Here is a 56,024-nt window from a genome sequence, read left to right on the forward strand (position 1 = left end):
GCGGGCACCTGCTGCTCGCGGCCACCGCGCTCGGTCGTTCCGGCGCGGCTGCCATGACACTGCTCAACCAGGAGATCGACGGACGGCGCGCGGCGCAGGCCGGACTGGCCTGGGAGTGCGTCGCCGACGACGAGGTGGACGCGCGGGCCCTGGCCCTGGCCGCGCAAGCCCCGGCCGACCCGGAGCTGAGCCGCCAGATCACCGCGTCCTTCCGCCGCTCGGCCGGCCCCGGCGCCGACGCGTGGGAGCAGGCGATGCAGGCGGAGCGGGCCGCGCAGATGTGGTCGCTGCGCCGGCGGGCCGTGCGGTGAGCGGCCCGCTGCACGGCGTACGGGTGCTGGATCTGACCAGTACCTTCTCCGGTCCGTACTGCACCCTCATGCTCGCCGACCTGGGCGCCGACGTGGTCAAGATCGAGCCACCCGGCGGCGACATCGCCCGGCACCTCGGCGCCAGCACCGTGCCGGGCATGGCAGCGGTGTTCCTGAACATGAACCGGGGCAAGCGCAGTGTCGTGCTCGACCTCGGGACGCCGGAGGGGCGGGCGGAACTGGCCCGGCTCGTGCCGACCGCCGACGTGCTCGTGCACAACATGCGGCCCGGCGCGGCCGAGCGCCTCGGCCTGTCCTACCCGGACTGCGCGGGTCTGCACCCCGGGCTGGTCTACTGCGCGATCCCCGGGTTCAGCGGCGACAGCCCGCACGCCGACCGCCCGGCCTACGACGACATCATCCAGGGCGCCTCCGGCCTGGCCGCGCTCCAGAGCATCAACCAGGACGAGCCCGGGTACGTCGTCACCCCGGTCGCGGACAAGCTCGCCGGTCTCACCGCCGTCGTCGGGGTGCTCGCCGCGCTGCGCCACCGGGACGAGACCGGTCAGGGACAGCGGGTCGAGGTCCCGATGTTCGACACCATGTTCGCCTTCGGCCTGCTCGAACAACTCGACGGCTGGACGTTCGAGCCACCCGTCGCGCCGCCGGTCTATCCGCGGACGGCCGCCGCCAACCGCCGCCCGTACCGCACCCGTGACGGGCACCTCTGCGTCATGATCTACACCGAGCGTCAGTGGCGGCGGTTCCTCGACCGGGCCGGTCGCGGCGCGGTGCTTGACGATCCGCGCTTCAACACCGTCGGCAGGCGGATCGCCAATGCCGATGCGCTGTACGGCATCGTCGCCGAGATCATGAGCACCAGATCCACCGACGAGTGGCTCGCGATCCTCGACCACCTCGACGTGCCGTGCGCGCCGCTGGCCCGCTACGAGGAGCTGTTACGGGACCCGGATCTCGCCGCCCGTGGTGTCGTCTCGCTCGTCGACCACCCGGCTGTCGGGACGCTGCGCAGCATCGCCGCACCCATCAACCTGTCCGCCACCCCGCTCGCGCCGTACCGTCCCGCGCCGATGCTGGGTGAGCACCAGGCGGACGTTCTGGGTACGCCGTGACGTCCGTCGAACGGGCCGAGATCCGGCACCAGTTGGAGCGGTGGCGGCGCGCGGGCCGCTTCGAGCCGCGCTGCGACTCGTGGCTGCTCGGGTACGACGAGGAGTTCAGCCGGTTGCTCGCCGCCCACGGCTGGATCGGGCTCACCTGGGAGCCACGGTACGGCGGGCACGGTCGTGGCTTCGTCGACCGGTTCGTGCTCACCGAGGAACTGCTGCGGGCCGGCGCCCCGGTCGCCGCGCACTGGATCGCCGACCGGCAGATCGGTCCGGCCGTGGCGCGGTGGGGCACCGAGGAGCTGAAGGCGGACGTCCTGCCCCGGATCGCCGCCGGCGAGGCGCGGTTCTGCCTCGGCATGAGCGAACCCGAGGCGGGCTCCGACCTCGCCGCCGTGCGTACCCGCGCCGAGCGGGTCCCCGGCGGTTGGGCGCTGACCGGGCAGAAGGTGTGGTCCAGTCACGCCCACCGGGCCACCCATGCCTACGTCCTGGCCCGCACCGGTGGCACACCGACCGGTCCGGCCCGGCACGAGGGGCTGACCGAGTTCGTCCTCGACCTCGACCAGCCGGGCGTCACCGTCCGGCCGATCCCGGATCTGCGCGGTCCGGGTCACTTCTGCGAGGTCTTCCTCGACGGTGCCGTCGTGCCCGACGCCTGGGTGCTCGGCGTCGTCGGCAACGGCTGGTCCCAGGTGACCGACCAGCTCTCGTTCGAGCGGGGCGGGCCCGAGCGCGTCCTGAGCACGTACCCCCTGCTGCGCCTGATGCTCGCCGCCGCCGGCAACGGGGGGTGCGGCGAACTCGTCGCCCGGCTCACCGCGCTGCGGGCCCTCGGCCGGCAGGTGGCGGCGCGGATGGACGCGGGGGAGGCGCCGGTCGCCGCCGCCGCGACGCTCAAGCTGCTCGGCAACCGGTTCGAGGCCGACGTCATCGAGGCGGCTCGCGGACTGACCCGTGCCGAGGTGGGCGCGGCGGCATGGCCCCGGTTCGTCGCGATGCTCGCGGACGCGCAGCTGTCCGCGCCCGGTTTCACGCTGCGCGGCGGCACGACGGAGGTGCTCGGAGTGCTCGTCGCCCGGGCCGCCCTGAAGGAGGCGCGATGACGTCGACGGCCGATCCGGTGGCGGACGCCGCGGTGGCGCGGCTGCGCACCGCCGTGGACATGGCCGCGGTGTGGCGCATCACCCGGGAGGAACAGTGGCACCTGCTGGCCGTGGCCGAGACCGACGGTGGGTACGGGGGATCGCTCGCCGACCTCGCCGCTGTCGTACGGGCCATCGCCGCCGCCGGGCTGTCGGCCCCGGTGCCGGAGCTGTACGCCGGGGCGCTGGGCGGCGCCGTCGGGGTGGCACTGCCGATCGGGCCGGGGGAGGCGCTGACGCCGTGGGGGCGCTGGTGCGCCGATGTGCTCGTGCTCGACGGAAGCGACGCCGTGGTGCCGGTTCGGGACCTGCGGGAGGGGCGGAACATCGCGGGGGAGCCGGTCGACGAGATGGCCGTACCTGCCTCGGGTCAGGCGGGCGGGTCGGTGCTGGCGCGTTGGCGGGTGTTGCACACCGCACGGCTGGCCGGGGCGATCGAGGCGGCGGTGGGGCGTACCGCCTCCTACGCGGAGACCCGGGTGCAGTTCGGCCGACCGATCGCCCGCTTCCAGGCCGTGGCGTCACTCGTGGCCGAGGCGCACGCCCAGTCGGTGCTCACGGCGGCCGTGCTCGACCGTGCGCTGACCGAGACGGATGACCCGGCCTCGGTGCTGAGCGCGCACGCGGTCGCGGCGCGGGCCGCCGGTGTCGTCGCGCGGATCGCGCACCAGGTGCACGGGGCGATCGGCGTGACGCAGGAACTGGGGCTGGAGCGGCTGACCCGGCGACTGTGGGCGTGGCGGGACCTGTGGCAGCCCGAGTTCGCGGTCGAGCGCGTCCTCACGGCCGGCGTGGCCGCGCGCGGGGAAGACTACTTCTGGAGTGCTGATGGATGACTCGTTGACCGGCCGGACGGCCGTCGTGACCGGAGCCGGTTCCGGTATCGGCCTCGAGATCGCGCAGAGGTTCGCCGGCGAGGGCTGTCACCTCGTGGTCGCCGACCTGGACCCGTCCGCGTGTGAGCGGTTACCCGGCGTCACGGTGGTTGCCGCCGACCTGGGTACGGCGGAGGGCGTGCGACGTGTCACCGACGCCGCCGCCACCGCCTTCACCGGAGTCGACATCCTGGTGAACAACGTGGCCGTGGCACCGTATCGCGACTCGTTCACCGCTATCGACGACGCGGCGTGGCAGCGCACGTGGGAGATCAACGTGATGTCGTGCGTACGCCTCTGCCGAGCGATCGTCCCGAGGATGGCCGAGCGCGGCGGCGGCAGCGTCGTGAACATCGGCTCCGAGGCCGCCCGGCACCCCAAGCCGTACCTGGTCGACTACGCGGTGAGCAAGGCCGCGCTGCTGGCCCTGGCCAAGGCGCTGTCGATGGAGTACGGCCCGGCGGGGGTCCGGGTCAACACGGTGGCGCCGGGTCCGACCCGCACGTCGACCATGGAGGTCTTCCTCGCCTCGCTCGCACAGCGGCTCGGCATCGACACCGAGGCGGCGGCGGACCACTTCGTGCACGAGATGCGCCGGCTGGCGCTGGGCCGGATGAACGAGCCGGCGGACGTCGCCGCCGTGGTGCGTTTCCTCGCCGGCCCGGCCTCCCGCCAGGTGACCGGCGCCGAGTACTCCGTCAACGCGGGCTCGACGGCGTCGATCTAGGGCCTGGCGCGACGGGGGCCGCCGGCCCCCGTCGCGCCTGCCGTCGGGTCAGCCCTTGCGCCACTTCTGGCCGGTGGTGCCGTTGCAGTCCCACAACTGGAGCCGGGCCCCGTCGGCGGTGTTGCGGTCCTTGATGTCGACGCACCTGTTGGCCTGGGGGTTGACCAGGTCACCGGCGGCGGTGAGGGTGAACTGCTGGGCGCCGGTGCCGTTGCAGGCGTAGAGCTGGACGGTCGCGCCGTTGGCGGTCGAGCCGCCGTCGACGTCCATGCACTTGCCGTTCTGGCTGCGCAGCGCCGAACCGCTGAACGTCCACTTCTGCGCGTTGGTGTTGTTGCAGTTCCACATCTGCAGCGGGGCGCGGTCGACGAAGTTCGAGCTGGGCACGTCGACGCACTTGTTGTTGAGGCTGCTGACAAGCGCGGTCGCGGTGCTCGTCGAGCCGCCGCCGAACGGGCTGAGGATCAGCCCGGCGGAGCGGGGGTCGCCGTCGTGCACGAGCGACTCGAACGCGCCGACGTCGTCGAAGGCGAACGCGTACGCCTTGCCGTCGGCCATGTTGGCGTGGATCAGCCGGGCGTACTGGTTGGTGGGGGAGTTGCGGTAGAAGGCGGCGGCGTCGGTGCTGGGCTGGGTGTCGACGGTGCCGAGCGTGCCGCGGTTCAGCGCCGCGCAGAGCGTACGCGAGATCGGGCCGACCACCTGGTCGTTCGGCGCGGGCAGGTCGCCGTCGCAGCCCCACACGCTCGCCGACGAGGGCCGCTTGAACGAGGCGACCACCTGACCGCTGCCGTTGGTGAAGGTCATGGTGGTGCCCGAGGTGCGGCCGTAGTAGCGGACGGACGGCTGGTCGGCGAAGGGCGCCACGGTGAGCGTCTTCGTGGTGTACGCGTTCCAGGCGGCGGCGATGTAGGAGTCGAGGTAGGTGGCGCTGAGCAGGCCGGCGCCGGCCGCCTTGCCCGGGGCGAGCACCCGCAACACGGTGCCGTCCGAGCGGGTCTGGACCGTGTTGGCCCAGCCGGACTGGGCCCGGATCCCGTCGATGACCGCGTTGCGCCCGTTCGCCACCACGTCGCCGGTCCGCCGGGTGACGCCGTTGGATCCGGTCACGGTCACCGCGTGCGGCACCGCGAACATGTCGACCTGCGAGCTGTTCAGCCACAGGCCCGAGTCGTTGTAGGTGAACTCGCTCCAGTCGAAGAGGATGTCGCGGTTGGCGTCGCCGGCCGCCCACGGCGCGGGCTGCACGAGGCCGTCGGGCGTGAGGAGGAACTTCAGCTTCTGCCCGAGCGCGAAGTAGACGCGGCCGGAGAAGCCGCGCGGGAACTGGAGGGTGGTGCTGCCGCCGTTGCCGGGGCCGGGGATGGAGGCGTCCGGCGCCGGCGACGGCGGGATCTGCCCGCCGGTCCAGGCCACGAACGCGCCGGACGCGGTCACGTAGCCGAGCCGGCCGGTGGACAGTTGGGTGCCGATGACGTACAGGTGCACGGCGTCGGCGCGGCCGGTGGTGTTGGTGACGGTGACGGGCAGCAGGCTCGGGCCGATCGCCTGCGCGGGCGCGGCGAGGGGCGGGCCGCTGCCAAGTGCGACGAGCAGGGTTGACGCGGCGGCGAGCAGCCGTTTCCGAAGACGCATGGGACACCTCGTTGGTGGCGGAGAGCGGCGGAGAGCGCTCTCTCAGCGTCTATCTGGAAACAAAGTTTGTCAATACGTTTCCGGCGAATTGTCCGGCCGGTGCCGGGCGAAGGCGTCCATCCGGCCCCAGCGGCCGGGCACGTTCAGCAGGGCGATGTGCTCGAACGTCGGCGGCAGCGCCGGGATCGTGGCGAGATGGTCCTCGTGCGGATCGAGGCCGAGCAGGGTGCGCAGCAGCAGCAGCGGAGCCCCGCTGGACCAGGCCTGCGGGCTGCCGGCGGTCGGGTAGCGGACCGGGTAGCGGGTGGTCCGGCGGTCGAAGCCGCCGAACGCCTCCGGCAGGCGTCCCTCGAAGTAGGCGGCGGCGGAGATGATGGCCTCGGCGATCCGGCCGGCCTCGTCGGTGAAGCCGTAGCGCCGCAGCCCCCAGGCGATGAAGGAGTTGTCGAACGGCCACACGGTGCCGGTGTGGTAACCCAGCGGGTTGTAGCGGCCCTGCCCCTCGGCCAGCGTGCGGACGCCCCAGCCGGAGAACAGGGCCGGGCTCATCAGATGCTCGGCCACCCGGGCGGCCCGCTCCGGTGGCACGATGCCGCTCCACAACAGGTGCCCGATGTTGGAGGTCAGGCTGTCCACCGGGGTGCCGTCCGGGTCGAGGGCCACCGCGTACCAACCGCGATCCTCCAGCCAGAAGTCGCGGTTGAAGCGCTCGTACAACGCCGCCGCCTCCCGTTCGAGCCGGTCGGCGAAGGCCGCGTCGTGCCAGATCTCGCGCGCCAGCCGGGCCGCGCGGATCTTCGCGTCGTAGGCGTACCCCTGGGCCTCGCACGTCGACCGGGGGAAGCCCGGCAACCGGCCGTCGGCGTAGGAGATGCTGTCGCAGGAGTCCTTCCAGCACTGGTTTTCCAGCCCCGTCTCCACGTTGCGTCGCTGGTAGGAGAGGTAGCCCGCGCCGGTGAGGTCGGCGGGACCAGCCATCCAGGTCAGCGCCGCGCGTGTCTCCGGTTCGAGTTCCCGGACCAACGCGGTGTCCCCGCTCCACCGTTCGTACTCGTCGAGCAGCACCACGAACAGCGGGGTCGCGTCGACCGTCCCGTAGTACGGCGAGTGGGGTTGCTCCTCGAACGCCGCGGACTCGCCGTAACGCAGTTCGTGCAGGATCCGCCCGGGGTCCTCCTCCAGCACGTCGTCGTTCCGCGCGCCCTGGAGCGAGGCGAGGATGCGCAACGTCGGCGGGGTCAGCGCCGGCGTGAACGGGAGCGTCTGGAGGCAGGTGAGCAGGCTGTCGCGGCCGAACAGCGTCATGAACCAGGGCAGGCCGGCGGCCGGCACGGTGGCGCCGCCGAGCGAGAGCGGCGCGAAGCGGAGCGCGGCCAGGTCCACCAGGCTGCGGTGGTACACCTGCCGCAGGGTGGCGCTGTCGGTGTCCAGCGTCGGCGCCGCGGCCACCCAGGCCCGCACGCTCTCGGGCAGGACTGACGCGTCCGACCGCAGGGAGCGGGGCCCGGCCCGCAGGTCGACGCCGTCGGGCCGCCACGCCCGCATCTCCGCCCGCAGCTCGACCGACCAGTCGGCGCCGGGCTCCAGCCGGACCGTGAACCGGATGTCGTCGGGGGTGAACGTGGCCGGCCGGTCGGCGGTGATGGAAACCTCCCGGTGGAAGGTGTCGCGGCGGTAGCCCAGCCGCAACCCGTCCGGCGCGACCTCGGTGTACAGCTCGCCGGTCTTGACGCCGACGTCGAACTTGATCTCGAAGATGTCGGCGAAGTCGGCCGCCACCTCCAGCCGGACGTCCACCTCCCGCGGTTGCTCGCCGAAGTTGAAAACGGTGATCGACTCGGTCAGGTCGGCGTCGATGCGCCGTCGCCGGATGGCCGACACGTCCGCCTGCACGTAGTCCATCTGACCGCCGGGGACCAGGAAGAACGCCGCCTCGAAGTAGTGGCTGTCGTCCACCGACAGGGCCGTCATCCGCTCACCGTCCACCGTGAGCACCCAGCGCGACAGGTATCGGCTGTCGACGGTGAACAGGCCGACCGGTGCCGCCGTCGAGGACTCGATGTCGCCGGAGCTGTCCGACACGATGAACGTGTTGCCGTCGATGCACGACACCGTGCCCGGCACGTCCTTCATCCGACACCGCCGTCGGGCCCGCCCGGCCGGGCGCCCGCCTCCGCCCGCGACGGGAAGAGCCGCCCGATCCGCAGGGCCAGGCCGAGATCCCCGTCGACCAGGATCTCGCCCCGGCTGATCGCGGCCAGCCCGTTCATCCCGCCCGCCGCCATCGCCTCGGCGGTCCGCTCCGAGGTGGTGATGACCGTCGAGGCGGGGCCGGCGTCGTGACTGACGCGAAGGTGTCCCCGGTCGATGTCGAGTCGCCAGTGCCGCAGTCCGCCGTCGCCGCGGATGTCGATCCGGACGCTGCCGCAGACCTTGCCGAGCCGGGCGTCGTACCCCATCGCCGACAACTGGTCGAAGAAGGCGTCGGCAGACGTCATCTGGCCTCCTCGGGAGCGGCTGCCGGAGCGCTCGGCGCGTACCCCCTGCGCCGGCACGCTAACCTGCTCGTCGAGCGACGCCGGCGATCTCGTCCGATAATGGGTCGATGACGAATCCCGACCTCGACCCCGAGGTGTACCCGCCGTTGGACCCGCGCGAGGACGTGCCGGACGATCCGGGGGAACTCCTCCCGGAGACGCCCGACGAGCTGCCGGAGGCGCCGGTCGAGCCGATGCCCGACGACGGCGAGCCCGGAGGCGTCCCCGAACCGGCCTGACCCGCGGCCGGCGGGCCGCCCCGGTCCGCCGAACACGCCCGCTACGCCGACGGGCGCTGCTCGAACCAGTCGAACGCGGCGGTGCCGGCCGTCACGTACATGCCGATGACCCGTCCGGTGAAGCCGGCCGCGACCTCGGTGGACAGGTAACGGCCGTCGAGTTCGGCAAGCAGGTGGGTGCCGTCGGCGGTGGCCACCTCGAACGTGACCATGTCGCAGCCGGCGGGCCGTACGCCGAGGGGCGCGGCGCCGGCCGCCGGCTCGGCGGCCGAGGTCACGGTCGGCGGGCGGAGGTCGTGGGTCCGGGTGGCGACGGTCAGGACGAGCGGACCGCCGTCGACCGCGAGGGTGGCGAAGACCTGGTGGAACGGCCCGACCCGGCCGACGACCCGCACGGTGCCGTCGCGGACCTCCAGGTCGTAGTGGTGTGCCTCGTCGATCCGGATGGTGAGCCCGGCGGTGCCGCCACCCGGGTCCAGGCGTGCGCTGGCGCGGCAGTCGTGGTGCCGCTGGCGCATCCCCACGATCGTCGCGCCGGCGCGGTCAAGGGTCGTCCCGGTGGCGTGCAGGGTCAGCCATCCGGGCCGGGCGGTGAGCGACCAGGCCGCGTCGGGCCGGGCGCGGGGCGAGATCCACTCTGGTGCGAGGACGGCCGAGTCGAAGTCGTCGCGGTGCGGAGCGGTCTCGACCTGGATCGCGCCGGCCGGGGCGGTGCTGGCGGGCGCGGGGGTGACCTCCCGGACGGGGTCGACGACCGGCCAGCCGTCCACCCAGCGCACCGGCGCGAGGAAGGTCTCCCGGCCGAGGACGTGGTAGGGCGGCCACTGCCCCCGGGCCCGGATGCCGAGCAGGAGCATCCACCAACTGCCGTCGGCGGCCTGGACCAGGTCGGCGTGCCCGGTGGCCTGCACCGGCAGGTCGGTGCTCCGGTGGGTGAGGATCGGGTTGGCCGGCGCCGGCTCAAAGGGACCGCGAGGGCTGCGCGACCGGGCGACCGAGACGGCGTGCCCGGTGTGCGTGCCGCCCTCGGAGAGCAGCAGGTACCACCAACCGTCGATCGGGTAGAGATGCGGGGCCTCCGGATACTGGCCGCCGGTGCCCGACCACAGGTGGATCGGGCCCTCCAGGACCCGGCCCCGTTCCGGGTCGATCCGGTAGAGGTCCACGCCGGAGGTGGTCAGCCAGCAGTTGCCCTCGTCGTCCCAGGCCAGCGACGGGTCGACGTGCGGCAGGTCGAACCAGACCGGCTCGGACCATGGGCCGGTGGGATCCGGGGCGGAGACGATGAGGTGCCGGCCCACGCTGACGTTCGTGGTGACCACCCAGAACCGGCCGTCGTGGTGGCGGATGGTGGGCGCGAAGATGCCCTGGGACGCCACGGTGTCCGGCGGGAGCGGTAGCTGGCTCGGCCGGTCCAGGACGTTGCCGATCTGCCGCCAGTTGACCAGATCCCGGCTGTGCAGGAGCGGCACCCCCGGGACGTACTCGAAGCTGGAGCAGACCAGATAGTAGTCCGCCCCGACCCGGCAGACGCTCGGGTCGGGGTGGAAGCCGGGCACGACCGGATTGCGGTAGGACGAGCCTGCGGACACGAGCGACCACCCCCGACAAAATGTTCACGATAACGTCAGACGTCTTGACGCCGCTGACCCATCCACGAAACCCTATGGATCTGAGGCGGCAACCGCCGGGAGTCCGGTGGCCGACCCCATGCGGGACATCAACGTTCATGGTGCGGACGGGCGGCACCTGTTAGCGCTAACAGCGAACGCGCTCGCGCGCCGCGTCGCCCCCGTGCGTCTCGGCGAGCGGTGCGCCACCTGCTCCGAAAGGGATGGTAGGCATGAGGATGCTCGCTCGCGGTCGCCGGACGGCCACCGCGTTGGCGGCCGGACTGCTGCTGGTGACGGCCGGAGCCGCCACCGTGCTGCGGACACCCGAGGCGCTCGCCCTCGCCAACGGTGCGGCTCGTACGCCGCCGATGGGGTGGAACAGTTGGAACACGTTTGGTTGCAATATCAGTGAGTCGTTGATCCGGCAGATGGCGGACGCGATGGTGAGTTCTGGTATGCGGGATGCCGGGTATGAGTATGTGGTGGTGGATGACTGTTGGATGAACCCGAATCGGGATTCGGCGGGGAATCTGCAGGGGGATCCGGGTCGGTTTCCGTCGGGGATGAAGGCCCTGGGTGACTACATTCATGCGCGGGGGTTGAAGTTCGGGATCTATCAGGGTCCGTTGACGAAGACGTGTGCGCAGTATTTCAACAGTTATCCGGGGTCGACGGGGGCGCAGGGGCATGAGGTGCAGGACGCGCGTCAGTTCGCGTCCTGGGGGGTGGACTATCTGAAGTACGACTGGTGTTCGCCGTCTGGGTCGATCGATGAGCAGGTGCGGGTGTTCAACCTGATGCGTGATGCCCTGGCGGGGACGGGTCGGCCGATCGTGTACAGCATCAACTCCAACAGTGTGCATTCGAAGACGGGTCCGCAGCGGGACTGGGGTGATGTGGCGAACATGTGGCGGACCACCGAGGACATCACGAACACGTGGAACTCGGGGCAGACCAACGGGTATCCGATGGGGATCCAGAACATTGTGGACGTGACGGTGCCGCTTGCGGGGCGGGCGAGGCCGGGGGCGTTCAACGACATGGACATGTTGGAGGTGGGTCGGGGTGGGATGACCGACACGGAGATGCGGAGTCATTTCGCGTTGTGGGCGGTGTTGGCGTCGCCGTTGATCGCGGGTAACGATCTGCGGAACATGAACGCGGCGACGCAGACGATTCTGAAGAATCCGACGTTGATCGGGATCAGTCAGGATGCGTTGGCGTTGCAGGCGGCGCAGGTGTCGTTCGACGGTACCCGCCGGGTGTTGGCGAAGCGGTTGGCCAACGGTGATGTGGCGGTGGCGTTGTTCAACCAGGGCAGTGGCACCACCACGATCTCCACCACCGCGGCGGCCGTCGGGCTGTCGGGCAGCAACTTCACGCTACGCGACGCGTGGACCAACACCACCTCCAGCAGCACCGGCGCGATCTCGGCGAGCGTGCCCGGCCACGGCACCGTCGTCTACCGGGTCAGCGGGGGGACCGGCACTCCCACCCCCACGCCGACCGTCACGCCGACCGTCAGCCCGTCGCCCACCGTCCCGCCGACCACCCCGCCGCCGTCCACCGGCGCCTGCCAGGTCACGTACGCGATCACCGGCCAGTGGCCGGACGGGTTCCAGGGCGACGTGACGGTCCGCAACACCGGGACCACAGCGGTCAACGGATGGACCCTGCGGTGGTCCTTCGCCAACGGCCAGCAGATCAACCAGGCGTGGGGCGCGACCTACACCCAGAGCGGCGCGCAGGTCACCGCCACGAACGTCGCCTACAACGGCGCCATCAGCCCGGGCGGCACCGCGACCTTCGGCTTCCTCGCCGGCTGGTCCGGCGGCAACACCAGACCGACCGCGTTCACCCTCAACGGCCAGAGCTGCGACGTCGCCTGACCCGATGCGGCCGGGGAGCCGGTCGCGGCGCAGCGCCACGACCGGCCCCCCGGCCCGAATCGACCTTGACCGATAACTGAGGGATGATGCACGGATGAGGATCGTCGACGCACGGGTGATCGTGTCCTGCCCCGGCCGCAACTTCGTGACCCTGAAGATCCTCACCGACGACGGGGTCACCGGCGTCGGTGACGCCACCCTCAACGGCCGGGAACTGGCCGTCGCGTCCTACCTGCGCGACCACGTCGTGCCGCTGCTGGTCGGGCGCGACCCGGCCCGGATCGAGGACACCTGGCAATACCTGTACCAGGGGTCGTACTGGCGGCGCGGGCCGGTCACCATGAGCGCCATCGCGGCGGTCGACACCGCGCTGTGGGACATCAAGGGCAAGGTCGCCGGGCTGCCCGTCTACCAGCTCCTCGGCGGCCGGTCCCGGGAGGGCGTGACCGTCTACGGCCACGCCAACGGGGAGACCGTCGACGAGGTGCTCACCGAGGTCGCCCGCTTCGTCGACCTCGGCTACCGCGCGGTGCGCGTGCAGTGCGGCGTGCCCGGCCTGCCCCGGACGTACGGCGTCAGCGCCGACAAGATGTTCTACGAGCCGGCCGACGCCGCGCTGCCGACGGAGACGACCTGGTCCACCGAGGCGTACCTGGCGCACGTGCCGACGGTGTTCGCCCGGGTCCGCGACGAGTTCGGCCCCACCCTCCGGCTGCTGCACGACGTGCACCACCGGCTCACCCCGATCGAGGCGGCCCGGCTCGGCAAGAGCCTGGAACCGTTCGCGTTGACCTGGATGGAGGATCCGGTCCCGGCGGACCTGCCGGAGGGCTTCCGGCTCATCCGGCAGCACACCACCACGCCGATCGCCGTCGGCGAGGTCTTCAACAGCGTCTGGGACACCGCCCAGCTCATCCGGGAACAGCTCATCGACTACGTCCGGACGACCGTGGTCCACGCCGGCGGTCTCACCCACCTGCGCCGCATCTTCGACCTCGCCGCGCTGCACCACGTCCGCAGCGGCTCGCACGGCGCCACCGACCTCTCCCCGGTCTGCATGGCCGCCGCGCTGCACCTGGACCTCGCCATCCCCAACTTCGGCCTTCAGGAATACATGCGGCACACCGCGCTCACCGACGAGGTCTTCCCGCACGGCTACCACTTCGACGACGGCTACCTGCATCCCGCCGAGACCCCCGGCCTCGGCGTGGACATCGACGAGGAGGCCGCGGCCCGCTACCCGTACGCGCCGGCCTACCTGCCGGTGAACCGGTTGACCGACGGCACCGTCCACCCCTGGTGAGCGCGTCCGGGGTCAGTGGATGCGGCGACCGTGGGCGTCCGGCACCCCCGACTTGCGGAAGAAGTACGTGTTGACCTGGTCCCGCCACTCGACGGCGCTGCGGAACTGCTCGTCGAGGCGTTCGGCCACCCGCTCGTACACCGCCGGCGCGACCGCCCCGGCGAGCGCCTGCCACCGCCGGCGCATCACCGCCACCTCCTCGACACCGGCGAAGTGCGTGTCGTAGATGTGCTGGATCACGGTGCGCCCGCTGTGCAGGACGTGCCGGTAGGGGACGTGGTGGAAGAAGAGCAGCAGCTCGTCCGGGCACCGCTGGAGTGACTCGTACACCTCCGACCACGGCTTCGGATACTGGCCGGTGAAGCCGGTCCCGGTCGCCCGGGTGCGGTCCACCCCGACACCGTCGCGGTCGGCGAAGTGGTAGGTGCCCCACGCGGTGTACTCGTACCCGTCCACGTCCGGCCCGTAGTGGTGGCCGGGCCGCACCATGAAGCCGACGCCGAGCGGCGCGGTGTAGCGCTCGTAGGTGCGCCAGGAGTCATCCATGATCGCGTGCAGCGTCCGGCGTACCAACTCCGGATCGCCCGTGGTCGTCGGCAGCCAGGTCAGCTCGATCCACTCGTCGAGGATCGCGTCCGGGTCCAGCCGGGGATCCCAGGCGAGCCGGCCGAAGGCGTACAGATTCGCCTGGGCCAGCGGATGCCCGGTCCAGAACGGGTCGTCGCCCACGTTTGCCACCGCGACCAGGCCGCCACCGGCGTCCCCGGCGACCACGTCGGCGACCGTTGCGCCGCCCTCGCCCCACGGCGGGAACCGCAACACCTCGGCCCACCACGGCCCGAGGTGGCAGACGTGCCGCTGCTGGCCCGTGTACTCCTGCGTCACCTGCAACTCCACCGCCACCCGGGTGGCCGGCATGGCGGCGATCACCGGCGACACCGGCTCGCGCACCTGGAAGTCCAGCGGACCGAACTTCACCTGGAGGATCACGTTGTCCCGGAACCGCCCGTCGAGCGGGGTGAAGTGGTCGTGGGCGGCCCGGGCCCGGTCCGTCGACCGGTCCCGCCAGTCCTGGTGGTGGTCGTAGACGAACGCCCGCCAGCGCACCACGCCGCCGTGCGGGGCGAGCGCGTCGGCGAGCAGGTTCGCCCCCTCGGCGTGGTCGCGCCCGTAGGTGAACGGGCCCGGACGGCCCTCGGAGTCGGCCTTCACCAGATAGCCGCCGAAGTCGGGGATCCGCTGGTAGACCCGCTGGGTGGCGGCGACCCACCAGGCCCGTACCCGGTCGTCCAGCGGATCGGCGGTGGGCAGGCCGCCGAGGACCACCGGGGCGGCGAAGGTCACCGCCAGATGCACCCGGACGCCGTACGGGCGGAGCACGTCCGCGATCTCGGCCACGTCGTCGAGCCGGTCGGTCAGCAGCCGCGCCTCGGTGTCGTGCACGTTGACGTTGTTCACCGAGATCGCGTTGACACCACAGGCGGCGAGCAGACGCCCGTAGTCACGCAGCCGGGTCAGGTCGCGCCGGGCGGCGCCGTCGTGCCAGAAGATCGAACCGCCGGCGTAGCCGCGCTCGATCTGCCCCGACACCTGGTGCACGGCGACGTTGTCCCAGTGGTCGAGCATCCGCCGGGCCAGGGCGGGCTGGTGCCGCCGTGCGGGACGGTCGTCGTCGAAGGCCGCCGCGCCGAGCCGGACCACGTGGAACAGCCCGTACAGCAGGCCGGCCGGCGCGTCGGCCAGCACCACCGTCACGCCGTTCACCCGGGCCAGCAGGAAGCCCTCGTCGCCGAGGGACCCGTCGCCGACACCGTCCACGGCCGGCGTGGCGCGGAGCCGTGCCGCCTCCGCCGCCGCGTTCGCGACCGGACCGTCGTCGCGCGAGGCGAGCACCAGGTCGGCGTCCACGTCCCAGGGCGGGGAGTGCCAGACCCGGCCGCCGTACCTGGCGCAGGCCCGCGTCACCTCGTCGAGGACGGTGTCGACGAGCGGACCGTCGCCGTGCACCAGCACGTCCCGGGAACCGAGGGCCCGGAACGCCTCCGGCGGCAGCCAGGCGGCGTGCCAGGTCACCTCGCCGGGGTGGGCGGTGGCCTGGCCAGTGGGCACGCTCACGAGGTGAACTCCCTCCGGACGTCGTCGATCATCGGCTCGTTGATCCGCAGGAGCGCCAGTACGACGAGCGCGGCGAGCAACGCGAGCGTCGCCTCGGACAGGACCGCGGTGACGCCGGCGACCGCGGCCAGCAGCACGGCGTTGCCGAACGTGACGCCCGGCCGGCGGACCAGGAAGTACAGGGCCAGCCGGACCGCGTCGCGGGTGCGGAAGTCGAACAGCGAGACGATCACCAGGGCGTTGACCCCGGCCAGGAGCACCCCCGCCCCGACCAGCGCCAGCGGCGCCGCCCACCAACCCGGTACGGCCGCGGCGGGCAGGTGGGCGAGGTTCACCGCGATGACGGCCAGCCACAGCAGCGTCGGGGCCCAGACCCGCAGCACGCCCGGCAGGTTGGCCCGGTAGGCCCGGCGGAACGCGGCGGCGGGGCGCAGGTCGGTCAGGTCGGGCCGCTGGTGGCGCAGGGTGTGCAGGGCGGCGGAGACGGCCGGGCCGACCGGCAGCAGCGCGACCGCGACCAGCGGGAGGTTGCTGGCGTCGCGGTCGAGCAGCACCAGCGCGACCAGCCCGGGCAGCACGCCGAGCAGTAGCCACAGCTCCACCGCGAGCAGCGTGTAGACGACCGCGGCGGCCCGCGACAACGGCCCGTCGCCGAACTCCCGCCGGCTGCCCGCCGCGTCGCTCACGGCCGCACCTCGGGCCCCGGGCCGGCCGGCGGGTCGTCGGTCGGGTCGTCGGTGGGGTCGAGCAGCCGGTCGTCCCACCACGGCGGGGTCTCGTCCACCACCGGGGTCAGCTCGACGAGGGTCACCTCGTGCCGGCCGAGGGTCAGGTCGAGGTCGACCCGCCCGGCGGTGACCGGCAGGGCCCGGTGGCTGCGGGCCGGCTCGGCGGTCTCCCGCAACACGTCGAGCTGCCGGGGACGGGGCGACTGCGGGCTGCCCAGCTCCCGCCAGGCCGCCCAGGCGTTGCCGGCGTCCTCGCTCACCGACGACCGGAGCTGGAACGCCGACGCGGTGCCCGGCGGACCGAGCGGGACCGACAACGCGAGGGTGTGCCGCTCGGGCGCCGGCTCCCGGCCGGTGACGTCCACCGGCGCCCAGGCCAGCACCGCGACCCGGCCGTCCGGGTGGCGGGTGACGAGATGGTCCGGCCCGCGCGCCAGCACCGCGTCGCCGAGCCGGGCCATGAAGGCGTACAGGTGGTAGGTGGGTTTCTTGACCTGCCGGTGGGTGAGCAGGCCGAAGCCGCCGTGCATCAGCGCGGTGGGGACGCCCGCCTCCTCGAACACGTCGCTGAAGGTCCAGTACGAGAAGGAGTCGACCAGGTCCCCGCCGCCGGCCAGCACCGGCGCGAGGTAGGCGGCGTGGAAGGCGGTGTCGTGGATCGGGTTGTCCGGCCGGTAGGAGGAGTTGAACTCGGTGATGTGCACCGGGAGGTCGGCGAGCGCCGTCCCGGCCAGGTGCCGGCGGGGCGCGGCGAACTGGTCGAGCAACTCCGCCGCCGGGGCCAACGCCTGCCGGGTGCCGAACGGCACGTGCCGCGCCGGGCCGGAGGTGTAGGCGTGCCGGCTGACGAAGTCGACGGGCACCCCGCGGTCGGTGACGAACTCGGCGAACGGTTCCCACCACTCGTCGGCCCCGGGGGAGATGGCCGGGCCGCCGACCTGGAGCGCCGCGTCGACGTCCTTGACCGCGTGCGCCGACACCTCGTACAGGCGGTGGTAGGCGGCCCGGTCGGCGTCCTGCCAGAAGTCGGTCAGGTTGGGCTCGTTCCACACCTCGATCGGCCAGCCGCGTACCTCGTCGAGGCCGTACCTGTCGACCAGGTGGGCCACCGTGGCCCGGACCAGCTCGCCCCACTCGGTGAGGCTGCGCGGTGGCGTGACGTTGCCCCGCCACCAGAACACCGTCTGCTCGCCGGAGGCGAGCGTCGAGGGCATGAAGCCCAGCTCCACGAAGGGCCGGATGCCCAGGTCGAGGTACGCGTCGACGACCTGGTCGAGGTACGTGAAGGCGTGCCGGACCCGGCGTTCGCCCCGGTGCTCGTACGGGCGGTGCACACCGACGCCGTCGCTGAGCAGGCCGTGCCCGCGGATGTGCCGGAAGCCGATCTCCCGCTGCACGAGGGCCAGCGAGTCCTGATAGTCGCGCCGAAGGGCCAGGTCGAACCGCCCGGTGCCGACGCACGCGCGCCAGGCACCGGGCAGCCGGCCGGTGGGCCGCTCGGGAACGGTGACGCGCATCAGCCGTGGTTCTTGCGGTACCGCTCGTACGCCTTGTTGACCAACTCGGTGTACGCCTCCGCGTTCTTGCCCTTCAGCTCGGCGACGTAGGCGTCCCATTCACTCAGCGGCCGTTGGCCGAGGGCGAACTTCAGCGTGTTCGCGGTGACGTGGTCCTTCAGCGCGGTGGCCCACAGCGTGGTCTGCTCCTGCTCCTCGTCGCTGAGCGGCGCGGGCGGCGGGGTCACCCAGGGCGCGGGCTTGCGGGCGTTCATCTCCTTCTGGAACTCCAACTCCTCGGGGGAGAAGAACGACTGCACCAGGTCGAGCTTGCCGCCGTAGGCGAAGACGCCGTTGTAGAAGCCGAAGTCCTTCTGGAGGTGCTTGCTGCCGCTGGGGTTGAGCCCGAGCACGTCGACGTCCGGCGCGAGGGTGCGCTTGCCCGAGGCGTCCCGGGAGTACGTGGTGCCCTCGACGCCCCACTTGGCGAACTCCTCGCCGGCCTCGGAATACCAGAGCCAGTCGATGAACTGCATCATGGCCACGAAGTTCTTGCTGTCCCGGGCCTTGCTGGAGATCATCACGCCGTTCTCCAGCCGGCCCGCCGGATTGACCGGGCCGGCCGGACCGATCGGGAACATGATCTTTTTGAAGCGGGCGTTCGGGTTGAGCTTCGCGCTGTCCGGGCGGTAGTCGTTGACGATGGACTGCGCGTTGGCGCTGATCACGAACGACTTGCCGCTCGCGAGCTTCTGCCGGGCCTGGTCGTCGGTCTGGGTGAACGTCTCCGGGTCGAGCAATCCTTCGGCGACCAGTTTGTGGAGATACTCCACCACCTGACGCCACCGGTCCGAGCCGCCGGTGAAGACGTACTTCCCGGCGCTCTCGTCCCAGCTCGTCGGCTGGTAGTTCCAGCCGCCGCCCTGGAGGCCGTACGCGAGGGCGAGCATGTTCAGCAGGTTACCGGCCGGGTTGGGCTTGCCGAACCGGTCGGAGAAGGGATAGAGGTCCGGGTGGGCCGCCTTCATCGCCTTGAGCATCGTGTAGACCTCGTCCCACGAGGTCGGCGCCGGGATGTTCAGCTGCTCCAGGACATCGGTGCGGACCGCGAGCGTGTAGTCCTGCCACGGCTTCTCGTGCAGGCCGGGCAGCAGGTAGAACTTGCCGTCCTCCTGCCGCAGCGTGTCCATCTCCGGCTGGAGGTTCCACTTCTCCAGCTTCTCCTTGAAGTGCGGCATCAGGTCGAGGTAGTCGCTGACCGGCAGGATGGCGCCGGAGGAGACGTACTGGTTCTCCTGCGGGTGGTAGGTCTTCGGGATGATGAGCGGGGCGTCGCCGGAGCCGACGAGCACGCTGCGCTTCTGCTCGTAGTCGCTGAGCGGGACCGCCACCGGGTCCAGCTTGACGTTCGTGCGCTTGGCCAGCTCGCTCCAGAACAACCAGTCGGTCTTGAGCGGATAGTTCGGGTGGTTGTTGTAGAGGATCGAGAAGGTGAGCGGCTCGGTGGCCGTGAACTGGTCCCCGACGCCGTACTTGTCCATCGCGCCCGCGCGGTTGCGGTCGAGGTCCTTCTTCTCGGGGGTGTCGTCGCCGCAACCGGCCAGGGAGACGACGGCGGCTGCGCCGGTGGCGAACAGCACCTGGCGTCGGGACAGCTGGACCATGGTGTTCCTTCCAGTGGTGGGCTGGTGCGTGCGCGGCTATCCCTTGACGGCGCCGAGCATGATTCCGGAGACGAAATAGCGCTGGATGAACGGATAGACCGCGAGGATCGGCAGGACCGTCAGCACGATGGTCACGGACTGGATGGTGGCGGCGGACTGCACGACGTCGCTGGCGCTGCCGAGGCCGCCGCCGGTCTGCGTGGCGTCGGTCGCGCCGGCCAGGAGGTTGCGGAGATAGACGGTCACCGGGAGCAGGTCCTGCCGGTCCATGTAGAGGAACGCGGCGAACCACGAGTTCCAGAACGAGACGGCGTAGAACAGGACCATGGTGGCGACCATCGCCTTGGACAGGGGCAGGACGATCCGCAGCAGCGTGCCGTACGTGTTCAGCCCGTCGACCGCGGCGGCCTCCTCCAACTCGACCGGCAGGCTCTCGAAGAACGCCTTCATCACCAGCAGGTTGAACACGTTGATGGCGTTCGGCAGCGCGATCGCCCAGACGGTGTTCTTCAGCCCGAGGCTGGTGACCAGGACGTAGTTGGGGATCAGGCCGCCGGTGAAGAACATGGTGAACACGGCGATCCCGACCAGCGCGGTCCGGCCCCGCAGGTGCTTCTTCGACAGCACGTACGCGTAGCAGGTGGTCAGCACGACGGAGATGAGCGTGGCGACCACGGTGTAGAAGACGGTGTTGCGGTAGCTGACCCAGAACGTCGGGTCGGACATCACCACCCGGTAGGCGGTGAGGTTGAAGCCGCGCGGCACCAGATTGACCTCACCCGCGACGATGTACGCGTTGTCGCTGAGCGACCGGGCCACGATGGTGAGGAACGGATACAGGGTGATCACCACGACGCCGGTCAGGACGACGGCGTTGACCGCCTGGAAGATCCGGTAGCCCCGGGTGGGCCGGGGACCCCGCGGCCGGCTCGCCCGCCCCCGTGCGCGGGCGGCCGTGGTCACCACAGGCTCGTCCCCACCGTGCGTCGCGAGATCGCGTTCGCGGACAGCACGAGCGTCAGCCCGATCACGGCCTCGAACAGGCCGATCGCGGCGGCGTAGCTCAGGTTGCCGGAGACGATGCCCACCCGGTAGAGGTACGTGGAGATCACGTCCGCGGTCGGGTAGGTGAGCGGGTTGTAGAGCAACAGGATCTTCTCGAAGCCGACCGCCATGAACGTGCCGATGTTGAGGATGAGCAGCGTCATCATCGTCGGCCGGATGCCGGGCAGCGTGACGTGCCAGGTCTGCCGCCACCGGTTGGCGCCGTCTATCCGGGCCGCTTCGTAGAGGTCGCCGTCGATGGTGGTGAGCGCGGCGAGGTAGAGGATGGTGCCCCAACCCACGGTCTGCCAGACCTCGGACGACACGTAGATCGTGCGGAACCAGTCGGCCTGCTGGAGGAACTGGACCGGTTTCCCGCCCACGGCGCCGACCATCTGGTTGACCGTGCCGTCCACCGACAGCAACTGCATGACCATGGCGGCCACGATCACGATCGACAGGAAGTGCGGCAGGTAGGACACCGACTGGACGAATCGCTTGAGGACGCGGCTGCGGACCTCGTTGAGCAGCAGCGCGAGCACGATCGGCAGCGGGAAGCAGAACAGCAGGGTCAGCGCGCCCAGCACGAGTGTGTTGGTGAAGACGTTCCAGAACGTGGGGTCGGTGAAGAACAGCCGGAAGTAGCGCAGGCCGGTCCAGTATTCGCCGAACAGGCTGCCGCCGGGCTGGAAGCGCCGGAAGGCGATCACGTTGCCGAGCATCGGCAGGTAGCGGAAGGTCAGGAAGAACAGCAGCGGCCCGACCGCCAGCGAGTAGAGCTGCCAGTCCCGGCGCAGGGCCCGCCGCCAGGGCGGACGCCCGGGCCGGCGGCCGGGGGCGCGCGTCGTCCGGGGCGACGTGCCGGGCCGCGCCTCGGGCGACGGCCGCACGGTTTCGGACAACACCCGCACCCTCCTGACCGGAGCGCGCGACCGATACTTTCCGGTAATGCCCCGTAAGCCTTTCGGAAATTTATGGGTATCGTCGTCAGCGTGTCAAGAGCGTCGATCGATCTCTCCCCGGACCAACTCCGGCGCGACCCGCCGACGGTCGCCGAGCCCGCCGACTTCGACCGGTTCTGGCAAGCCGCCCTCGCCGACGCGGCGGCCACGCCGGTCCTCGTCGACGTCCGGCCGGAGCCCACCGACCTGCGGCTGGTCGACGTGTGGGACGTGACGTTCGCCGGCTTCGCGGGCGAACCGGTCCGGGCCTGGTACACCCGTCCCGCGGGCGTGCCCGCGCCACTGGCGACGGTGGTCGAGTACGCCGGCTACGGCCGTGGCCGGGGCCTGCCGGGCGAGCGGCTGACCTGGCCGGTGGCCGGATACGCCCACCTGCTCGTGGACAACCGTGGACAGGCCGGCCTGTACGCCTCCGGGGACACCCCGGATCCGCACGCCGCGCCCGGCGGTCCCACCATCGCCACCCGGGGCATCCTGACCCCGGAGGACTACCACTACCGCCGCCTGATCACGGACGCGGTCCGCGCGGTCGACGCGGCCCGCGCCCTGCCCGGCGTCGACCCGACCCGCGTCGTCGCGGTCGGCAACAGCCAGGGCGGCGGGCTCGCGCTCGCGGTGGCGGGTCTCGTCGGCGGCCTGGCCGCGCTGCTTGTCACCGCCCCGTTCCTGTGCGACATCCAGCGGGCCATCGAGCTGACCGACGCCTCGCCCTACGGTGAGATCGGCCGGTATCTCGCCGTGCACCGCGAGGCGGAGGAGGCGGTGCGGCGCACCCTGTCCTACGTCGAGGGCGTCACCTTCGCCCGGCGGGCCACCGCGCCGGCGCACTTCGGGATCGGTCTGCGGGACACCGTCTGCCCGCCGAGCGGCGGTCTCGCGGCGTACGACCAGTACGGCGTGTCCGCCGGGGGAGCGGACCGACCGGCCCGGGAGCTGCACACCTACCCGTTCAACGGCCACGAGGGCGGGGAGGCCGTGCATGTCCGGCGCCAACTGCGCTGGCTCGGCGCGGTGCTCCGGTCCCCGGTCGGAGCGGTGTCCGCCGGCTGACGTGCCACGCCGGCCCCGACCGCGCGGGGGAGCGGTCGGGGCCGGCGTGGTGGTGCGGGTCAGGCGTGGGGGGTCACTGGGCCAGCAGCCAGCGCAGGATGGTGCGGTCCTCGTAGGTGGGCGCGGCGGCGAGGTGGTGATCCGGCTCGTAGAACGCCGAGTCGGCGTACTCGGTGTACTTGACCAGGGCGTTGGCCTGGGCCGGGGTCTTGCCCAGGGCGATGTACGCGTTCCAGATCCGGTTGTAGGAGGCCTGCCCGGTGGTGACCACGTTGAGCAGGTGGTCGTGCGTGCCGTGGGTGACCCAGACCGGTGTGGCCGAGGCGGCGATGGCGGTGGCCTGCGCCTCGCTGGCACCGAAGCCGCCGGTGATCAGCGCGCCGTCGAAGAGCCCGGGGTGGGTGGCGAGCGCCGACCAGGCGAGGGTCGAGCCGTACGACACCGTGGACGCGTAGATCCGGTCCTGGTCCACCGCGAACTGCCCGGTGAAGGCGGTGAGCAGCTCGACCATGACCTCCGCCTGGGCGGCGGCGGTGCCGACCCGCTGGTTCTGCGGCGCCAGCACGATGACGTCCTCGGTGCTGCCGGTCCACTCCTCCTGGAGCCAGGCGGTGGCGGGAATGTCCGCGGCGACCTGGACGCCCTCGTTGCTTCCGTTGAAGCCCATGCCCTGCCCGGGCAGGATCACCACGACCGGATACCGCTTGGCCGGGTCGTAGCCCTTGGGCAGGTGGTAGGCGTAGGGGATCATCGTGCCGCCGGTGGTGGTGAACCGCTTGTAGACGAAGTCGTCGGCGAGCAGGTTGACGGCGGGTCGGGTGGGTCCGTGGGCCTTGGTGGAGCCGGCGGCCAGGCGGGGGCCGTTCCCCTTGCCCTTGCCTGGCTGGGCGTGGACGTCCTTCTTCTGCGTGACCCGCGTCTGGAGGTCCTTGTTGATCGTCACGAAGTTGCCGGTCGCCATGACGGTGTTCCCGCCCGGGTCCCGCTTGTCGAGTTCGATGACGACGAACCTGCCGCGGTCGGACTGCCGGTCCCCGTTCAGGCTCGGCGTGTCGTTGGTGTAGACGGCGGTGATGGTGCGGTCCGCTCGCTTGGCCGGGTCGGTGAGGTCCGCGACCGGGTTGAAGCGGAAGTTGTAGAGGCTGTCCGAGACGGTGTAGGTGTCCTCGTCCAGGGTCCGCGGGTTCACCGTCGCCGAGTACTCGACGGCGACGGCCGTGACCTTCTGACCGTAGGACAGGATCTGCGTGATCGGGATGACGTTCCGGATTCCGTCGCCGTGCCCGCCGGGCGGCTTGGCGACGGCGCTGCCGGGGGCGATCAGGGCCACGCCGGCGATGACGGCCGCCCCGCTCAGGAATGCTCGCTTCGACACTGCTGGTCCCTCCGATCGGTGCGCGCCGCTTCGGGAAGGGGGCGCCCTGGCAGGGACGGTACGCAACACCCCAGAAACAATCAATAGACGAAAAGGGCCTGGTCAGGCCGCTTTATTTACGACGAAGTTGTCGTAAATGGAGGCTGGCGATAGCGCCATTCCGGTGGAGCAGCTATAAATGCGGCTGTGGCCCTGACCTCCGACGCGGACCTCGACAGCGGTGCCACGGGCACCGCGCGAGCGGTCCTGCGGGCGCTGTCCGACGGCCGACGACGCACCGTCGCCGAGCTCTGCGCCGAGCTGCCGGCGGCACGCAGCAGCGCCGTGCACGCGTTGCGCCGCCTGCGGGTGGCCGGCCTGGTGGTGGAACATCCGGTCCAGCGGGCGACGCGCGGGCGGCCCGCGCGGGCGTGGTCGCTCGCCACGTCACCCGGCCTGCTCGCCGTCGTCGTGGCCTCGGCCCACGGCTTCCTCGGCGGGGTCGTGCGGCCCGACGGCGAGGTCCTGGCGGCCGTGCCCGGCCCGGCCGACTCCGCCCCGCCCGGTGCTGCCCTGCGCCTGCTCGATCAGGCCCTCGCCGACGCCGGGGTGACGGCCCGCGACATCGCGCTCGCGGTTCTCGGCCTCCCCGGCCCGTCCCCGCTCGCCGCGCCGCCCGGCGCGGACCCGCTCGGCGGGTCACACCTGCGGCGCTTCCGCGAGTGGGGCGGGCGGCCCGCCGTGGAGGTCCTCGCCGAACACCTCGGCCGGCCCGTCTTCGGCGAGAACGACGCCAACCTGGCCGCGCTCGGCGAGGCCGTCCACGGGGACAGCGCCGGCGCGCACACCGTGCTGCACATCTCCCTGACCAACGGCACCGGCGCCGGCCTGGTCATCGGCGGCCGGCTGCACCGGGGCGGCTCCCGCCTGGCCGGCGAGATCGGGCACCTCCACGCCGACGACGGCGGACAGCTCTGCGAGTGCGGGGCCCGGGGCTGCTTCTGGCAGAGCACGAGCATCCCGGCGCTGCTCGGCGAACTGGCCACCGCGCACGGCCGCACCTTCACCGTGGGTGACCTCGACGCGGCGGCCGCCGCCGGAGAACTCGGGATCATGCGGGCGCTACGCGGGTTCGGCCGCGCCCTGGGCCGTCGCGTGGCCGACTTCGTGGTGTTCGTCGACCCCCAGGCCGTCGTCGTGGACGCCGCGCTGGGCGCCGCCTCGCACATCATCGCCGCGGGCATCCGGGAGGCGGTCGACCAGTACACCCCGCCGATGATGGCCGCCTCGGTCCGGATCTCCTCCGGTTCCCTGGGCGCGTCCGCGCACCTGCTGGGGGCCGCGGCCCTGGCCCGGACGGAGAACCTCCTCGACGCCGCCCGGCCCTGATCCGCGCATCACGTGGCCCCGGCCCGCCGGGCGCGGCGCCGGCGTCGGTAGGGTCGTCGGCGTGGATTCCGAGGACACCGCCGTCCGGCTCGGGGTGCCGGTCGAGGAGGTCGACCGGGTGCGCCGGCTCGCCGCCGACCGGCCGTCGGCCCCGCTGCCCGCCCGCGCCGACGCGCCCGCGCTCCTGCGCCGGCTCGGGGTGCCGCCGGACGACGCCGACGAGATCATGGCCGGCTGGCCGGAGCCCGACTCTCCGCTGTGGACCCCGGAGCTGCGCTGGCTGCTCGACCGCTCGACCGCCCTGGTCCGCGCCGACCTCGGGGGCCACGAGTGGCTGCCGCCCGGCCCGGCGCTGCCACGCGAGCGCGGTCCCGCCTGGCGGCACCTCTACGTGTACGCGTACCTGGCCCTGGTCGACGTCGTCCGGGCCTACCACCGCGACCACGGCGTCCCGGACGCGGTGTCCTGGGCGACGCTCGCGGACCTGGGCCGCAACCTCGCCGTCGACCGGCGGATGGGCGGTACGGGCTGGCCGGTCATGCAGAGCTGGCTGACGCTGCACCTGCGCGGCGGCCTCTACGAGCTGGGCCGGTTGCAGCACCAGCGCGGCGACACCATCGGCCTGCACATCCCCGAGGCGGGGCCGTTGACCCCCGAGGCGATCGACGCGTCGCTCGACGAGGCCCGCGCGTTCTTCCCGCGCCACTTTCCCGACGAGTCGCACACCGAGTTCTCCTGCGGCTCCTGGCTGCTCGACCCGCAGCTGCGCGAATACCTGCCGGCGGACTCCAACATCGTCCGGTTCCAGCGGCGCTTCACGCTGGATCCCTACGAGAAGCCGGAGGGCATCGACGCCGACGTCGAGGTGGTGCGGTTCGTGTTCCGCACCCTGGACACGCCGCTGCACCGGCTGCCCCGCCACACCGCGCTCCAACGCGCGGTGGTCGACCACCTGACCGCCGGCCGGCACTGGCGCTGGTGCACCGGCCGGTTCCCGATCTGACCGTCGGTCACCGGTGGCGGCGGTGGTGCACGATCAGCGCCGCCGCGCAGAGCATCGCCACCAGGCCGAACCCGGAGCCCACCCACGGGGTGTCCAGGGCGGTGGTCAGCACCGCGTTGGCCGCCGCGCTGACGAAGAGCGCGAGCCACAGCAGCGGGCGCAGCCGGGCGCCCGGCCTCCCCGGCGCGGCGGCCGGAGCCTCGGTGATGCGATACGGATCAGTCATGGTGGCCTCCCTCGGGGATGTCCGGACGACACCGTCGACGCTAGGCCGGCCGCGCGGCGCGGACGATCCCGCAGGCACGACAGTCGGCGGTAGCGCAGGCTGTACCAGCTCGCGGGATCGTGATCGGACCGCCGTCTCCCTAGCGATCCTGGTGTGTTCTCGCCCCACCGGCGAGGACACGGAGAGAGGCCACCAGGATGTTGACCGCAAGTCCGATGACGACCACCGACACGGCCGTCCGGCTCCGGCAAGAGCACGCTGTTGCAGACCGCCGCCGGTCCCGCCCACCGGCCCCGGGTCAGCTCCGGGCCCGGCCCCGGCTGGTCCGGCGGCGGGTCTCCTCGTCACCGCCGGCGAGCCGGGTGTAGGTGAGCACGTTCGCCACCGCGACGCCGATGACCGCGAAGCCGACCTGGAGCGCGAGCACGATCCAGTCCCAGCGCAGCACCCAGAGCCGCACCGGGGCGTCGTCGGCGACGCCGGCCCAGCGGGCGACGACGGTGCCGAGCACCGCCGCGCCGACGCCGATGACGAACGTGGCGAAGACGCCGATGCGCTGCCGCCCGGGCAGCACCAGCCGGCCGAGCAGGCCCATGAGGGCGCCGATGAGCACCGCGCCCAGATATCCACTCACGATCACTGCCGTCACTCCTCCCACCGGTACGGCATTCATGCCCGCGCGGCGCACCCTCGGAAACCACCGTGGGCCGGCAGTAGGATCATGGGCATCCCACCGATGCCCGCCGGAGCCCCGCAGCCCGCCACCCGCGCCCCCCGGCGCATCCGCCGGGCGTTTGCCGTCGTGTGCCTGCTCGTCGTGGCCGGCCTGCCCGCCGGGTCGTCGACGGCCGGCGCCACCGGCCCGGGGACGCTCCGGGTGCTCCAGATGAACCTCTGCAACAGCGGACGTGCGGGCTGTTGGACCGGTCGGGCCGTGTCCCGGGCCGGCGAGGTGATCGCCGCCGAACGGCCCGACGTGGTCACCCTCAACGAGATCTGCCGGGACGACGTGGGCGCGCTGGAACGGTCGCTCGCCGCCGTCCACCGTGGCGGTACGGTCGTGTCCGCGTTCCAGGCGGCCGGCGACCGGCCCAGCGGCGCCGCCACCCGTTGCCACAACGGGCAGCCGTACGGGATCGGCGTGCTGGTCCGCCTCGACACCGGCGGGGCCCGGCCGGTGGTGCGTCGCGGCACCTACCCGACGCAGGACCGCGCCGACCCGGAGGAGCGGGTGTGGCTCTGCGTCGGGTCCGCCGGACTGCTGCACGCCTGTACCACCCACCTGGCGAACACCAGCGGGGCGGTCGCGCTGGCCCAGTGCGGGCACCTGCTCGACGCGGTGGTCCCGGCGGTCCGCCACGACGCCGGTCCCGCGCCGACCGTGCTCGGTGGCGACCTCAACCTGCGGGCCGGCGGCGAGCCGGACGTGCGGGCGTGCGTGCCGCCGGACTACCGGCGGATCGACGACGGTGCGCGGCAGCATCTGCTGACCACGACCGGCGTGACGATCTGCTGCCGCCGGTCGGTGGACATGCGCGGGTCGACCGACCATCCGGCGTTGCTGGCCACCCTGACGATCGGCCGGCCGCCGCGCTGACCGATCCAGGATCGGGCGGGCCACGGGACCGATCGTGGGACCCCGTGGACACATCGGTGTCGGTGACTCTAGGGTCACGGCACGTCGGTGCCTCACGAGGAGCGGCCATGGGTGTCTCCATCTCCCTCGACGACCTGCTCGGCGAGGAGGTGCGGCGCGACCCCTACCCGTTCTACGCCCGGCTGCACGACCTGGGTGAGGCGGTCGCGCTGCGGCCCGACGACCCGCACGCCCTTGTCGTGCACGGCTACCGGGCGGTCAACCGGGTGCTGCGGGATCCGGTCTTCCGGGTGCTCGGCGGCGACTACCTGGACCGGGCCGGCATCCGCTGGCGCGCGCACCCGGCGATCCGGATCCTCCAGACGTCGATGCTGAACGCCGCGCCGGGCGACCACCTCCGGGTCCGGCAACTGTTCAGCCAGGCGTTGACCCCGCGCCGGGTGGTCGCGCTGGAGCCGGCGATCGAGCGGATCGCCGACGGACTGCTCGACGGGCTCGACGCGGCGGGCGCGGCCGGCCGGCCGGTCGACTTCATGGAGGCGTTCGCGCTGCGCCTGCCGAGTGACGTGGTCGGGGAGCTGCTCGGTGTGCCGGAGCGGGACCGGGCGTGGTTCCCGGCCCGGGTCCGGACGTTCGACGCGGTGCTGGAGATCGGCCGCCGCTCGATGCGGGAGGTGCGGGCCGCGAACGTCGCGGCGACGGAGCTGACCGCGTACTTCACCGGGTTGCTGGCCGAGCGCCGGGCGCGCCCGCGCGAGGATCTCGTCTCGGCCCTGGTGGGGATCCGCGACCGCGACCCCGACCAGCTCTCCGCCGACGAGCTGCTGGCCAACCTGATCATCATGTACAACGCCGGGTTCCGCACCACCGCGAACCTGCTCGGCAGCGGCCTGGTGCTGCTGCTGGAGCGTCCGGACACGGTGGCCGCGCTGCGCGCCGACCCGTCGCTCGCCGCGTCCTGTGTGGAGGAGATCCTGCGGTACGAGCCGCCGGTGCACTTCGCGCTCCGGTACGCCGCCGCCGACACCGAGGTCGCCGGCCTGCCGGTGCCGGCCGGCGCGACGGTGGTGGTGCTGACCGGCGCCGCCAACCGGGATCCGCGCCGGTTTCCCGATCCCGACTCGTTCGACCCGTCCCGGCCGGACAACCGGCACCTGGCGTTCAGCGCCGGGCCGCACCACTGCTTCGGCGCGGCCCTGGCCCGGGCGGAGGGCCGGCTGGTCCTGCCCCGCCTGCTCGACCGCTTCCCGGCGCTGGCGCTTGCCGCCGAGCCCGGCGAGCGACGCCAGCTCATGCTGCGCGGGTACGACCGCCTGCCGGTGCGACTGACCGCGCCGGCCCGGCACCGGCCGATCGGCGCCTTGCCAAACCATGCCGATTGAGTAAGGTCAATTTCACGCTGTGGAAAGGACACACCGGCCATGACCGATGAGATCCGCGCGTTCCTGCTCGCCGCTCTGACCGAGATGAAATACGACGTCAGTGACGTCGACGACGACACCGTGTTCGGCCCGGCCGGCCTCGACGTGGACTCCCTCGGCCTGGCCGAGCTGGCGGTGCGGGTGGAGGACCGGTTCGGGGTGGCGTTCGACGACGACGAGGCGGAGATGCTCGCGATGATGACCCTCGCCGAGTTCTGCCGGGCGGTGGACCAGCGCATCCAACCGGCGTCGGCGCACTGACCGGGCGTCGCGGCGTGCGCGAGCCCGTGACGGTCACCGGCATCGGGCTGGTGAGCCCGGTCGGCGCGACCTCGGGCGAGGTGTTCGACGCGGTGTGCGACGGGCGGTCCGGGCTGTCCCGGCCGCCGGCCGACCACCCGGTCCACGGGGTGGTCGACGTCGCCGCGTTCGCCCCGCCGATCGACCCGGCGAGCGTGCTGCCCGGCCCGGAGTCCCGTGTCGTGGACCGCTCGATCGTCATGGCGTTGCGCGCGGCCGGCGACGCGCTCGCCGACGCGGGACTGCGCATCGGCCGGGACGTGGACCCCTACCGGGCGGCGGTCATCGTCTCCGGCGTCGGCGGCCTGTCCACCCTGGCCGACCAGGTGCTCCAGCGAGCCGGGCGGGGCCGGTTCGGGGTCAGCCCGTACATGCTGCCCGGGACGCTGCCGAACATGGGTGCGGCACGCATCGCCATCACGTACGGCATCCGCGGCTACACCTCGTCCATCGGTACGGCGTGCGCGGCCGGCGCCCAGTCCGTCGGCGAGGCCCTGCGGATCCTGCGCGCCGACGAGGCGGACGTGGTCCTCTGTGGATGCGCGGAGGCGCCGCTGTTCCCGGCGTTCGCCGACGCGTTCGGCAACGCCCGGGCGCTTGCTCGCGGCTGGGCCGACCCGACGGTCGCGAGCCGGCCGTTCGACCGCCGCCGCAACGGCCTCGTCCTCGGTGAGGGCGCCGGGGTGCTGGTGCTGGAACGCGCCGCGCACGCCGCCGCGCGGGGTGCCCGCCGCCACGCCGACGTGCTCGGCTGGGGCGCGACGAACGACGCGTACCATCCGACCACGCCGCGGCCCGACGGCGCGGGCGCGGCGCACTGCATGCGGATGGCCGTCCGCGACGCCGGCCTGCGTCCCGACGACATCGGATACGTCAACGCGCACGGCACCAGCACCAAGGCCGGCGACGCGGCCGAGTTGGCCGCGCTCGCCGACGTGTACGGCGCGCACTCGCCGCCGCTCAGCTCGACGAAGGGCGTGACCGGGCACATGCTCGGCGTCTCCGGCGTGATCGAGGCGGCCATCGGCGTCGAGGCGCTGCGGCGGGGCCTGCTGCCGCCGACGCACAACCTGGACGACCCGGACCCGGCCGGCGACGTCGACCACATCCGCGGCAAGCCCCGGGAGGCCGCGGTGGACGCCGTCCTGTCCAACTCGTTCGGCTTCGGCGGCCACAACGTGAGCCTCGTCCTGGGCCACCCGGCGTCGTCGCCCGGCTGAACCCCCGGCCGGGTCAGCGGAGGGTGAGGACGGTGGCGGTGGGGTGGGTGGTTGCGGTGAGCGTGAAGTGGGGGGTCAGCATGTCGACCACGTAGTCGAGGTCGGCGACGAACGGCACCGGCAGCAGCGCCCGCTGGTCGAGGTCGCTGTGGGTGGCGACCAGCTCGATCCGGTCGGCCTTGAGCAGCCCCCGGGTCAGGAACGCCGGCAGGTCCTCGGGGAGCAGGCACCGCCACAGGTCCACGTTGACGATCAGGTCCAGCGAGCCGGTCTTGAACTGTTGCAGGACGGTGCCGAGCAGGTGGGAGTTGGTGTCGTCGGGCGGCGCCGCGTGGTCGAACGTGTGCGAGCCCGCGCCGAGCGTCAGCGTGGACACGCCGTTGCCGACGACCAGTGCCCGGGCGGTCGCCAGCTCGTCGCGGACCGCGGCGGGCAGCGCCGCCGGTCGCCCCAGCCCACCCCGGCGGTACGCGTCGATCGCGTCGCCGTAGAGGCGGATGCGGCCCAGGTGCCGGCCGAACGTGTTGATCGCGTAGAGCACCTCGACGTCGTAGCGCAGGTGTTTGCGCAGCAGGTATTTCATGTTGTCCATCGAGGCCAGCCCGTTTGTGGTCCGGCGGAAGTGCGGGAGATGGTAGGAGAGGGCGTCGACGTCGAGCCGGAACAGCTCGGGCGGGGCGCCGTGCAGGTGGAAGACCCGGTAGAAGAACTCCAGGTCCTCGAAGCCCCACTTGACCATGGCCTCGTCGAAGCCGCCGACCCGGCGGAACGACTCGTGGTCGACGGAGGCGTTGTGCGTCAACCCGAGCACCCAGGGCGCGCTCGGGAAGTCCCGCATCCGCTGCGGGTGGGAGGTGTCCTCCAGGCGCGGGTCGCCGCGTTCGGCGTCCAGCATCGCCGGCTCGACCGGCTCGCCCCGGCGCAGCGCGTCCGCGCCCGCCCAGTCCAGGTCGTGGCGGGCCCCGAGCAGGACCCCGGGCCGGCCGGCGCGTGCGGCGTGGAAGTCCCGGTGCCGTTCCAGCAGCCGGGGGTGGGCCACCGTGTCGGCGTCCAGGAACATCAGCGTGTCGGCGCGGGCGCGGGCCGCCGCCGCGTTGCGGTTGGCGCTGCGCCCCCGGTTGTGCTCGCTGCGGACGTAGTCGACGGTGAGCCGGTCGGCGTACTTCTCGACGATCGGGCGCAGCGGCACGGCGGAGCCGTCGTCGCCGACGACGACCTCGAAGTCGTCGCGCGGCAGGGTCTGCCGGGTGAGCGAGTCGAGGGTGGCGTCGAGGGCGGCGCCGTTCTCGTGCGCGGGCACCACCACGCTCAGGCTGGTGGGCATGCTCAACGCGGGGTGGAGTTGGCGACGATGTGGTCGGCCAGGTCGGCGAGCGTGGCCATCTGGTCCTCGTCCAGATCCTCCACGTCGATCTGGATCTCCAGCTCGTCCTCCAGCTCGAGCAGCAGCTCCAGCGCCAGCGAGGAGCTGAGGCCCAGCTCGTCCATCAACTGGGTCCGCTCGGTGACCGGGGTGGCTGGCCTGAGCATGCGGGTCAGCAACGCCGTCAGGCAGGCGACGATCCGCTCGCGCGACGGGGACGTGGTCGACGTGTCGTGCCCTAGCACCGATGGCCCCGCGGGTCGCGCGTGCGCTCCAACATGGAGTCATCAGAGCAAAGAAGATCGGTGAGTGTCAACGGGTGGAACTCGACCGCGTACGCGGCGTCACCGGCGAGCGCCACCGCCGCCCGGTACGCGGCCGGCGTGGCCAGGTCGGTCAGGCGCTGCCGGGCGGGCACGTCGACGCAGGTGACCATGTCGTCCGGGTGCACCGGCACCGCCAGATTGGGCCAGAGGCGGCCCCCGGCGGCCTTGACCGCCGCCTCCTTGCGGACCCACAGCCGGGTGAACCGGTGCGCCCGCTCGGCGGCGTCGGCCCCGCCGGCCACGTGTTGCGCCTCCCCGGGGTGGAAGAAGCGCGCGGCCAGGGGCACCGGGTCCCGACCGGCGGGCGGGTGCTGGAGGTCCACCCCGACCGGGCGGTCGGCGCTGACCGCCACCGCGACGAGGTCGCCGGAGTAGGACAGGCTGGTGTGCGCGCCGGCCCACGGCCCGGTCAGTGCCGGCTTGCCGTGCCGGCCGGGCCGCCAGGTGAGCGCCTCCGGCGGCGCGCCCACGGTCCGGGCGGCGAGCAGCCGCAGCGCGCCGTGCGCGACCGCGAACCGGTCCCGCAGCGCCTCGTCGCCGAGCGCGGCGCCACGTGCCTTCTCGGCCGGGTCGAGCACCGCCCGGCACCGGGCCAGCTCGGCGGGCGACGCCGCGACCGGAAGGATCCAGACCCGTACGGCGTCCCGCATGGACGGCAGCGTAACGGCTCCGATCGGACGTTGACATCGGCCGATACGCGTTGCTCTGATAGGCCGATGATCGCGCAGACGGCCGAGGCGCAGGTCCCCGTTCCGTTCGCCGGTGCGGGCGCCGGCGCCGCGCCCCTGACCTGGGGACAGAAGGCGATCATGCAGGACATGCGGGAGACCGGGTGGACGCACAACGTCTCCGGCGCGCACCCCCTGCCGGCGGGCGTCACGGTCGAGCAGATGGCGGCGGAGCTGGCCGACCTGATGGCCCGGCACCCGGCGCTGCGGATGCGGCTCGGCGTCGACGACCGGGGCGGGCCGTGCCAGGTCGTGTCGGGCTCCGGCGAGACGGTCCTGGACGTGGTGGACGTCCCGGACGACGCCGACCCGGCCGACGTGGCCGCGTTCGCCTACCAGCTCGGTCACGCCCGCCTGCTGGCCCCGTACGACCTCTACCGGGACTGGTCGGTGCGGATGGCGGTGGTCCGGCACCGGGGCGCGCTCGTGCACCGGGTGCTGACGTTCGACCATCTCGTGGTGGACGGCACCGCCACCTCGCTGCTCCTGGCCGACCTCGGGCTGGCCATGCCGGCGGTCCGTCGCGCCCGCGACCCGCGTACCGTGCAGATCCTCGACCTGGGGCGGCGGGAGGCGACCCCGCCGTTGCGGCGGGTGAGCGACCGCGCGGTCCGGCACTGGGCGTCGCACCTGCGGTCCATCGCGCCGCTGACGTTCGGCGAGCCCACCGCGGGCGGCCGGCAGGGGCACCGGTACTGGCACGGCCGGTTCAGCTCGCCCGCGGCGTACCTGGCGGTGCGGGCCATCGCACGACGGACCCGGACGGACACCTCGCGCGTCCTGCTGGCGGTCATCGCCGTGGCGATCGGCCGGGCCACCGGGGTCAGCCCGCTCACCGCGAAACTCATCGTGGGCAACCGGTTCCGGCCGGGCTTCGCCGAGGCGATCGCGCCGCTGAGTCAGAACGGCGTGCTGACCGTCGACACCGCCGGCGCCACGGTGGACGAGGTGGTGGCCCGGGCCCGCCGGGCCTCGGTGACCGCCGGCATGTACGCCTACTACGACCCGGTGGGGCTCACCGACCTGGAGGCCGGGCTGGACACCGAGCGCGGCTATCCGGCGCGGGTGACCTGCCGGATCAACGACCGGCGGGTGACCACCCGCGCGGCGGCCGACGGTGGCGTCCGGGACGAGCCGGTGACCGTGGAGGCGGTCCGGCGTAAGGCGGACGAGACGTTCCTGGTCTGGGACGGCCCGCTGGACCACCTCCACGAGCAGGTGTTCCTGACCGTCGAGGACCAGCCGGACACGGTGTTCCTCCAGGTGATCTTCGACTTCGCGTGTTTCACCGAGGCGCAGGCGGAGCGGCTGCTGCGCGGCGTGGAGGAGGTGGCCGTGGAGGCGGCCTTCGACGCCGGCGCGCCGACCCGGGTCACCCCCGGGTCGACCGGCGACTGACCGGCCGGTCGGCGCTGACCGCCGGTCGGCCACTCACCTGTCGTCCCAGGTCACCGGCAGCGACTCCAGGCTGCGTACCACCAGGCCGGGCCGGAACCGCAGCTCCGCCTCGTCGACCGCGAGCCGCAGGCCGGGCAGCCGGCGCAGCAGGGCGCCCAGCGCCTCCTGCAACTCCATCCGGGCCAGCGCCGCGCCGAGGCAGTGGTGCGGGCCGGCGCCGAACGCCAGGTGCGGGTTGTGCGCGCGGTCCAGGTCGAGCGTGTCCGCGCCGGGGAACACCGTCGTGTCCCGGTTGGCCGAGGCGATCGCCGGCATCACCGCCGACCCGGCCGGCAGGCGTACGCCGCCGAGCTCCACCTCCTCGGTGGTCACCCGGGGCAGCAGCACGCCGTTGTCGCCGAGTTGGATGAAGCGGGACAGCTCCTCGACCGCGCGGGCTACCGCGACCGGGTCGTCGCCGCGCAGCCCGGCCAACTGCTCGGGGTGGCGGGCCAGCACGAGCAGGAACAGGTTGAGCTGGTTGGTGGTGGTCTCGTGCCCGCCGACGAAGATGCCGGCGGTGACCGACACCAGCTCCCGTTCGGTGAGGTCGTCGTGCTCGTCCCAGGCGGCGATGAGCGCGCTCATCAGGTCGTCGCCGGGCCGGCGGCGGCGCTCGACGATCATCTCGCGGAAGGCGTCGAGCGCGGCCTGCGGCGCGGCCGGGTCGGCGTCCCAGTCGCCGACGAGCGCGTCGGACCACTCCCGCACCCGCTCCTGGTCCGCCTCCGGGATGCCGAACAGCTTGCTGATCACGTAGATCGGCAGCGGCGCGGACAGGTGGGTGATCAGGTCGGCCGGGCGTCCCGCCGCCTCCATCCGGTCGATCATCGCGTCCACGAGCGCGGCCACCGTGGGGCGCAGCTCCTCCACCCGGCGGACGGTGAAGGCGTGCGACACCGCCCGGCGCATCGTGGTGTGCCGGGGCGGGTCCATGCCGATGAGCGAGTCCTCGGCGAGCGAGCCGAGTTCCCGGGTCGGCCGGTTGGGTCCGGCCGCGGCGGCCCGGCTGAACCGCTGGTCGGTGAAGACCCGCCGCACGTCGGCGTGCCGGGTGGCGAGATAGGCCGACGCCCCGTCGGGCAGCTCGACGCGGGCCACCGGGCAGGTCTCGCGCAGCCGGGTGTAGTCAGGTGACGGGTGGTAGATGGTGGGAGCCGGAGCGAGCGGGTACGGGACAGGCTGCTGCTGCGTCATCTGCGACTCCTTTGTGGTGGTCAGGTCGGGGTGCGCTCGGCGAGGGCGGCCAGCGCCGGCACCACGTCGGCGGGGCTGGGCAGCGCGGCGATCCGGTCCCGCATCAGCGTCGCCGCCGTCCGGGCGGGCCCGTCGCCGAGCAGGTCCCCGACGGCGTCCCGCAGCACGGCGTCACCGGCGTTCGCGGGCGGCAGGCAGGCGCCGGCGCCGGTGACCGTCAGCCGTTCGCCGTTGAAGTGGTGGTCGGTCACCTGCGGCAGGATGAGCTGCGGCACGCCGTACGCGAGCGCCGTCATGGTGGTGCCGGCGCCGCCCTGTTGCACGAGCGCGGCGCAGGTCGGCAGCACCAGCCGCAACGCCAGCGGCGCGTCGGCCAGCCGCACGTTGGCCGGCAGCGGTCCCAGGCCGCGTTGCTGGCGGGGCTCGACCACCACCACGACCTCGACGTCCAGCTCGGCGACGGACCGGACGACCCGGGCCAGGTCGAGCCGGTCGTGCAGCCCGACGCCGGCCATCATGGTGCCGGCGGTGACGCAGACCCGGGGCCGGTCCGCCGGGCGGCGCAGCCAGGGCGGCACCACGGCCGTCCCGTTGTACGGCACGAAGCGCACCGGTCGGCCCGGGCGGGTCATCGGCACCTGCAGCGGCGGCGGCGCCGGGTCGAGCGTCAGGGCGCCGTTCAGCGCCACGTCGCCGGCGGCGAGGCCGAACCGGGCGGCGAGCGGCCCGATCACCGACTCCGGGTCGAGCCGGAGCGTCACCGAGGAGTCCGGCCCCCACAGGTGCAGCACGCCGGGTACGCCGAGCGCGGCGGCGGCCACCGGGGCGGCCAGGTTGAACGGCTCCCAGACCAGCAGGTCCGGCTGCCAGGCCCGGCCGAACTCGACGAGCTCGTCGAGGAGGGCGTCGGCGAACCGGACCACGCCGCCGTCGGCGGTGATCTCCGGCTCGACGTGGCCCGGCGGTGCGGCCCGGTCCAGCGGGCCCACCGCGCCGATCCGGCCGGCGAACGCCTCGGCGAAGTCGACGTCGGCGCCCAACGGCACGGCGGCCAGCCCGGCCGCGGTGATCGTGGCGGCCATCGAGGGATGGCTGGCCACCCGCACCTCGTGCCCGGCGGCCTGGAGCGCCCACCCGAGCGGGGCCAGGCCGTAGAAATGCGACCGCCAGCCCCACGTCGACATCAGAATTCGCATGGCCGCAGTCAAATGCCACCAATCCGCGCGCGAAACGGCAGTCCTGGACCACAGATGCTAGGCGATCGGAGTCCGTCCGCGGAAGGTCGTCGCGTCGTCAATAGATATTGACGCCGGACTAACGGGTGGTGGAGTCTTACCCGGTGCCGGTCAATTCCGCGCTGCGCCCCTATCCGTTCGCGCCGTTCACCGGCGACCTCCCCGCCGACCTGCTCGACATGGTCGTCGCCGACCCGGTCAGTCGGGTGCGGCTGCCCGACGGGCGGCCGGCCTGGCTGGTGCTCAGCTACGAGCACTGCTGCACGGTCCTGGCCGATCCCCGGTTCTCCCGCCTCCCGCCGGGCGCCACCTCGGCGCCGGGCGCCGCCGGCCCCCGGGAGTTGAACATGGACGGTCCGGCGCACGCGGCGGTGCGCCGCGTCGCCGGCCGCGCGTTCACCGCGCGCCGCATCTCCACCTTCCGTCCCCGGGTACGGCGGATCGTGGACGGGCTCGTCGACGCCATGCTCGCCGGTCCCCGCCCGGCCGACGTGGTGGCCGGGCTGGTGGCGCCGCTGCCGGTGTTCGTGGTGTGCGACGTGCTCGGCGTGCCGGCCGCCGACCGGCCCCGGTTCTACGCCTGGATCTCCGGCCTGAACTCGGTCACCGCGTACGGCTCGGACGGCGCGGCGCGGGCGCAGGCGGAGCTGCGGGCCTACCTGGCGGGGCAGCTGACGCGCAAGCGGGCGGAGCCCGGCGACGATCTGCTCTCGGCGTGGGTGCACGGTCAGGACGCGCACGAACTCGTCGACGCCGAGTTGGTCGAGCTGGCCATGGGCGTGCTGCTCGGCGGCCTGGAGATCAACTCCACGAGCGCCGGCCTGCGCGCGTTGTTCCAGCACCCGGAGCAGTTGGCGAAGCTGCGCGCGGCCCCGGAGAAGCTCGCCTCGGCGACCGACGAGATCCTGCGTTACACGTCGGTGAGCGCCATGTTCCGGGTCCAGGTGGTGCGGGAGGACCTGGTCCTCGGCGGCGTCGCGATGCGGGCCGGCGACTGCGTGATGGCGGTCCCGTGGGCCGGCAACCGCGATCCCCGCCAGTTTCCCGAGCCGCACGTCTTCGACATCGACCGGACGCCCACCGTCCCGCACCTGACGTTCGGCTTCGGGCCGCACTTCTGCCTGGGCACGGCGCTGGGCCGGATGCAGGTGGAGCTGTCGCTCGGCGCGTTGCTGGCCCGGATGCCGGGGCTGGCGCCGGCGGTGCCGATCGACGAGATCCCGTGGCGGCACGACCGGATGAACGGCGGCATCGAGTGGTTCCCGGTCACCTGGTGACCGGCGCGCTCAGTAGCTCTCCACCGCGTTGACCCGGTCCGGCCAGTAGCGCTGGCCGGGCGCCGGGACGTGGTGCTCCCACCGGGGCGGGTCGCCGGTCGGGTGGTCGCCGAGCACGGTGATGCGCTGCCCGCGCCGGATGCCGTCGTAGTCGTTCACCGCGTAGTGCTGGGTGACCCGGTTGTCCCACACCGCGACGTCACCCGCCTGCCAGCGGTACCGGCAGGTGAACTGCGGGCTCTCGGAGAACCCGAACAGGTATTCCAGCAGCGCGTCGCTCTCGTTGCGGGTGAGCTGCGGGATGTGCGAGGTGAACAGGCGGTTGACGTAGAGCGAGCGGCGTCCGGTCTCGGGGTGCACGCGCACCACCGGATGCTCCGCCCGGCTGGTGAACTCGGTGCCGATCCGGATGACGTGGATGGCGGTCAGCCCGTCGAGCAGGTCCCGCAGCGGCGCGGAGAGCGCCTCGTAGACCCGGTGCTGGTTGGTCCACATGGTGTCGCCGCCGACCTCCGGCAACTGGATCAGGTGCAGCACCGAGGCGATCGGCGGGCTCTGGTGGAACGTCATGTCGGTGTGCCACACGTCTACCTTCCCGCCGTCCTCGGAGTCGATCACCACGATCTCCGGGTGCCCGTCGAGCCGGGGCAGGTAGGGGTGCAGCTCCACCTCGCCGAAGCGGCGACCGAACGCGACGTGCGCCTCCGGGGTCAGTCCGGCCTGGCCGGCGAGGAAGACCACGTGGTGCTTCAGCAGGAGGTCGTGGACGTGCGCGAAGCCCTCGTCGGTGAGCGTGTTCAAATCGAGGCCGCGCACCTGGACGCCGAGCGCGCCGGTCACGGGCCGGACGTCGACGGCGGTGGAAGTGGTCATCGATGATCCTCCGGTCTGCGCGCGACGGCCCGTCCGCGCATTGTTCCACGATCGTGAATGTCCTCACCACCGTCGGCGTTGACGTGCCGGCCGCGAACTTGGGATCATTCGGGGCCGGTGGACCGGGGGAGGAAACTGGTGGCGATCGACGGGGACGCGGCGGCACGGCTCGACCGGCTCACCGACCTGGCGACCCCGTTCGCCGTGCGTACCGCGGTGACGCTGCGGGTGCCGGACCGGATCGCGGCCGGCGTCACCGGCCTGACCGAGCTGGCCGCGGCGTGCGACGCCGACCCGGCCGCGCTGGGTCGCCTGCTGCGCTACCTGACCCACCGGGGCGTGTTCGCCGAGGTGTCGCCGGACGTCTTCGGGTTGACCGACGTCGGCGCGCTGCTGTGCGACCGGGACGGCGGCGGCCACGGCGCCGACCTGGACCTGGGTGGTCTCGGCGCCCGGATGGACCTGGCCTTCGCGGGGCTGCCGCACGCGATCCGCACCGGCGGCCCCGGCTACGCGGCGGTCCACGGCCGCGACTTCTGGGCCGACCTCGACGCGCACCCGGAGCAGCGCGCCTACTTCGACGCGGTGATGCTCAGCCAGCAGCGGATCACCGCCCCGGAGGTGGCCGCGTGCTATCCCTGGGCCGAGGTGACGCACGTGGTCGACGTCGCCGGCGGCTCCGGTGGGTTGCTGCGGGAGCTGCTGTGCGCGCACCCGCACCTGCGGGGCACGCTGGTGGACCGCGACGAGCCGGTGGCGACCGCCGCCGCGACGTTCGCCGAGCACGGCCTCACCGGCCGGGTCGACGCCGTGGTCGGTGACTTCTTCGCCGCGCTGCCGACCGGCGGCGACGTGTACGTGGTGTCCCGCGCGCTCACCGACTGGAGCGACACCCACGCGACGGCGATCCTGCGCCGCTGCGCCGAGGCGGCCGGCGACACCGGTCGGGTGCTCGTCATCGAGGTGCTGCCCACCATGCCGCACGTGCCGCACCTGTCCCCGTACGACCTGCGGATGCTGGTGCTTGTCGGTGGCCGGGAGCGCGGGGTGGCCGAGCACGCCGCGCTGGCCGCCGCCGCGGGGCTGGCGCCCCGGCGCACCTTCCACGGCTCCGGCGGGCTCACCCTGATGGAGTTCGCCGCGGCCTGAGCCGCGCCGCGACGGGACGTCCCATACCCACCGGTGCGCGCGGCCATTGAGGCATTTGGCGGCGCATCGGCCAATTTGGCGAAGATTATCGTCATCGCATTCACCGCCGCCGACGGATTGGCGCATTTATCGATGGTTGTTCACCGGAGTTCCGGCCGGTAACGTCTCGCGTGGCGACTAGCCGAGCCTTCGTGAAAGGGTCGACGCGTCATGACCGTTGCTGGATTTACGCGATATCCGCCCTTCATCGACGACCTGGCCCGAAGCGAATCCGGGCGACTGCTGCACGCCGAACTCGGCCGCCGCTGGCCGGAGACGACCGACCAGCTCGTGACGATCGCCCGGTACGCGCTGCTGCCGCCGGGCAAGCTGCTGCGCCCGATGATGACGCTGCACGCGGCGGAGGCGGTGGGCGGATCACCCCGGGACGTGCTCGCCGCCGCGCTCGGCACCGAATACCTCCACGTCGCGACGCTCGTGCACGACGACATCATCGACGCCGACACGATGCGCCGGGGCCGCCCGGCCGTCCCGGTCGCGTTCGGCATCCCGAACGCCATCGTCGCCGGTGACCACCTCATCTTCTCCTCGTTCCGGGCCATCGTGGACGGTGGCGGCGCGGTCCCGCCGGGCCAGGTCGTCGCCGCGCTCACCGCGCTCGCCGAGGCGGGGCAGGACCTGTGCCGGGGGCAGGCGATCGAGGCGCAGCTCGTCGGCGACCTGGACGCGGGCGCCAGGTGGTATCCGGAGATGATCCGCCTGAAGACCGGTTCGCTGTTCCGCGCGGTGTGCCACATCGGCGCGCTCCTCGGCGGCGCGGAACCGGCCGTGGCGTCCGCGCTCGCCCGCTACGGCGAGCACCTCGGCATCGCGTTCCAGATCCGCGACGACCTGCTGTCCTACGTGGCCACGCCGGAGCAGACCGGCAAGCCGGCGACGAGTGACCTCAACAACGGCCGGCCGACGCTGCCGCTGCTGCTGGCGTACGACGCGGCCACCGACACGGCCCGGGTCGAGCTGATGGCGGTGCTGCACCGGCGCGGCGCCGGACCCGGCGACGTCGAGTGGGTCACCGCGCTGCTGCGCGAGGTCGACGCGGTGGCGCGGGCGCGCCGGCGGATGGTGGAGCACGCCGAACGCGCCCGCGCCGAACTGGCCGTGCTCGCGCCGTCGGCGAGCGCGGACGTGCTCGCCGGCATCGCGGCCTGGATGACGAGCGAGACGCGGTGAGCGTCGCCCGGGCACTGCGGGCGCACGTCGAGACCTGGCGGCCCTACACGCTCTGGTACGTCGGGCTGGTCGGCCTCGGTGGCGCGGCGGTGGCCGCCGGCCCGCACCACCCGTGGCGGCTGCTGTCGGCCTGGGCGGCGCCCACCGCCGGCTGGCTCGGCGGCCACTACCTCGGTGACTGGTTCGACCGTGAGCTGGACGCCGGCAGCAAACCGCACCGGCCGATCCCGTCGAGCCGGTTGGGCGCGCGGACGGCACTGGCGTGCGGCTGCGCCTGCTTCGCCGTCCTCGCGGCGCTGGCCGTCGCGGGCGGCTGGGGCACCACGGCGGCGGCGCTGCTGGCCGGGGGCGGGATCGTCGCGTACAGCCGCTGGTTGAAGGCGCGGGGGATCGCCGGGAACCTGGTCCGGGGCGCGCTCGGCGCGGTCGCGCTCCTCTACGGCGCGCTCGCCGTCGGCCTGCCGGCCGACCCGTTCCCGGCGCTGCCCGTCCTGCTGGCGCTGATCGTCGCCTTCTGGTCGCACGACGCGATGTCCAACTTGGTCGGGGCGCTGCGCGACATCGACGGCGACCGCGCGGGCGGCTACGAGACGCTGCCGGTGCGCCGGGGCGTACCGTTCGCGGTCCGGACCGTGGTGGCGTTGCACGCCGTCGCCATCGGCGCGGCGCTCACCGCCGGCCTGCTGGCCGACCGCGACGCGCGGCCCGCCTACCTGGCCACGCTGCTCGTCGTCGTGGTCGTGGGCGTCGCCGCGTGGACGCCGCTTGTCGCCCGGGGCGCCGGGATGCCCGTCCTGGTGGCGTTGCGCGCCCACTCCGTCCTGGTCGTCGAACGGGTCGTGCTGGCCTCGGCCGTGGTCGGGCTCGGCCTCGGCGTCGCCGTGCAGCTCCTGCTGGCGCTGCCGATGCTCGCGTTCACCTGGTGGGCGCAGCGCGGGATGCGCGTCCGGCACGAACTCGGCCCGCCGACCGCCGGCCTGGCCCTGGCCGCCCACCGTCGAGTGCCCCTGGAGGACGCGACATGACCGAGGTGACCGCCGAGGCCGTCGGCAAGGCGATCGCCGCCGGCGCCGAGGCGCTGCTGCGTCGCCAACGCCCCGACGGCGCCTTCGGCGACGACCCGCCGGCGTCGGTGCTGGGCACCGCGGGCGCGGTGGCCGCGCTGCACGCGGCCGACCCGACCGGCAGCGCCGACCTCGTCGACGCCGGCGCCGCGTGGCTGCGTCGGCAGCAGCACGACGACGGCGGCTGGGGCGGCGTGGTCGGCGCGGACAGCGAGGTGGTGCCCACCGCCGTCGCGGTCGCGGCGCTCGCGCTCGGCGCGCCGGCCGCGAGCGTCGAGGCGATCGCCGCCGGCCGGGCCCGGCTGGCCGCCCTCGGCGGCGTCGACGCCGTCACCGACCGGGCCATCTCGCTGCTCTGCCGGCAACTGCTCACCATGGCCGGGATGACCGCCGAGGCCGGCCCGCTGCGCCGGCTGCCGCTGGAGATCGTCCTGTTCGACCGGGTCCGTCGCCGGCGGCTGTCGTTCCGCACCGCGCCCTTCGTCGGCCTCGCCCTGATGCAGGCGGACCTGCTGCCCGCCGGCCGGCTGCGCCGCGCCACGCTGCGCCGGGCCCGGCCGGTGGCGGTCGGCCTGCTGCGCTCCATCTTCGACCACGAGGGCCGCACCGGCGCGCTGAGCGAGGACCCGTGGCCCGCCGCCCTGGTGCTGCTCGGCCTGGCCCGCAGCGGCGAGGCGCCGGACATCGCGCGGGCCGTCGTCGGCTGGCTGCGACGGGCGGTACGCCCCGACGGCGCCTGGGACGCGGTGGCGAACCTGGACCTGACCCGCTCCGGCTACGCGGTGACCGGGCTGGTCGCCGCCGGGTACGCCGCCGACCCACGCCTGCGTGCCACCCGCGACTTCCTGCACGCCACCCAGAAGCCGACCGCGTTCGACGTGCTGGACGTGCCGCCGGGCGGGTGGAGCTACTCCAACGTGGGCGGCTGGCCGGTGACGCTGGAGTCGGCCGAGATCCTGTCCGCGCTCGCCGGCCTCCCCGACGCCGACACCGACCCGGTCCTGCGTACCGGCCTGTCCTGGCTCGTCGACCGCCAGGACAGCCGCGGCTCGTGGAGCCTGTGGGTACGCGACACCCAACTCGCCAACGACGGCCCCTGCCCGGCCATCACCAGCCAGGCCGTCCTCGCGCTGCACGACGCCGGGCACCCGGACGACCACCCGGCGATCGCGCGCGCCGCGGCCTGGCTGCTGACCCGGGCGGCGCCCGACGGCACGTTCGAGAACCTCTGGTACCGCGACCACACCTCCGGCACGGCAGTGGTGGTGGGCGCGTTGTCGCGCGTCGGCCACGCCCGGCACGAGGTGGTCCGCCGCGCGGTCCGCTGGCTGCGCGACACCCAGTTGCCGGACGGCTCGTGGGGGCCGGGCGACGGCACGCCCGGCACGGTCGAGGAGACCGCGTGGGCCGTCCAGGGCCTGCTCGCCACCGGCAACCCCGAGGTCGCCGCCGCGGCGGACCGGGGCGTCGCCTGGCTGGTGTCGGCCGCCGGGCCGGACGGCGGGTGGCCGGCGGCCCGGGTGTGCAACTACATCCGCCACCACATGCGCTACCCGAACGCGGTGATCACCCAGGCGCTCGCGCTGCGGGCGCTCGGCGACCACCGCCGGGTCGCCGCCGGGCGACCTGACGTCGCGCCCGGGGCGGTCGCCAGATGAGCGCCGACGTCGTGGTGGTGGGCGCCGGCGCCGGTGGGCTGGCCAGCGCCCGCGCGCTCGGCGCGCTCGGCCTGCGGGTGGTGGTGCTCGACCGGCAGCGCACCCCGGCGGCCATCGCCAAGGGCGAGATCCTCCAGCCGGAGACCGTCCGCATCCTCGACTCCTGGGGCGCGCTCGACCCGCTGCGGGCCACCGGCGCCCGCCCGGTCGGGCGGCTGGCCATCCGCGACCCGTACGGCGAACCGTTGCTCTGCCTCGACTACACCGGCCTGCCCGGCGCGTACCGGGAGATCCTCTGCGCCGACTACGGCGACCTGCGCGGCGTGCTCGCCGACGGGCTGCCCGCCACGGTGGACCTGCGGTGGGGCCGGCGGGTCACCGGCCTGCGGCGCGACGACACCGGCCGGGTCACCGGCGTCCGGGTCACCGGCGACGGGACCGACGAGGAGATCCCGGCGGCGCTCGTGGTGGCCGCCGATGGCATGTCCTCGCCGCTGCGCCGGGCCGCCGGCATCGCGGTGCGACGCAGCGAGTACCCGCACGGCCTGGTCGCCTTCGACGTGGCCGACGCCGAGGTGGCCGACGAGGTGACCGCCTACCGGACCGGCCGCGGCCTCTGCCTGGTCTATCCGCTGCCGGGCGGCCGGTGCCGCCTCTACGTCCAGGTGACACCGGACGAGTTCCGGGGCCGGGCCGACCTGGGCAGCTGGTGCGACCGGCTGCTCGCCGACGTGCCGGCGGTCCGGCCGCTGGAGCCGGCGATCCGGGCGAGCCTGCACCGCCGGCAGCTCCTCGCCGTCTACCGGCTGCGCACCGCCCGCCTGACCGTGCCCGGTCTCGCGCTCGTCGGCGAGGCCGCGCACGCGGTGCACCCGATGGCGGCGCAGGGCGTCAACAGCTCCCTCGGCGACGCCGAGACGCTCGCCGCCGGCCTGGCCGCCGAGGGCGGCACGCCGGAACCCGCCGCGGTGGATCGGGCGCTGCGGGCGTACGAGGCCGCGCGCCGGCCCCGCCTCGACCACGTGGCGACCGTCAGCCACAACGCCTCCCGCATGATCACCAGCGTGGCCGGGCTGCCGAAGCTGCTCGGCTCGCGGATGATGCGCCGCACCGCCGCCAACCCCCGGCTGCTCGGGCTCACCGCCGGCAACCTCTCCGGCACGGACCTGCGACCGCTCTCCCTCGTCGACCGGCTCCACCAGCTCGGCGTGCTCACCGACCGGCACGCACACACCCGTTCCGCACCGGCGCCGTCGGAGAAGTGAGCCACCATGACACCTGCCACCACCATCGCCCCGGTCGACCTGTCGATGAACGAGACGCCGTACCCGCCGTTGCCCGGCGTTCTTCGGCTCGTCACCGACGGCGCCGCCGCCCTCCAGCGGTATCCGGACCGCACCGCCGCCGCGCTCGTGGCCGCGCTGTCCGCGCGCCTGGAGGTGGGGCCGGAGGCGATCCTGGTCGGCCCCGGCTCGGCCGGGCTGTGCCAACACCTCGTGCAGTCCCTCGGCCCCCGGCCGGAGGTCGTGCACGCGGCCCTGTCGTTCGAGGGCTACCCGCTGATCATCCGCAACGCGGGCGCCCGCGCGGTGCCGGTGCCGCTCGACGGGTACGACCACGACCTGCCCGCGATGGCGGACGCGGTCACCGAGCGGACCCGGTGCGTGCTGCTGTGCCACCCCAACAACCCGACCGGGGCGGCGCTGCGCCGGGACCGGGTGGAGGCGTTCCTCGACCGGATCCCGGCCGACGTGCCGGTCATCGTGGACGAGGCGTACCGCGAGTTCGTCACCGACCCGGCCGCGCCGGACGGGATGGAGCTGTACCGGGCGTACGACAACGTCTGCGTGCTGCGCACCTTCTCCAAGGCGTACGGGCTGGCCGCGCTGCGGATCGGCTACGCCGTGCTGCCGCCCCGGCTGGTCCCGCCGGCCGCGATGACCGGCGCGGTGTTCTTCCCCAACGCGCTCGCCCAGGCGGCGGCCGTGGCCAGCCTGACGCCGGAGGTCGAGTCGGAGCTGACCCGGCGGTGCGCGGACCTGGTGACGGCACGTACCCGGCTGACCGGCGCGCTGCGTGACCTCGGGCTCACCGTGGCACCAAGCGAGGCGAACTTCCTGTGGCTGCCGCTGGGGGAGCGGGCCGTGCCGTTCGCCGACCGGGCCCGGGCGGCCGGGATCCTGGTGATGGCGCTGCCCGGGGCCGGGGTGCGGATCACCGTGGGCTCGGACGAGGCGAACGACCGGCTCCGCACGTTCGTCCGGGACCTGCTCGCCGAGGGCTTCTAGAATTTCTTCCCGCCGTGCCGTCGAATTCCGGCCGGGTCGTTCGTAGAACAGGCGAGACGATCCCATCGGGTCCCACGCGCACCGGAAGGCGGAGGCATGGCGAAGCTGATCTACGTGACGAACGTGTCGATCGACGGCTACATCGAGGACGAGAAAGGAGTCTTCGCCTGGCTGCCACCCGACGACGAGGTCTTCACGTTCACCACCGATCTCCTGCGGTCGGCGGGCACCTTCCTCTACGGGCGGCGCCTGTACGAGTCGATGGCCGTCTGGGAGACCGACGCTTCGCTGGCCGCGCGGTCCGACCTGATGGCCGAGTTCGCGAACGTCTGGCAGGCGGCCGACAAGATCGTCTACTCCACGACCCTCACCACGGCGGCCACGGCCCGCACCAGCGTGGAGCGCCGGTTCGACCCCGCCGCCGTGCGCCGGCTGAAGGCCACGGCCGGCAGCGACATCACCATCGGCGGTGCCGACCTGGCGGCGCAGGCCATCCGGGCCGGACTCGTCGACGAGTGCCAGCTGATCGTCTGGCCCACGACCGTCGGCGGCGGCAAGCCGGGACTGCCCACCGGCGTACGCACCGACTACGAGTTCCTCGGCGAACGCCGATTCCGCAACGGCGTCGTCCTCCTCCGTTACCGCCCGCTCGCCGACTGACCGGGGCCACCCGGCCCGTCCGCCGGTGACGCCCGGATGAGCCTGGTGTCGGCGTTCGTGCCGATCTGGATCCTCACCGCGGTCGGCTACACGGCCTGTCGTCGGGGGCTGCTGGGCGCGGCGGCGGCGTCGGTGCTCGGCCGGTTCGTGTTCCACCTCGCGATGCCGGCCGCCCTGTTCCTGGCCCTGTCCCGAACGCCGCTGGCCGGGTTCGCCGGCCGCTCGCTGCTCGCCTTCGCGGCGAGCACCGTCGCGGTCGTCGGGCTCGGCTGGGCCGGCGCGAGCCGGCTGTTCGGTCGCGAGCCCGGCGAACGGCCGATCTGGGGCATGGCCGCCGGGTACGTGAACTCGGCGAACCTCGGCATCCCCATCGCCACGCAGATCCTCGGCGACGTGTCGTTCCTCGCGGAGGTGGTGCTGTTGCAGGTGCTTGTGGTGACGCCGGTGATCCTGGTCCCCCTGGACCGACACCGCGATCCGACCGCGCGGGTCCGGGTCCGCCGGATCGCCTCCCTGCCGGTACGCAACCCGGTGATCCTGGCGTCGCTGCTCGGTGTGGCGTGCTCGGCCGCCGGCCTGCGTCCGCCGGCCGCCGTCGGCGCGTCGCTCACCCTGCTGTCCGGCGCCGCGGTTCCGGCCGCCCTGGTCGCGCTCGGCGCGTCCCTGCACCGCCCGGCGCCGTCGCGGGCCGCGCCGGCCGAGTGGGCCGAGCTGGCCGTGATCACCGCGCTGAAGCTCGTGGCGCAGCCGGTCCTCGCGTACGCGGCCGGGCTGGCGCTGCACCTGTCCGCGCCGCAGTTGCTCGCCGTCGTGGTGTGCGCGGGCCTGCCGACCGCGCAGAACACGTTCATCTACAGCCAGGAGTACGGCGTCGGCGAGGCGGTGGCCAACCGGGCGGTGGCGGTGACCACGACGCTGTCGCTCGCCACCCTGGCCGCAGCGGCGGCGCTGCTCGGGTAGGTCCGTCAGGTGACCCGTCCAGCGATCATGGTGGTTCACGTCGACCAGACGGGTCCACGCCTCCGGTGGCCGCGAGTTCCCGCGGCGCGCGACTCGCGGTAGATCCGGATGCCCGACTGCGCGGGTTGACGGCATCGGTTTCACCAGAGGTCGAGTTGTCCGGGAACCTCGTCGGTGATGCGGTCAGGGAGTTGCCACAGGCGCACGGTGGCGTCCGGCCCTTTGGTGAGCCAACGGCCTTGGCCGTTGTTGGCCGCGATGGCGTTCTGGGTCATGTCGAGGCCGTAGTCGACGTCAGCCTGCCACCGCAAACGGTCGCCGACGACTCTGTCGGGTGAGTGACCATCCACCCGACTCCAGCGACTTCGCTGATCCATCCCACCGGCGGGAGAACGACGTCGGCGATCAGGACAGGGCGCACCGCCGCAGCCTAACGCCGCGCCGCAGACAACCGTCGCCCTCGTCACTGGTCTGCCGGCGCTAGCGCATCAGACGGCACCGCGCGATCTCATGTTCTCTCATCGGCATCGTCGACTGAGACTGGCTGCCGAGCAACGGCGGGTTGCTCAGGGCCGTCGGGAGTCGAGCAGCGTGATCCTGCGTGCCCCGGCCGTACGTCGGTAGCTGGCGTCGAGTAGCTCGCCGACCTCATCCCAGCCAATGTCATCGGTGAGGTCCACACCGACCCACCCGGAGGCCCCCAGGTAGGCCGGCACGAAGCAACGGTCTTCGGCCAGCAGCGCCGTGCGCTCGTCGGGGTCGACCAGCACGATCACCGACTGTCCGTGCTGTTGATAGACGCCGTCGACCTTCACCGATCCCCCGTAGTAGGCGAAGACTTTGGTGGTGTAGAAGGCGGGACGCCCATGGGAGATCTTCTCGGCCGCGTCGGGGAAGGCCAGGGCGAGCGTTCGCAGCCGGCCCAGGAGCGGGTCCGCCTCGTCGAACATGATGGGGTGCGGCATACCAGAAGGTAAGCACATCCTGGGCGGCCACGGCGCGGTACCGCTGCCGTGGCTGCCGTTCAAGCAGCTTCGACGATCCGGTGCTCCCAGGCCCAAACGGCGATCTCGGTGCGGTTGCGTAGGCCGAGCTTTGTCTGGATGGTCGAGACGTGACTCTTGACCGTACTCAGGGAGATGAACAGCTCGGACCCGATCTCCAGGTTGGTCCGGCCGCGCGCGATCTCCCGTACCACCTCGATCTCGCGTTCCGACAACGACGGCAGCGACTTGTCGGGTTCTGGTTTCGGCGCGGTCAGGTGGCGTAGCAGCCGTACGGTGACCGACGGGGAGACCAGCGCATCGCCGTTGTGGGCGGCGCGTACGGCCTCGACCAGCAGGGCCGGGCCGGCGTCTTTGAGGATGAAGCCGGCCGCGCCGCCGCGCAGTGCCCCGTACACGTATTCGTCGAGGTCGAATGTGGTGACGACGATGACCCGCATCGGGTTGGGTACGCGGGGCCCGGCCAGTGCCCGGGTCACCTCGATGCCGTCGAGCCGGGGCATTCGGATGTCCACCAGGCAGACGTCGGGGCGCAACTGGCGGGCCTGGGCGATTGCGTCGACACCGTCTGACGCCTCGGCGATGACGCTGATGTCCGACTGGTCTTCGAGGATGAGCTTCAGGCCACTGCGGATCATCGCCTGGTCGTCGGCGAGCAGTACGCGGATTGTCATCGCGGCCGTCCCTCATTGATAGGCAGGGTGGCCAGGACCGACCAGCCGGCGTCGGGGTGGGGACCGGCGGCGAGCGAACCGCCGAGGGTTTCGACGCGTTCGCGCATGCCGACGAGGCCGTACCCGCCCCGGTGGGCGGCGCGGGCGGGGCCCGGTGGCGCGTCGTCGACCACCTCGACCCTGACGCCGGCGGGGTTCTGGTCGACGGTGACGGTGACGCCGTGGGCGTGCGGCGCGTGGCGGGCCACGTTCGTCAGCGCCTCCCGGACGATCCGGTACACGGTGCTGGTCACCTCCGGTGGCCATGCCGTCCTCTGCTCGGGCATCCGCAGGCGCACCGGCGGGCCCTGCCGGTTGAAGCGCTCGACGAGTACGCCGAGCTGTTCCGGCCCGGCCGAGGCGGGTGGAGCGTCCTCGGCATCGCGTAGCAACCCGACCACGCGGCGCATCGCGCGCATCGCCTCGGTGCCGGCGGCCTCGATCCCCGTCAGCGACTCGGCCACCTGCCCCGGGTCTTTGCGCGCGACGACGTGGGCGGCCTGCGCCTGGATCAGCATGCCGGTGATGTGGTGGGCCACCACGTCGTGCAGTTCCCGGGCCAGTTCCAGCCGCTCGTCCCGGCGCACCTTCTCGGCGGTGGCCGCCGCCCGGTCGTCCAGCAGCCGCAGTGCCAGCCCGGCCGTGACCGCGCCGAGCCAGGCCACGACATTCATCAACACGACCCCGGAGGCGCCCGAGGTGGTGCCCGAGGCATGCGGCCGTGCGGCGAGACAGGCGCCGCCGACCACCGCGAGCCCTCCGGCGGCAAGTACACCAGCCGGTACGGGAGGCAGGGCTCGCACCGCCGACCCGACGAGGACGGCGAGCGCCAGCGCCATGGCCGGTCCCGGCTCGGTCGGGAGGTGGAACAGCCGGGCCCCCGCGATGGCCAGTCCAGCGATCCCAAGACCGGCGATCGCCGCCCACGCCCGCTGCCGCCGTCGTACCAGCGCCAGCACACAGACCACGACGGCGGCCGAACCGCCCGCCAGCCAGTACCGGACGCCCCAGGTCTGGGCGATCGCCGCGGCCTCGATGCCGATCGCGGCGAGGAAGACCACGGCGAGTCCCGCCGTGGCCGCGGCCCGGAACAGCCGGTGACAGATGCTCACCCTGTTCAAGTTACGAGGCCCCTCCGGCCGCACGCAGGCTGGTCCCGAGCGCCACGGCAACCAGCCAGGTGACTGTGTTCACGACGGTCACCACGGTGAAGCCCGCCGCGTCCGGAAGCGCGGTCAGCCAGGTACCCACCACCACCGTGAACCCGCCCGCCGCGACGGCCGCGGCGCGCGGTCCCGGCAGCGTCCGGATCCCCGATCCGACGAGTACGGCCAGTGCGAGTGCGCTGACCGGTCCCGGCTCCTGCGGCAGGCCGGCGACCCGGGCCACCACGACGGCCACCGCCGCGACCGCGAGCCCGCCCGCCACCGGCCAGGTCCGCCGCGGCCCGCGCAGCAGCGCGAGCACCCCCGCCACCGTCCCGGCCACGCAGTCGAACAGCCAGTAGAGCCCGCCCCAACTGTCCGCGATCAGGTACGCCGTGAGCCCGAGCCCGGTGACGGAGACCAACCCGAGCATGGCGTTCATCGCCATTCGGTGTGTCGTGTTCATGCCGAGGACGCTAGGAAATCGCCGCCCAACGCGAACCGGTCAAAAGTAGGGTCGTCGGCGTACCGCCCCACGCTTTGGAGCGATGCACAGCCCGCCCGCCGTTCGCAGGATGAGCCTATGCAAACACCACTCGTCCTGCACGCCGAGCGGCTGACCAAACGGTACGGCCGCCGCACCGCATTGACCGACTGCGACCTGAGAATCCCGCGCGGGCATGTCGTCGGGCTGGTCGGCCCGAACGGTGCCGGCAAGTCCACACTCCTCCAACTGGCCTGCGGCCTGATCGGACCGACCTCAGGTACGTTGTCCGTCCTCGGGTCCAGACCGGCAGCCGACGCGGCGCACCTGGCCCGGGTCGGCTTCGTCGCCCAGGACACCCCGGTGTACGCCGCGTTCACCGTCGCCGACCATCTGAAGATGGGTGCGTGGCTGAACCCGTCCTGGGACCCGGCGCTGGCCGAGCGGCGGATCGTGGAGGTCGGCCTGGACCCCGCACAGAAGGCGGGCCGGCTCTCCGGCGGCCAGCGCGCGCAGCTCGCGATGGCCATCGCCGCTGCGAAGCGACCCGAGCTGCTCATCTTCGACGAGCCCGCCGCCGCGCTGGATCCCCTGGCACGCATGGACTTCATGCGCGGCCTCGTGGAGTTCGTGGGCGAACTCGGCGCCAGTGCCGTGCTCTCGTCGCACTTGTTGAGCGACGTCGAGCAGGTCTGTGACTACCTCGTCGTGCTCTGCGCCTCGCGCATCCAGATCGCCGGTCCGGTCCGGGACCTGCTCACCGCGCACCGCCGGATCGTCGGCGATCCGGCGAAGATGCCGGCCACGATACCCGCCGGGGTCGAGGTCATCTGGGCGGAGCACGGCCGCGCCCTGGTCCGGGGCGACGCAGCGGTACGGGCCGGGGACGCCGAGCCGGTCACGCTGGAGGAGCTGGTCCTCGCCTACATGTCGCGGGCCGCCGGAACGGGTGCCGCGCCCCGCGCGAGTGCGGCGGTGCCACGATGATCAGGATGAGCCTGCGGCAGTTCCGCATCCAGGCGCTCGTCGGAGCGATCCTCTTGGTCCTGGCCGCCATCTATTTGCTCCAACTCGGCGGAGACATCCATGCCGCACGTGACACATCCCAGCTTCCGAGCCGGTACGGGCAGACGATGCTGTTCCTCGCCGCCGGCGCCGGTCTGGTACCCGCGCTCATCGGTGCGTTCTGGGGTGCGCCGCTCATCGCCCGGGAACTGGAGACCGGCACCCATCGGCTGGTGTGGAACCAAAGCGTGCCCCGCCGCCGCTGGCTCGCGGTCAAGCTGACGGTTCTCGGCCTTGCCAGCATGGCCGTAGCCGGCACACTCAGCGCCCTGCTGACCTGGGCGGCGACCCCAGTCGACCAGGTGACCGGCGACCGGTTCAGCGCACTCCTGTTCGGCGCACGCGGTGTCGCGCCCATCGGGTACGCCGTCTTCGGCTTCACCTTCGGCGCCGTCACCGGGCTTCTGGTCCGCCGCACCCTGCCGGCGATGGCGATGGTGTTCCTCGCCGTGATCGCGGTGCAGGTCGCCGTGCCGAACCTGCTGCGACCGCACTACCTGCCCGCCGAGCGGGTCACCGTGGCGATGAGTGCCGACGCCATCAACCAGGCCCGAATGCTGGGCAGCATCACCGGCGGGCCGGTCGTCGGGGGGCTGGAGGTACCGGACGCCTGGGTCACGGACACCAGCAAGCTCTTGACACCCGACGGCCGGCAACTGTCCGACGCCGCCTTCGACGAGTGCTTCACCAACGCCCCGAAGACCGGCGCCACCGGGACGTTCGGTGACACTGCGGTATGTCTCGGCAAGCTCGACCTGCACGTGGACCTGGTCTACCAGCCCAACCGGCGATTCTGGCCCTTCCAGTGGATCGAGCTGGCGCTGTATCTCGGGCTCAGCGCGCTGCTCGCAGCGGTCGGCCTGTGGCGCATCCAACGCCGGGTCAGCTAGCCCGGGCTGAGTGCCGCGGACGGGGCGTGGGCTCTTCGGCTCACCACGGGACGGGCCCGTCGTCCTGCAGGAACGCGCCGGTCGGGCTGTCCGGCACGGTTGCCAGGTGTACGGCGATCGCGGCGCCCTGTTCAGCGGTACGCTCCAGCGACAGGCCCAGTGCGGCGGCGAAGTCCGTGGCGCATGCGCCGGGCGCCACGGCGTTGACCGTGATCCCGTCGGCGGCCAGGGCCTTGGCGTACAGCACGGTGAGCATGTTCAGTGCCGCCTTCGACGTCGGGTAGGCGAGCGCGATCTGCGACGAGCCGAAGGCACGGCCCGGGTCGGACTGCCAGGCCATCGACCCGGTGCCGCTGGAGACATTGATGACGCGGGCGCCAACCGCCTTGCGCAGCAGCGGTAGGAACGCCTCGGTGAGCCGCACCACGCCGAACAGGTTCGTGTCGAACACCGCACGCATGACCGCCAAGTCCACTTCGCCGGCGAGCTGACCCGCGGGACCGCCCGAGATGCCGGCATTGTTGACGAGCACGTCGACCCGTCCGTACCACTGCTCCACCTGAGCGACAGCGTCGCGCACCGAGCCGTCGTCGGTCACGTCGAGCGGCACCGCACGGCCGCCGAGACGTTGCGCGGTCTGCTCGCCGGAGGCGGCGTCGCGCGCCCCGACGACCACGGTCATGCCGCGCTCGGTGAGACCTTGCGCGATCGCCGCGCCGATACCCCGGTTGGCCCCGGTCACCAGGGCGATCCTTGTTGTCGACATACCCCTATCCGACCAGCGCGGCGAGACCGCCGTCCAAGACCGATCGGGTGGGCGCCCGATACCGTTGCGGTATGGACGACGTCGAGACCCGCGAGCTGCGGTACTTCGTGGCAGTCGCCGAGGAACTGCACTTCGGCCGGGCCGCGGCCCGCCTCGGCATCGCGCAGCCTCCGCTGTCCCGCGCGATCCGGCGGCTGGAACACCGCATGGGTGTCGCGCTGCTGGAGCGCACGAGCCGCGGCAATCAACTCACCGCGGCGGGTGAGGTGCTGCTCGACGAGGCCCGCCTGGCGCTGGATGCGATATCGGCGGCGGTACGCCGATCGCGTCGGGCCGGCGCTGCCCAGCGTTCGCTGGTACTCGCGATGAAGCCCGGCGGCGACGGGGGCCTGCTGCCGCGGATCCTGGCTGCGTACGAGTCGGAACCGGACGCGCTGCCGGTGCAGTTCGCGTTCTCGCTGGGCGAGCGGGCCGCGATGCTGCACAGCGGGCGAGCCGACGTGGGCCTGTTGCACCATCCGCAGAACGACCTACAGGGGTTGGCAAGCGAGGCGCTCAGCGTGGAGCGGCGGGTGGTTGCCCTGGCCGAGGGGCATCGGCTGGTGGCCTGTGACAGCGTGTGCCTGGCGGACCTGGCCGGCGAGACGATGCCGCAGTGGCCGGAGGCAGTCGACCGCGGCCCCGGACCGGTGGTGGGCGACGTCGGCGAGCTGATGCAGCTCGTCGCGCTGGGTCGGGTGGTGGCGATGGTGGGCGAGTCGGCGCTGGACCGGCCCCACCGCGGCGTGACGTACCGTGCGGTGCGAGACGCCCCGCCTGCGACGCTGGTCGTGGCGTGGCCGGAGGGCAGCCGGTCACGGCACGTCGCGGCCTTCGTGCGAGCCGCCCGCGCCGCCGCGGCCGACCACGCCCACGCCCGCGCCTGACGGTGCGTCGATTCGGCGGAACCTCAGTGGCTGCGGGTGGCCCCTATCGCAAGGCTTCGTCGACGAGCCAGGTCATCACGACGGTCGGCACAGGGCTCATGCCATGTCCGTCGGCTGCCAGCCGTGCGTCAAGGCCGTTGATGCATACGAGCCTTTCATGATCACTCCACCATCCGACCGAGAACCCGCTCGCCGAGTTCACCGGCTGCAGGCGCGGGTGACGGGCACGTAGGGCGGTGAGATGGGCATTGGCGTCCGGCGGCGTCTCCGTGGACTCGAGCCGCTGCTGGTGGGCATGGTGGAGCAGGGCATCACACTCCAAGAAGTGGTCGAGTGAGGGAAACGCCGGCGCATCAACGTGCAGGTTGCCGAACCACACGGTTTCGTCGGGCCGCACAAAGCCGCTGCGGCAACCGTCGGGCGCAGCGTCCATGACGGCGTACTCGAAGGCGACCTGCCCTGTTTCGGGATCGACTTCGAAGGCAGGATCGAAGACGATCTCGGCACGACGGAACCGGCTGAAATAGGTCAACCCCGAGTAGCGACGCTGAATGCGCCGGAACGTGGCCAGGGCACCCTCGTCGCTGTACCCGAGCACCGAACGCATCACATCCCG

54 protein-coding genes (2 of these 54 running past the window's edge) are annotated in these 56,024 nt (G+C 72.9%); 28 read left to right on the plus strand and 26 right to left on the minus strand.

The genetic code is table 11. The features are described from left to right. The 5 genes in view from O7602_RS10700 to O7602_RS10720 are tightly spaced (each overlapping or abutting the next) and all read left to right on the plus strand, a layout consistent with a single transcriptional unit that may run on beyond the window. Positions 1–311 carry the final stretch of an enoyl-CoA hydratase-related protein gene (locus O7602_RS10700; RefSeq protein ID WP_281588330.1) on the plus strand. It extends 448 nt beyond the left edge of the window, so the window shows 311 of its 759 coding nt (coding positions 449–759); the start codon falls outside the window, past its left edge; the stop codon is at positions 309–311. Then, positions 308–1,444 (plus strand): CoA transferase, encoded by a 1,137-nt coding sequence (locus O7602_RS10705; protein ID WP_281588332.1) that lies wholly within the window; start codon positions 308–310, stop codon positions 1,442–1,444. Before O7602_RS10700 ends, O7602_RS10705 begins: the two co-directional genes overlap by 4 nt. After that, entirely contained in the window at positions 1,441–2,544 is a 1,104-nt protein-coding gene (locus tag O7602_RS10710) for an acyl-CoA dehydrogenase family protein (RefSeq protein WP_281588334.1), read from the plus strand. The genes O7602_RS10705 and O7602_RS10710 overlap by 4 nt, the downstream gene beginning before the upstream one ends. Further along, complete coding sequence (locus O7602_RS10715) at positions 2,541–3,419, plus strand: acyl-CoA dehydrogenase family protein (protein ID WP_281588336.1); 879 nt, start codon at positions 2,541–2,543, stop codon at positions 3,417–3,419. The genes O7602_RS10710 and O7602_RS10715 overlap by 4 nt, the downstream gene beginning before the upstream one ends. Next, entirely contained in the window at positions 3,412–4,185 is a 774-nt protein-coding gene (locus O7602_RS10720) for an SDR family oxidoreductase (protein WP_281588338.1), read from the plus strand. Before O7602_RS10715 ends, O7602_RS10720 begins: the two co-directional genes overlap by 8 nt. Positions 4,186–4,233: 48 nt before the next feature. Here O7602_RS10720 and O7602_RS10725 read toward each other — a convergent pair whose 3' ends face one another. The 3 genes from O7602_RS10725 to O7602_RS10735 form a co-directional block, all read right to left on the minus strand. Further along, complete coding sequence (locus O7602_RS10725; protein WP_281588340.1) at positions 4,234–5,820, minus strand: beta-1,3-glucanase family protein; 1,587 nt, start codon at positions 5,818–5,820, stop codon at positions 4,234–4,236. A gap of 69 nt (positions 5,821–5,889) precedes the next feature. Next, positions 5,890–7,944, minus strand: coding sequence for a glycogen debranching N-terminal domain-containing protein (locus O7602_RS10730; RefSeq protein ID WP_281590245.1), 2,055 nt, complete (start codon positions 7,942–7,944; stop codon positions 5,890–5,892). 5 nt (positions 7,945–7,949) lie between these two features. Continuing rightward, positions 7,950–8,318, minus strand: coding sequence for an SCP2 sterol-binding domain-containing protein (locus O7602_RS10735; protein ID WP_281588342.1), 369 nt, complete (start codon positions 8,316–8,318; stop codon positions 7,950–7,952). A 107-nt stretch (positions 8,319–8,425) separates the two neighbouring features. On the opposite strand from O7602_RS10735, the gene O7602_RS10740 reads away from it, so the two are divergent. Beyond that, positions 8,426–8,596: a hypothetical protein gene (locus O7602_RS10740; RefSeq protein WP_281588344.1), complete on the plus strand. Its 171-nt coding sequence runs from the start codon at positions 8,426–8,428 to the stop codon at positions 8,594–8,596. A 41-nt stretch (positions 8,597–8,637) separates the two neighbouring features. On the opposite strand, the gene O7602_RS10745 is transcribed toward O7602_RS10740, so the two are convergent. Beyond that, positions 8,638–10,188 carry a glycoside hydrolase family 43 protein gene (locus O7602_RS10745; protein WP_281588346.1) on the minus strand — a complete coding sequence of 517 codons (1,551 nt, stop codon included), beginning with the start codon at positions 10,186–10,188 and terminating at the stop codon, positions 8,638–8,640. Between the two features lie 257 nt (positions 10,189–10,445). Between O7602_RS10745 and O7602_RS10750 the strand changes: the two genes are divergently transcribed. Beyond that, entirely contained in the window at positions 10,446–12,098 is a 1,653-nt protein-coding gene (locus tag O7602_RS10750; protein ID WP_281590247.1) for a cellulose binding domain-containing protein, read from the plus strand. Positions 12,099–12,192: 94 nt separating this feature from the next. Continuing rightward, entirely contained in the window at positions 12,193–13,401 is a 1,209-nt protein-coding gene (manD, locus tag O7602_RS10755; RefSeq protein WP_281588348.1) for a D-mannonate dehydratase ManD, read from the plus strand. A 12-nt stretch (positions 13,402–13,413) separates the two neighbouring features. Here manD and O7602_RS10760 read toward each other — a convergent pair whose 3' ends face one another. Genes O7602_RS10760 through O7602_RS10785 form a run of 6 tightly spaced genes read right to left on the minus strand, consistent with a single transcriptional unit; the run spans position 13,414 to position 21,353 of the window. Beyond that, positions 13,414–15,516: an alpha-glucuronidase gene (locus tag O7602_RS10760; protein ID WP_281588350.1), complete on the minus strand. Its 2,103-nt coding sequence runs from the start codon at positions 15,514–15,516 to the stop codon at positions 13,414–13,416. Then, positions 15,513–16,202, minus strand: a complete 690-nt coding sequence (locus tag O7602_RS10765) for a hypothetical protein (RefSeq protein WP_281588352.1) — start codon at positions 16,200–16,202, stop codon at positions 15,513–15,515. Before O7602_RS10765 ends, O7602_RS10760 begins: the two co-directional genes overlap by 4 nt. Further along, positions 16,199–17,761: a xylan 1,4-beta-xylosidase gene (locus O7602_RS10770; protein WP_281588354.1), complete on the minus strand. Its 1,563-nt coding sequence runs from the start codon at positions 17,759–17,761 to the stop codon at positions 16,199–16,201. The genes O7602_RS10765 and O7602_RS10770 overlap by 4 nt, the downstream gene beginning before the upstream one ends. Continuing rightward, positions 17,761–19,404, minus strand: coding sequence for an extracellular solute-binding protein (locus O7602_RS10775; RefSeq protein ID WP_281588356.1), 1,644 nt, complete (start codon positions 19,402–19,404; stop codon positions 17,761–17,763). Before O7602_RS10775 ends, O7602_RS10770 begins: the two co-directional genes overlap by 1 nt. A gap of 36 nt (positions 19,405–19,440) precedes the next feature. After that, positions 19,441–20,367 (minus strand): carbohydrate ABC transporter permease, encoded by a 927-nt coding sequence (locus tag O7602_RS10780; protein ID WP_281588358.1) that lies wholly within the window; start codon positions 20,365–20,367, stop codon positions 19,441–19,443. Further along, on the minus strand, positions 20,364–21,353 hold the full coding sequence (locus O7602_RS10785) for an ABC transporter permease subunit (RefSeq protein ID WP_281588359.1): 990 nt from the start codon (positions 21,351–21,353) through the stop codon (positions 20,364–20,366). The genes O7602_RS10780 and O7602_RS10785 overlap by 4 nt, the downstream gene beginning before the upstream one ends. Positions 21,354–21,422: 69 nt before the next feature. Here O7602_RS10785 and O7602_RS10790 point away from each other — a divergent pair, with 69 nt between their 5' ends. Continuing rightward, positions 21,423–22,460, plus strand: a complete 1,038-nt coding sequence (locus O7602_RS10790) for an acetylxylan esterase (protein WP_281588361.1) — start codon at positions 21,423–21,425, stop codon at positions 22,458–22,460. A 73-nt stretch (positions 22,461–22,533) separates the two neighbouring features. On the opposite strand, the gene O7602_RS10795 is transcribed toward O7602_RS10790, so the two are convergent. Further along, on the minus strand, positions 22,534–23,835 hold the full coding sequence (locus tag O7602_RS10795; RefSeq protein WP_281588363.1) for a hypothetical protein: 1,302 nt from the start codon (positions 23,833–23,835) through the stop codon (positions 22,534–22,536). A 186-nt stretch (positions 23,836–24,021) separates the two neighbouring features. Between O7602_RS10795 and O7602_RS10800 the strand changes: the two genes are divergently transcribed. Together O7602_RS10800 and O7602_RS10805 are read left to right on the plus strand one after the other, a co-directional pair. Further along, positions 24,022–25,203, plus strand: a complete 1,182-nt coding sequence (locus tag O7602_RS10800) for a transcriptional regulator (protein WP_281588365.1) — start codon at positions 24,022–24,024, stop codon at positions 25,201–25,203. Positions 25,204–25,264: 61 nt separating this feature from the next. After that, positions 25,265–26,206, plus strand: coding sequence for an acyltransferase domain-containing protein (locus tag O7602_RS10805; RefSeq protein WP_281588367.1), 942 nt, complete (start codon positions 25,265–25,267; stop codon positions 26,204–26,206). Positions 26,207–26,213: 7 nt separating this feature from the next. Here O7602_RS10805 and O7602_RS10810 read toward each other — a convergent pair whose 3' ends face one another. Both O7602_RS10810 and O7602_RS10815 read right to left on the minus strand, forming a co-directional pair. Then, on the minus strand, positions 26,214–26,432 hold the full coding sequence (locus O7602_RS10810; RefSeq protein ID WP_281588369.1) for a hypothetical protein: 219 nt from the start codon (positions 26,430–26,432) through the stop codon (positions 26,214–26,216). A gap of 298 nt (positions 26,433–26,730) precedes the next feature. Then, complete coding sequence (locus tag O7602_RS10815; RefSeq protein ID WP_281588370.1) at positions 26,731–27,072, minus strand: GlsB/YeaQ/YmgE family stress response membrane protein; 342 nt, start codon at positions 27,070–27,072, stop codon at positions 26,731–26,733. Positions 27,073–27,168: 96 nt separating this feature from the next. On the opposite strand from O7602_RS10815, the gene O7602_RS10820 reads away from it, so the two are divergent. The 4 genes from O7602_RS10820 to O7602_RS10835 all read left to right on the plus strand — a co-directional run bounded on the left by O7602_RS10820 (position 27,169) and on the right by O7602_RS10835 (position 30,970). After that, on the plus strand, positions 27,169–28,029 hold the full coding sequence (locus O7602_RS10820) for an endonuclease/exonuclease/phosphatase family protein (RefSeq protein ID WP_281588371.1): 861 nt from the start codon (positions 27,169–27,171) through the stop codon (positions 28,027–28,029). 107 nt (positions 28,030–28,136) lie between these two features. After that, positions 28,137–29,411 carry a cytochrome P450 gene (locus O7602_RS10825; protein WP_281588372.1) on the plus strand — a complete coding sequence of 425 codons (1,275 nt, stop codon included), beginning with the start codon at positions 28,137–28,139 and terminating at the stop codon, positions 29,409–29,411. A gap of 39 nt (positions 29,412–29,450) precedes the next feature. Next, on the plus strand, positions 29,451–29,711 hold the full coding sequence (locus O7602_RS10830) for an acyl carrier protein (RefSeq protein ID WP_281588373.1): 261 nt from the start codon (positions 29,451–29,453) through the stop codon (positions 29,709–29,711). Between the two features lie 14 nt (positions 29,712–29,725). Further along, a complete protein-coding gene (locus tag O7602_RS10835) occupies positions 29,726–30,970 on the plus strand; it encodes a beta-ketoacyl-[acyl-carrier-protein] synthase family protein (RefSeq protein ID WP_281588375.1) in 1,245 nt (414 codons plus the stop codon). 13 nt (positions 30,971–30,983) lie between these two features. Here the strand turns inward: O7602_RS10835 and O7602_RS10840 are convergent, their stop codons facing one another. From O7602_RS10840 to O7602_RS10850, 3 genes are all read right to left on the minus strand, one after another. After that, positions 30,984–32,294, minus strand: coding sequence for a glycosyltransferase (locus O7602_RS10840; RefSeq protein ID WP_281588377.1), 1,311 nt, complete (start codon positions 32,292–32,294; stop codon positions 30,984–30,986). Positions 32,295–32,296: 2 nt separating this feature from the next. After that, complete coding sequence (locus O7602_RS10845) at positions 32,297–32,500, minus strand: phosphopantetheine-binding protein (protein WP_281588379.1); 204 nt, start codon at positions 32,498–32,500, stop codon at positions 32,297–32,299. A 71-nt stretch (positions 32,501–32,571) separates the two neighbouring features. Further along, on the minus strand, positions 32,572–33,309 hold the full coding sequence (locus O7602_RS10850; protein ID WP_281588381.1) for a 4'-phosphopantetheinyl transferase superfamily protein: 738 nt from the start codon (positions 33,307–33,309) through the stop codon (positions 32,572–32,574). 66 nt (positions 33,310–33,375) lie between these two features. Here O7602_RS10850 and O7602_RS10855 point away from each other — a divergent pair, with 66 nt between their 5' ends. Beyond that, positions 33,376–34,785 carry a condensation domain-containing protein gene (locus O7602_RS10855; RefSeq protein WP_281588383.1) on the plus strand — a complete coding sequence of 470 codons (1,410 nt, stop codon included), beginning with the start codon at positions 33,376–33,378 and terminating at the stop codon, positions 34,783–34,785. 33 nt (positions 34,786–34,818) lie between these two features. Here the strand turns inward: O7602_RS10855 and O7602_RS10860 are convergent, their stop codons facing one another. Both O7602_RS10860 and O7602_RS10865 read right to left on the minus strand, forming a co-directional pair. Continuing rightward, positions 34,819–36,021 carry a cytochrome P450 gene (locus O7602_RS10860; protein ID WP_281588385.1) on the minus strand — a complete coding sequence of 401 codons (1,203 nt, stop codon included), beginning with the start codon at positions 36,019–36,021 and terminating at the stop codon, positions 34,819–34,821. A gap of 20 nt (positions 36,022–36,041) precedes the next feature. Further along, positions 36,042–37,217, minus strand: coding sequence for a nucleotide disphospho-sugar-binding domain-containing protein (locus O7602_RS10865; RefSeq protein WP_281588386.1), 1,176 nt, complete (start codon positions 37,215–37,217; stop codon positions 36,042–36,044). Positions 37,218–37,360: 143 nt separating this feature from the next. On the opposite strand from O7602_RS10865, the gene O7602_RS10870 reads away from it, so the two are divergent. Further along, the gene (locus tag O7602_RS10870; protein ID WP_281588388.1) at positions 37,361–38,533 is read left to right on the plus strand and encodes a cytochrome P450; all 1,173 of its coding nucleotides are present in this window, start codon (positions 37,361–37,363) and stop codon (positions 38,531–38,533) included. Between the two features lie 9 nt (positions 38,534–38,542). Here the strand turns inward: O7602_RS10870 and O7602_RS10875 are convergent, their stop codons facing one another. Further along, the gene (locus O7602_RS10875) at positions 38,543–39,406 is read right to left on the minus strand and encodes a TauD/TfdA family dioxygenase (RefSeq protein WP_281588390.1); all 864 of its coding nucleotides are present in this window, start codon (positions 39,404–39,406) and stop codon (positions 38,543–38,545) included. A gap of 138 nt (positions 39,407–39,544) precedes the next feature. On the opposite strand from O7602_RS10875, the gene O7602_RS10880 reads away from it, so the two are divergent. The 8 genes from O7602_RS10880 to O7602_RS10915 all read left to right on the plus strand — a co-directional run bounded on the left by O7602_RS10880 (position 39,545) and on the right by O7602_RS10915 (position 48,415). After that, positions 39,545–40,555 carry a methyltransferase gene (locus tag O7602_RS10880; RefSeq protein ID WP_281588392.1) on the plus strand — a complete coding sequence of 337 codons (1,011 nt, stop codon included), beginning with the start codon at positions 39,545–39,547 and terminating at the stop codon, positions 40,553–40,555. Between the two features lie 210 nt (positions 40,556–40,765). Beyond that, positions 40,766–41,785 (plus strand): polyprenyl synthetase family protein, encoded by a 1,020-nt coding sequence (locus O7602_RS10885; protein WP_281588394.1) that lies wholly within the window; start codon positions 40,766–40,768, stop codon positions 41,783–41,785. Beyond that, positions 41,782–42,810: a UbiA family prenyltransferase gene (locus O7602_RS10890; RefSeq protein WP_281588396.1), complete on the plus strand. Its 1,029-nt coding sequence runs from the start codon at positions 41,782–41,784 to the stop codon at positions 42,808–42,810. The genes O7602_RS10885 and O7602_RS10890 overlap by 4 nt, the downstream gene beginning before the upstream one ends. Then, positions 42,807–44,507 carry a prenyltransferase/squalene oxidase repeat-containing protein gene (locus tag O7602_RS10895; RefSeq protein WP_281588398.1) on the plus strand — a complete coding sequence of 567 codons (1,701 nt, stop codon included), beginning with the start codon at positions 42,807–42,809 and terminating at the stop codon, positions 44,505–44,507. Before O7602_RS10890 ends, O7602_RS10895 begins: the two co-directional genes overlap by 4 nt. Then, positions 44,504–45,772: an NAD(P)/FAD-dependent oxidoreductase gene (locus O7602_RS10900; protein ID WP_281588400.1), complete on the plus strand. Its 1,269-nt coding sequence runs from the start codon at positions 44,504–44,506 to the stop codon at positions 45,770–45,772. Before O7602_RS10895 ends, O7602_RS10900 begins: the two co-directional genes overlap by 4 nt. Before the next feature lie 6 nt (positions 45,773–45,778). Then, positions 45,779–46,795 carry an aminotransferase class I/II-fold pyridoxal phosphate-dependent enzyme gene (locus O7602_RS10905; protein WP_281588402.1) on the plus strand — a complete coding sequence of 339 codons (1,017 nt, stop codon included), beginning with the start codon at positions 45,779–45,781 and terminating at the stop codon, positions 46,793–46,795. Positions 46,796–46,891: 96 nt separating this feature from the next. Next, positions 46,892–47,455: a dihydrofolate reductase family protein gene (locus O7602_RS10910; protein WP_281588404.1), complete on the plus strand. Its 564-nt coding sequence runs from the start codon at positions 46,892–46,894 to the stop codon at positions 47,453–47,455. Between the two features lie 36 nt (positions 47,456–47,491). Continuing rightward, positions 47,492–48,415: an AEC family transporter gene (locus O7602_RS10915; RefSeq protein ID WP_281588406.1), complete on the plus strand. Its 924-nt coding sequence runs from the start codon at positions 47,492–47,494 to the stop codon at positions 48,413–48,415. Positions 48,416–48,555: 140 nt separating this feature from the next. On the opposite strand, the gene O7602_RS10920 is transcribed toward O7602_RS10915, so the two are convergent. The 5 genes from O7602_RS10920 to O7602_RS10940 all read right to left on the minus strand — a co-directional run bounded on the left by O7602_RS10920 (position 48,556) and on the right by O7602_RS10940 (position 51,743). Further along, positions 48,556–48,690, minus strand: a complete 135-nt coding sequence (locus O7602_RS10920; RefSeq protein ID WP_281588408.1) for a hypothetical protein — start codon at positions 48,688–48,690, stop codon at positions 48,556–48,558. A 291-nt stretch (positions 48,691–48,981) separates the two neighbouring features. Next, entirely contained in the window at positions 48,982–49,380 is a 399-nt protein-coding gene (locus O7602_RS10925; protein WP_281588410.1) for an MmcQ/YjbR family DNA-binding protein, read from the minus strand. Between the two features lie 59 nt (positions 49,381–49,439). Continuing rightward, the gene (locus O7602_RS10930; protein ID WP_281588412.1) at positions 49,440–50,093 is read right to left on the minus strand and encodes a response regulator transcription factor; all 654 of its coding nucleotides are present in this window, start codon (positions 50,091–50,093) and stop codon (positions 49,440–49,442) included. Continuing rightward, the gene (locus O7602_RS10935; RefSeq protein ID WP_281588414.1) at positions 50,090–51,244 is read right to left on the minus strand and encodes a histidine kinase; all 1,155 of its coding nucleotides are present in this window, start codon (positions 51,242–51,244) and stop codon (positions 50,090–50,092) included. The genes O7602_RS10930 and O7602_RS10935 overlap by 4 nt, the downstream gene beginning before the upstream one ends. A 10-nt stretch (positions 51,245–51,254) precedes the next feature. Continuing rightward, the gene (locus tag O7602_RS10940) at positions 51,255–51,743 is read right to left on the minus strand and encodes a hypothetical protein (RefSeq protein WP_281588416.1); all 489 of its coding nucleotides are present in this window, start codon (positions 51,741–51,743) and stop codon (positions 51,255–51,257) included. Between the two features lie 117 nt (positions 51,744–51,860). Between O7602_RS10940 and O7602_RS10945 the strand changes: the two genes are divergently transcribed. Both O7602_RS10945 and O7602_RS10950 read left to right on the plus strand, forming a co-directional pair. Beyond that, positions 51,861–52,748, plus strand: a complete 888-nt coding sequence (locus O7602_RS10945) for an ABC transporter ATP-binding protein (RefSeq protein ID WP_281588419.1) — start codon at positions 51,861–51,863, stop codon at positions 52,746–52,748. A gap of 5 nt (positions 52,749–52,753) precedes the next feature. Further along, complete coding sequence (locus O7602_RS10950) at positions 52,754–53,716, plus strand: ABC transporter permease subunit (RefSeq protein WP_281588421.1); 963 nt, start codon at positions 52,754–52,756, stop codon at positions 53,714–53,716. A gap of 40 nt (positions 53,717–53,756) precedes the next feature. Here the strand turns inward: O7602_RS10950 and O7602_RS10955 are convergent, their stop codons facing one another. Next, entirely contained in the window at positions 53,757–54,458 is a 702-nt protein-coding gene (locus O7602_RS10955; RefSeq protein ID WP_348651319.1) for an SDR family NAD(P)-dependent oxidoreductase, read from the minus strand. A gap of 95 nt (positions 54,459–54,553) precedes the next feature. On the opposite strand from O7602_RS10955, the gene O7602_RS10960 reads away from it, so the two are divergent. Beyond that, positions 54,554–55,408 carry a LysR family transcriptional regulator gene (locus O7602_RS10960; RefSeq protein WP_281588425.1) on the plus strand — a complete coding sequence of 285 codons (855 nt, stop codon included), beginning with the start codon at positions 54,554–54,556 and terminating at the stop codon, positions 55,406–55,408. 43 nt (positions 55,409–55,451) lie between these two features. Here the strand turns inward: O7602_RS10960 and O7602_RS10965 are convergent, their stop codons facing one another. Further along, positions 55,452–56,024, minus strand: the 3' portion of a protein-coding gene (locus O7602_RS10965) for a hypothetical protein (RefSeq protein ID WP_281588426.1). Its footprint extends 117 nt past the window's final position; only the last 573 of its 690 coding nucleotides appear in the window; its start codon lies beyond the right edge, outside the window; it ends in the stop codon at positions 55,452–55,454.

Origin of the sequence: Micromonospora sp. WMMD1128, assembly GCF_027497235.1 — a bacterium.
Classification (GTDB): Bacteria; Actinomycetota; Actinomycetes; order Mycobacteriales; family Micromonosporaceae; genus Micromonospora.

Bases quoted from the DNA above. Each gene is read 5' to 3' on its own strand.
- O7602_RS10715 (WP_281588336.1), top strand. From the start codon at position 2,541: ATGACGTCGACGGCCGATCCGGTGGCGGACGCCGCGGTGGCGCGGCTG.
- O7602_RS10720 (WP_281588338.1), top strand. From the start codon at position 3,412: ATGGATGACTCGTTGACCGGCCGGACGGCCGTCGTGACCGGAGCCGGT.
- O7602_RS10725 (WP_281588340.1), bottom strand. From the start codon at position 5,820: ATGCGTCTTCGGAAACGGCTGCTCGCCGCCGCGTCAACCCTGCTCGTC.
- O7602_RS10735 (WP_281588342.1), bottom strand. From the start codon at position 8,318: ATGACGTCTGCCGACGCCTTCTTCGACCAGTTGTCGGCGATGGGGTAC.
- O7602_RS10740 (WP_281588344.1), top strand. From the start codon at position 8,426: ATGACGAATCCCGACCTCGACCCCGAGGTGTACCCGCCGTTGGACCCG.
- O7602_RS10750 (WP_281590247.1), top strand. From the start codon at position 10,446: ATGCTCGCTCGCGGTCGCCGGACGGCCACCGCGTTGGCGGCCGGACTG.
- manD (WP_281588348.1), top strand. From the start codon at position 12,193: ATGAGGATCGTCGACGCACGGGTGATCGTGTCCTGCCCCGGCCGCAAC.
- O7602_RS10770 (WP_281588354.1), bottom strand. From the start codon at position 17,761: ATGCGCGTCACCGTTCCCGAGCGGCCCACCGGCCGGCTGCCCGGTGCC.
- O7602_RS10775 (WP_281588356.1), bottom strand. From the start codon at position 19,404: ATGGTCCAGCTGTCCCGACGCCAGGTGCTGTTCGCCACCGGCGCAGCC.
- O7602_RS10790 (WP_281588361.1), top strand. From the start codon at position 21,423: ATGGGTATCGTCGTCAGCGTGTCAAGAGCGTCGATCGATCTCTCCCCG.
- O7602_RS10810 (WP_281588369.1), bottom strand. From the start codon at position 26,432: ATGACTGATCCGTATCGCATCACCGAGGCTCCGGCCGCCGCGCCGGGG.
- O7602_RS10820 (WP_281588371.1), top strand. From the start codon at position 27,169: ATGCCCGCCGGAGCCCCGCAGCCCGCCACCCGCGCCCCCCGGCGCATC.
- O7602_RS10825 (WP_281588372.1), top strand. From the start codon at position 28,137: ATGGGTGTCTCCATCTCCCTCGACGACCTGCTCGGCGAGGAGGTGCGG.
- O7602_RS10830 (WP_281588373.1), top strand. From the start codon at position 29,451: ATGACCGATGAGATCCGCGCGTTCCTGCTCGCCGCTCTGACCGAGATG.
- O7602_RS10840 (WP_281588377.1), bottom strand. From the start codon at position 32,294: ATGCCCACCAGCCTGAGCGTGGTGGTGCCCGCGCACGAGAACGGCGCC.
- O7602_RS10845 (WP_281588379.1), bottom strand. From the start codon at position 32,500: ATGCTCAGGCCAGCCACCCCGGTCACCGAGCGGACCCAGTTGATGGAC.
- O7602_RS10850 (WP_281588381.1), bottom strand. From the start codon at position 33,309: ATGCGGGACGCCGTACGGGTCTGGATCCTTCCGGTCGCGGCGTCGCCC.
- O7602_RS10855 (WP_281588383.1), top strand. From the start codon at position 33,376: ATGATCGCGCAGACGGCCGAGGCGCAGGTCCCCGTTCCGTTCGCCGGT.
- O7602_RS10860 (WP_281588385.1), bottom strand. From the start codon at position 36,021: ATGACGCAGCAGCAGCCTGTCCCGTACCCGCTCGCTCCGGCTCCCACC.
- O7602_RS10865 (WP_281588386.1), bottom strand. From the start codon at position 37,217: ATGCGAATTCTGATGTCGACGTGGGGCTGGCGGTCGCATTTCTACGGC.
- O7602_RS10875 (WP_281588390.1), bottom strand. From the start codon at position 39,406: ATGACCACTTCCACCGCCGTCGACGTCCGGCCCGTGACCGGCGCGCTC.
- O7602_RS10885 (WP_281588394.1), top strand. From the start codon at position 40,766: ATGACCGTTGCTGGATTTACGCGATATCCGCCCTTCATCGACGACCTG.
- O7602_RS10895 (WP_281588398.1), top strand. From the start codon at position 42,807: ATGACCGAGGTGACCGCCGAGGCCGTCGGCAAGGCGATCGCCGCCGGC.
- O7602_RS10900 (WP_281588400.1), top strand. From the start codon at position 44,504: ATGAGCGCCGACGTCGTGGTGGTGGGCGCCGGCGCCGGTGGGCTGGCC.
- O7602_RS10905 (WP_281588402.1), top strand. From the start codon at position 45,779: ATGACACCTGCCACCACCATCGCCCCGGTCGACCTGTCGATGAACGAG.
- O7602_RS10910 (WP_281588404.1), top strand. From the start codon at position 46,892: ATGGCGAAGCTGATCTACGTGACGAACGTGTCGATCGACGGCTACATC.
- O7602_RS10915 (WP_281588406.1), top strand. From the start codon at position 47,492: ATGAGCCTGGTGTCGGCGTTCGTGCCGATCTGGATCCTCACCGCGGTC.
- O7602_RS10920 (WP_281588408.1), bottom strand. From the start codon at position 48,690: ATGACCCAGAACGCCATCGCGGCCAACAACGGCCAAGGCCGTTGGCTC.
- O7602_RS10925 (WP_281588410.1), bottom strand. From the start codon at position 49,380: ATGCCGCACCCCATCATGTTCGACGAGGCGGACCCGCTCCTGGGCCGG.
- O7602_RS10930 (WP_281588412.1), bottom strand. From the start codon at position 50,093: ATGACAATCCGCGTACTGCTCGCCGACGACCAGGCGATGATCCGCAGT.
- O7602_RS10940 (WP_281588416.1), bottom strand. From the start codon at position 51,743: ATGAACACGACACACCGAATGGCGATGAACGCCATGCTCGGGTTGGTC.
- O7602_RS10945 (WP_281588419.1), top strand. From the start codon at position 51,861: ATGCAAACACCACTCGTCCTGCACGCCGAGCGGCTGACCAAACGGTAC.
- O7602_RS10950 (WP_281588421.1), top strand. From the start codon at position 52,754: ATGAGCCTGCGGCAGTTCCGCATCCAGGCGCTCGTCGGAGCGATCCTC.
- O7602_RS10960 (WP_281588425.1), top strand. From the start codon at position 54,554: ATGGACGACGTCGAGACCCGCGAGCTGCGGTACTTCGTGGCAGTCGCC.